The organism is uncultured Propionibacterium sp. (assembly GCF_963539965.1).
Classification (GTDB): Bacteria; Actinomycetota; Actinomycetes; order Propionibacteriales; family Propionibacteriaceae; genus Propionibacterium.
The window spans coordinates 1-50635 of sequence record NZ_CAUTOU010000008.1 but is presented as its reverse complement, the minus strand read 5'-3'; the positions used below and the strand labels follow the sequence as shown (position 1 = coordinate 50635).

Below are 50635 nucleotides of genomic sequence, written 5' to 3'. Positions count from 1 at the left end.
CCCGCCCCACTCCGCAGTGGGGTGTCATCTGGGGGCGCCCCCCCGGTGCGCGACGGGGGGGGGCGCCCGGGGCGGCCCCGGCGGGCGTCGCAGTGGGGGGGGGGGGCGGGGCGGGCCCCGGGGCCCGGCCACGGCCTGCCGTCGGCCGATCACTCGGTCCAGGGACGCCGGCCCCAGAAGCCGTCGGGCGCGAACAGCCTGTCGACCTGCTCGGTGAGCACGCCGAGCTCGAACAGCGTGTCGGGCAGGGTGTACCGGCTGCGGATCATGCGGCAACGCAGGTAGGTGTCCTTGAAGCGCCGGCGGTCCAGGCCGACCTGCTGCGGATGGTAGAAGGCGCCTACCCCCTTGAGGATTGACTCGGCCTGCTCGGGCGGGATGAGCTGGGCGCGGGCCCGGGCGGTGATCGCCGGCCACTTGGCCTTGATCAGCTCGATGCGCTCGCGCAGCTGGTCGGCGGTCAGGTACTTGTCGAGCGTCTGCTTGACAGCCGGCTCCACCATATTGCCGGTGAACCACGAGCGCACATAGGCCTCGGTGTCCTCGCGGCTGCGCCATGCGGCGACGGCGGCCTCCGTGTCGATGGCCTCGACGTCCATGTCGACGACGTTCTGCCACAGCGACAGGGTGGCCAGCGTGCCCAGGCCGACCTTGAAGCCGTGGGTCAGCGGAGGGTCCTGCTCCATGCCCAGATGCTCCATCTCCCAGACGTGGGAGAAGAGGTGGCCCGCGCCGGAGGCCGGGCGGGAGCTGATGCGGTACTTCTGCATCGACAGGCCCGAGAGCACCAGGCCCTCGGCCAGGGCGGTGAAGGAGCCCGGGTTGCGGTCGACCAGGCCCTGCGGGTCGCTGATGGCGGCCCGCAGGCGGCCCTGGGCCAGATCCCAGGAACCCTGGTCGACGGGCTCGATGCCCAGCTCGTCGGCGAGGATCCAGTCGGCACCGGCCGGGATCTTCTCGATGAGATCGCCGACTCCGGTGGCGGTGCAGCGCCGGGGGGCCTCGGCCAGGGTCGGCAGGTCGACGATGAGGCCCTGCGGTGCGCGGCAGGTGAGCGTCGTCTTGAAGCCGTCCACCGAGACGGAGGCGCCGAACGCGGCGTAGCCGTCCATCGAGGCGGCGGTGCACACCACCATGTAGCGGCGGCCGAGCTCGTCGCTCGCCTTCTTGACGAGGTCGTTCAGCGTGCCCGAGCCGATGACCACGGCCCGCACGTCCTGCCCGCCGAGGAGCTCGCGCAGGAGCTCCACGTTCTCGTACTCGGCGTAGACGCTGGGGCTGGCCGGGAAGACGTACGGCTCGGCGAGCTCGACGCCGGCGTCCCTGAGCGACGCGGTCACCTGCTCGCCGGCGACCGCCCACGTGTTGCCGTCGGCCACGACGATGCCCCTGGCGCCGTCGAAGAGCCGGGTGAACACGCGGCCGGTCTCTCCCAGCACGCCATCGCCCATGACCACGACGTCCGTGTCATCGGCGCTCCGGAGCGCCCGTTCGATCAGATCTGACATCTCGTCCCCTCCGAACTCACTGCTGCGCCTCGTGGTCCACCATGGAGCGGATCATCGGCTGCAGCTTGGGGTACGTGTCGCAGTAGTTGTCGAGGTAGAACTCGTACTCCTCGTGGCGCTGCGGGTCGGGCTCCAGGACGTCGACCTCGTGGACCATCGACGCCGCCGCATCCGGCAGGTCCTTGTAGAGCCCGGCGCCGACGGCGGCGAGCATGCAGGTGCCCAGCACGACAGCGTCGCCGACCTCGGTCAGCACGATCGGCACGCCCGAGACGTCGGCGTGCATCTGGATCCAGTCGCGGCTCTTGGTCGCGCCGCCGCAGGCCACCATGCGCTTCACCTCGAACCCGGCCGCCTTCATGGCCCGCAGGTTGTGCGCATTGCCGTAGCAGACCGACTCCTGGATGGCGTGGTAGAAGTGCGCCGGGGTGTGCGCCAGCGACAGGCCCCAGATGATGCCGCGGGCCTTCGAGTCCGTGTACGGGGTGCGGTTGCCCTGGAAGTACTCGTTGATGATCAGGCCGTCCGAGCCGGGGCGGATGTCGCGGGACTGCTCGTTGAGCACGTCGTACGGGTTGAGACCGATGCGCTCGGAAGCCTGGATGACGTCGCGGGCGAAGTTGTCGCGGAACCACTTGAGCACCGAGCCGGTGGAGACCTGCGAGCCCTCGACCGTGTACTGGCCGGGCATGACGCCGTCGGTGTAGGCGCCGAAGAAGCCCTCGCCGTGGATCTCCTTGTCGGACTGGCCGGTCAGCACGTGGGACGAGCCGGTGATGAGGGCCATCTGGCCGGGCTGCAGGACGCCCAGGCCGATCTGGCCGGCCCATGCGTCGGCCATGCCCTGGGCGACCGGGATGCCGGGGCGCAGGCCGAGCAGCTGGGCCGGGATGGTGCCGAGCTCGCCGACCGGGACGCCGAGGTCCAGGACCCGCTCGGGGATCTTGTCGAAGACGTCGCCGCAGCCGATGGTCTCGTAGAAGTCCTTCGGCCAGCCGCCCTTGTCGCGGTTGTAGTACATGCGGATTGCCGCGGAGTTGATGTTGGTCGTCCACTCGCCGGTGAGCTTGTAGGTGACCCAGTCGGGGGCGTCGACCAGGTGGGCGGCCCTCCGGTAGGTCTCGGGCTCGTTCTCGCGCAGCCAGGCGGCCTTGAAGGGATACCACTCGGCGGTGGCCGGGGAGTAGCCGCCGCCGTTGTAGAGGCGGGCGACCGAGTCGGACAGACCGGCGCGCCCGGCCTGTTCTGTGGCGCGCACGTCCATCCACATGATGGCCGGGCGGAGCTCCTCGCCCTTGGCGTCCATGGCCACCATCGTCAGAGTCGTGGCGTCGTAGGAGATGCCAGCGATGGCCGAGCCAGGTACGCCCGAGCTCTCGAGGGCCTTGTGCGTGGAGGCCTGCAGCGCCTTCCACCAGTCCTCCGGGTTCTGCTCGGCCCAGCCCGGACGCGGATGCGTCGTGGCGTAGGGCGTGGCGGCGAAAGTGATCGGACGGCCCTGCATGTCGCAGATGGCCGCCCGGCACGACTCGGTGCCGTAATCGATGCCGAGCAGGTAGGGGCCGTTGTCAGTCATGAAGAACTCTCCTTTGAGCAGTGGTGGGATGGTGTTCGTGGTGAGTGGGGCGGCTCAGTCGTTGTCCTCGTCGTTGTCCTCGGTCCAGCCCAGGTCCTCCCAGACCGAGGCGGGGATGAGGCGGTCGACGCGGTCGAGCACATAGGTCGGCGTGTGGGCCTCGTCGAGCGTGGAGATGTCCTCGGACGTCGCCTCGCCGGTGAGCACGCACGCCGACTTCATGCCGGTGTCGAACGCCATCTGAATGTCGGTCTGGAGGCGGTCGCCGACCATGACGCAGTCGGCCACGTCGACGGCGAGCCCCGACAGGGCCTCGGTGAGCATCACCGAGGAGGGCTTGCCGAAGTTCACCCGGCACGTGGTGCCGGTACAGGCCTCGATGGCGGCGGTGACGGCCGCGCAGTCGGGCTCGCCGCGCCCGCCCGGGAAGGGGCAGAACCGATCGGGATTGGTCTGCACCAGGAAGGCCCGCTCGTGGTACCAGATGGCGTCGAAGGCGATCTGGAGCTTGCGGTAGTCGAAGGTGCGGTCGTACGAGGCGATGACGATGTCGATCCTGGACGGGTCATCGCTCAGCACGAAACCGGCCTCGGTCAGGGCGCGGCACAGGGGCTGCTCGGCGATCGGGAACAGGACGGCGTCCGGATGATTCTCGCGGAGCCAGCGGACGGTCGTCACAACGGTGTTGCAGATGTCCTCGAGCCCCGTGGGCAGCCCCAGGCCGGCCAGCTTCCTCACGTACATGTCAGGGTCCCTGGTGGGGTTGTTCGACAGGAAGCGCACCGGGATCCCGCGGCGGCGCAGCTCCTCGATCATGCGCTTCGCGCCGGGCAGGAGCTGGCTGCCGAGGTAGATCGTGCCGTCGAGATCGAAGATGTAGGCATCCCCGAACTCGGTGGGACCGCTCACGAGACCGTGATTCACGCTTGATTCCTCTCCTCTCGGGGCCGGCCGCCGGTCGGTCAGGACAACAGGGCCGCCAACGAGACGACAATAGTGTTGCCGAGCCAGATGCAGGCGGCCGGAGGATCGACGTGGCTCGTGCCGCGGTTGTACCACAGGCGGGCGGCGAACTCGCCGAGGGCCGCTGTGACGACGCCGAAGACACCGGCGACGAGGATCGCCACGAAGGCCATCAGCCAGGTGTGCGAGTCCCAGGTCGAGGTGGCGGTCCAGGTGAAGGCGCTGAAGCTCTTGCCCATGAGGACGGGGAAGAACTGGACGGCGGCCAGGCCGGCGATGTTCGTCACATGGTGCTGAACCGGCATGTTCCGGTTGGTGATGAGGAACAGGATGATGATGGCCGAGATGCCGAAGCAGAAGGTGTTCGCATTGGCTGCGGCCAGGGTGTTGGCGAGGCCCATCGCGGTGAGACGCGCACCGACATTGGCGGCCAGGAACAGCGAGGCGCCACCGGCGAAGACGCCGAACAGCGAGCCGATCGTGACCAGCTGGGAGGGCTTCTCCTGCCACTCGAGCCAGCGCCCGTTGGGGCCCGGCTTGATCTTGGCCGGGAAGCTGGTGGCGTCCTCGTGGAAGCCCTCGGGATTGTGCAGTGAGCCCTTGAAGAGGCCCTTGCCGGGAACGCCGCCGAAGGCGAGGCGGGCCAGCAGGCCGGACAGCAGGACGGTGAAGGCGATCGAGTCCGTGTGGGAGCCGAACCACGGGAGGCGGCTGACGCCGATCTGGCACAGATATCCGAAGACGCCGAAGCAGGCGCCGACGACCAGGATGCTGGGTCTGCCGAGCCCGGCCAGCGGGGAGTTGACGTCCTTGCCGTCGGTCATGTGGCCCTTGTAGCGGGCGTAGATGGCTGCGGCGACGCCGCCCGCGAAGGCGATGTGCGGGCCCATGAAGGGGCCGAAGGCCAGGTAGTCGAAGCCGAAGGTGCTGCCGGTGGCGGCGAACATGCCCCATGAGGCGAGCACGCAGAAGCCGACGAGCACGAACGCGTAGTTGCCGCCGATGGCGGCACCGACGGCGCCGCCGGCGATGGCGGCCAGGAGGCCGAAGAGGAAGACCCCCAGAGAGGCTGTGAACATCCTTGTTCCTTCTTGATTGTTCGGTGATGGACGGATGCGTCCGATGCTCGGCGCATCGGCGGGCTCATCGCCGGGCGGGCCCGGCGAGGAACGCCCCTGCGGAGGGGACGCCGTGTCGGAGGGGAAACGGAAATGGGTCCCGGCGCCGTGCACGGTCTGCGCTGCGCGCCATGGGGGCCACATGAACAACAGGACTGATGAAAATTTCATCATGATTGTTGCGATGAACTCTCACCGCCCCGCAACCCACGGGCGAGCACAGGGCCGGCACAGGCCCGGAGTCACCCTGGCTCACGCCCGGCAGCACCGGACGAGAGACCCCGGACAAGTCCCCGGTGACACGTATAAAACCCTCCGACAAGGATTTACATAGCGAACTCGGGTGAAGGGCAGGCTCGACGAGAACGATTGGCGCGAAGGCCGCATCGCATTCACCGAACATCATCCACCTGAGTCCCGGACAACCGGGCTGCTCCGCCCGGACCCATTTCGTACGGGAACAATAACAGCTCTGATGATAATTGTCACTTTGGCTCTTGTTCCGGCCCTCAGATCCCTTGTTGACCCCGGGGCGGGCTTATGGCCCGGCGAGTCCGCGAACGGTTGGGGCTCCCGAGTCGGGAGCCCCATGGAGTCCAGTCGGGATCAGGCGCGCTTCGCGGCCCCGGTCTTGACGATGCGGCGCTCGTGCGCCGAGGCCACGATCACGTCCACCCCGGCATCCTCGAGACGCCTCAAGGCCTGCTCGGGGGCCTTGGCGTCGACGACGACGTGGTCGAAGTCGCTCAGTTCGGCGAACTTGAACAGCGCACGGCGGTTGAACTTGGTGTTGTCGATGAGCAGCACCCGCACCTCGCTGGAGCGCAGCATGGCCGTCTTGACCTCGGCAACCTCCTGATAAGGATGGAAGCAGGCCATCGACGAGATCCCCGAGGTGGACAGGAAGCAGTAGTCGGCGTGCATCGACTTGATGGTCTGCACGGTGGTCGGTCCCATCAGGGCGTGGGCCCACGAGCGGTACTCGCCACCGGCCATGATCAGCTGAGCCAGCCGGTTGTCGGTGACCTCATCGGCCACGAGCAGGGAGTTCGTGACGATGGTCAGGGACGACAGGTCGGCCAGGGCGCGCAGCAGCCAGACGGATGAGCTCGAGTCGTCGAGCATGATCGAGGAACCGTTGGCGACGAGCTTGGCCGCTTCGGCCGCGACGAGGCGCTTCTCGTCCGAGGCCTGCTCCAGGCGGAAGACGGCATCGGCCTCGTGCAGGCCGCTCGCCACGGCGACGACGGTGCCGTTGTGCAGCTGAACGATGTTGCTCTGCTCCAGCACCGCCACATCGCGGTAGATCGTCATGGCGGAGACGCCGGTCAGATCGGCGAGCTCTTCGATGGTCGCCTTTCCCTTGCTTATGACGGCCTGCGCGATGGCGTACTGCCTGGCCCTGGGACCCGAGGAGTGCCCCTCACGAGTACTGGCCATGTCGCCTCCTCACGGACGAGGTTCGTTCACAGGATACTGAGCGCCCCGGGCCGCAGGCGCGCCGGGGACTGCGGACCAACACGCGGACCAACACCTGGCAGCGCCGGTCCCCCGGGAGCAGTTGGATCTATGGTTGCATCACCTCGATGAGGCGCGCAGCGTCCCATCCGTCCCCCGCGGGAGCGCCGCGCGCCCCGCCCGCGCACTGGAGGAGATTCCGTGATCGTGCTGTTCGCAGCCGCCGTGACCTTCATCGGCGTCGTCCTGCCCCTCATCCGGGCTCTGTTCCAGCCCAACGGTGCACCCGAGCTGACCACCGCGGCCTGATCCGGGCCCGGGCCGGCGGGGACCGGTCATGCCCCGAGGATCACCGGCCGCGCCCAGGGGGCACGGATAGAATCCGAGCCATGAGCAGTACCGATCCCGAGCTGTCCCCGCCAAGGCCCATACGGCCCCGGGGACTGCGAGACGACATCTACGATGCGCTGCTGGACATGCTGGTCTCCGGCTCGGCGAAACCGGGCTCGCCACTGGCCATCGACAGCCTCGCGCGGTACTTCTCGGTATCGCCGACCCCCGTCCGGGAGGCCCTGGCCAGGCTGGAGGACACCGGACTCGTGCGCCGCACGGCGAACCGCGGATACCGCGTGGCGCCACCGATGTCAACCGCCCAGATGTCCGAACTGATCGAGGCAAGGCTCATCATGGAGACCAGCGCCGTCGGATTCGCCATGGAAAGAGACCTCACCAACCTGGCCTCCGACCTCGAATCCGTCTTCGCGTCCAACGTGGAGGCGGCCGACAGGCTCGGCGAGGCGGGTGCGATGGACGACCGGGAAAGAATCCGCGCGTACTACCAGCACGACTGGAGCTTCCACCAGACGATCCTGGACCACTGCGGGAACCGGTACATCAACAGATCGGTCAACTCACTGAGCTTCAGCGTCCACCTGATGAGGCAGACGAGCGGGATCGAGAGCATCGACACCGGCGCCGCGATCGGCGAGCATCGGGGGATCCTCAACGCGGTGAGGGCGGGGGACGAGGGGGCCGCCGTGCGAGCCATGACCCACCACCTGGCCATGGTCTCGCGCCGCATGATCCCTCAGGAAGACCCGTCATAGCTGCTCCCGGGCCATCTGCCGAAACGGGCCAGGCAGTCGTCCAGGGCCCGCACGAACAGGTCTGTGTCGGATGCGACTGCGAGAAGATTCGCCCCCGCCGCCGAATACCTGCGCGCGGTGCCCTCCTCCAGGGCGATCGAACCGGCGACGAGGCCGGCGCCGCGGATCTTCCGCAGGCACTCGCACACGATGGCCTCGAGCTCGTCGGCGGCGGGGCCGCCCAGCGAGGCGCCGAGATCGGCGGGTCCGATGAAGACGCCGTCGACTCCTTCGACGCGAAGCACCTCGTCAATGCGGGAGAGCCCTTCCCGCGTCTCCACCTGGAGGATCACGCAGAGCTGCTCCTCGGCCTCCGCCATGTAGTTCCCGATGCGGCCCCACCGGCCCGCACGGGCGATGGACGCGCCGACCCCCCTCACCCCGCGAGGAGGGTACCGGGTGGCGGCGACGGCCTCGGCGGCTTCCTCCGGTGTGCCGATCATCGGCAGCAGCAGGCACTGGGCGCCGACGTCCAGCACCTGTTTGACGAGGACCCGGCTCGCCTCGGCCGGCCGGACGACGGGCGTCATCCCATAGGGCTCGATGGCGCGCAGTTGGGTGAGAATGCTGACGATGCTGTTGGGACCGTGCTCGCCGTCGACGAGCCCCCAGTCGAAGCGGGCGCCCGCCGCGATCTCCGCCATCCCCGACGATCCGCTGCTCAGCCACAGCCCCAGTTGAGGCTCCCGCCCCGCGAGCAGGCGCTCCTTCAGCCCGTTGCGGGGCACCCCCTCCGGTCCCGTGGTCGTACTCGTATCCATCCCCGTTCATCTCCCCGTCGTCTCAGTGCGTGAAAGGCCGTTCCAGCGGGCAGTCCCGGTTGAGCTCCACACCGAAGCCGGGTCTCGTGAGCGTCTGCCTGCTGATCCGCCCGTCCACCGGGACGGGCTCGCCGATGAGGATCGGGTCGAACTGCGGCCTCAACCGGTCGGCGGCGGGGCTCGTCATCAGGAATTCGCCGAATGGCGCATTCGTGAACGTGATCACCGCGTGGTGCGAGTAGACGGAAGAGCCGTGCGGCACCACGAGCTGCCCCCGCGACTTGGCGACCGCGGCGATCTCCAGGAGGGACGTGATCCCGCCGCACCAGCCCACGTCGGGCTGGAGAATGTCGATGCCGGTCCCGCTCAGGGTCCTGAACGCACTGAGATTCCCGTGGTGCTCGCCGGCGGCGACCATCATGCCGGGCGGCATCCGCCGCTTCAGTTCCGCATAGTCCTCGTACTGGGCGGCCGGGAAGGACTCCTCCAGCCACTTCACGCCGCTCGGGGCCAGGGCATGGGCCAGCTTCACCGCGAAATTGACGTCCTGACTCATCCAGCAATCGAGCATGAGCCAGAAATCGGGCCCCACGACGTCCCGGAATCCCCTGATGCGCTCGGCTTGGTCGCGGATGCCGGCGTCCCCGTCGGGGGGCGAAATGCGCGGGCATCTTGCCCCCGATGAACCCCATCTCCTTCGCGAGATCCGGGCGCGAACCCGTGGCGTAGAACCTGATCTCATCGCGCACCGCGCCGCCCAGCAGGCTGTACACCGGCTGCCGGAGGACCTTGCCGAACAGGTCCCACAGGGCCAAGTCGGCGCACGAGATCGCGTTGACGACGACCCCGCCGCCGCCCGAGTAGAAGTGCGTCGCATTGATCATCTGGTCATGAACCAGCCTGATGTCGTCGACGCGGCGCCCGATGAGGAACCTGGAGAGGTGCTTCTCGACGATGAAGCATCCGATCAGACCGGCCGTCGAGATGGCGAATCCCGTCGTACCGTCGTCGGCCTCCACCTCGACCACGAGGGTGCCGAGCACATCGATGCCGAATGACTGGCGCGACCGCTCGTACTGCGGGTACTTGCTCATCGGGGTGGCGATGTGGTCATCGATCCAGTGACCGGCGCCCTGGTCGTGGTAGTCGCCCCCGCCCCGGCCCCGCGCAGCAGAACCCGCCCCGCCCATGAAATGGGCGCGCACGTCGACAATTGTCGGAAGTCCCATGATCTCTCCCGTTGTCCTCTCGGGGTGCATGCGGGGCGGTGGGTTCTTCTCCGGGACGCTCATCACCTCGCATGCACGGCTCAGTGCATCTGCCTGCCGCCGTCGACGTTCAGTGAGACACCGTTGACGAATGAGGCGTCTGCGGAGAGCAGGAAGGACACGACGGCCGCGATCTCCTCGGGCTGGCCGACCCGGCCCACCGGGATGTCGGAGGACATCTGCTCCTTGCGCTCATCGGTCAGCCTGCCGCCCATGATGTCGGTGTCGATCGGGCCTGGCAGGACCGCATTCGTCGTGATGCCGTAGGGGCCGAGCTCCCGGGCGCCGCCCTTGGTGATGCCGAGCACGCCGGCCTTCGCGGCGGCGTATGCGAACTTGGAGAACGTCCCCCCGCCATCGAGGGCGGTGATGGAGGAGAAGTTCACGATACGGCCGATGCCGTAGTCCTTCATCTGCTCAGCCGCGTGTTTCATCATGAGCATGGTCCCGCGGCAGTTGACGGACAGGACCCTGTCGAACAGGTCCGCGTCCATTTCGAGCAGCGGCACCGGGCAGGCGATGCCCGCGATGTTCGCCAGTCCCACTACCGGGGGCATGTCCTCCCTGATCCGCGCGAAGGCCCTTCCGACCTGGTCCTCGTCGGAGATGTCGAGCCGGAGCGCGAGAACCTCCGACGAGGGGTGCTCCTGCTCGAGCTCCTCGCCGAATTCCAGCACCTGGTCAGACAGGTCGACGGCCACGATGTCCCAGCCCTCGTCGGCCAGCCGCCGGGCCGTCTTGCGGGCGATCCCCCTGGGCGCGCCGGCGCCGCTCACGACGGCGGTGTGCCGCTCCGGGAAGACGGGCCTCTTGTACTCGATCATCGCTGTTCTCCTTGGTGAGTGGTTGCTACCTGCGGAATCGAGGGTCACGACTTCGCTGCCGCTCTGCAGCGACAGGGCCTCGCGTTCCTCGTCGGATTTCTTGAAAAGCCTCAGCCCCAGGACGAGCAGGACGCCGACGATGCCGGCCGTGCCGAGCACTACGAGCCCGGCCGCCTCGTTCGGCTCCTCGGCGGTGCCGAAGACGCCCTGCGTCGCCCACGTGCGCAGTAGCGGCGCGGCCCAGCCGCCGAGGTTCCCGACCGCGTTGATCAGACCGGTCGCGCCAGCAAGCGCCGCGCCGCTGAGATAGCGGGTGGGGAGCTGCCAGAAGATCGGCTGCGCGCAGGTGAACCCGACCGCAGCGACCACCAGCAGGGCCAGCGCGGGTCCGGGGTCGTGCTGGAAGAGGGCCGAGCCCATGATGCCGAGGCCCGAGAAGGCGAGCATCAGGCCCGAGAGCAGGCCGTGATTCTGCCTCCTGTCCGCGATCCTCGGGATGACGAGAACACCGATGAGCGCGACGACCCAGGGGACGGCCGTGATGAGCGAGGCCTTCAGACCGACCGACGTGCCCGTCATGGACGTCACCTGCTTCGGCAGGAAGAAGGTGAGGCCGTAGACGGAAGCCTGGATGCAGAAGTAGATCAGGCAGAAGTAGAGGATGCGCGGGTCGGCCAGTGCCCTGCCCCAGCTGATCGGCTTCGCCTTCTGCTTGGCCGCCTCCTCGAGCTCGATCTGCGCGGTGAGGTCCCGCTGCTCCTCCTCGGACAGCCATGCGGCCCTGGCCGGACGATCGACCAGGACCAGGGGGCAGATGGCGCCGACGATCACGGCCAGCGCGCCCTCGACCAGGAACATCCAGTGGATGCCGTCCATGCCCAGTACGCCGTCGAGTTCCAGCAGACCCCCGGACAGGGGGTTGCCGAAGATATTGGCAATGGGCAGTCCCATGTAGAACAGGCCGGTCGCCCACGCCCGGCGGGCGGCTGGGTACCAGTAGGTCAGGTACAGCATCACGCCGGGGAAGAAACCGGCCTCGGCGACACCGAGCAGGAAGCGAAGGGCGTAGAAGCTCTTCGGCCCTTGGACGAACATGAAGCATGCCGCCACAATGCCCCAAGTGATCATGATCCTGGTCATCCACCAGCGAGCACCGACCCTGTGCATGATCAGATTGGACGGCACCTCGAAGACCGCGTACCCCACGAAGAACAACGTGGCGCCGAACGTGTAGGCGGCGGTGGAGATGCCGTAATCGGCCTTCCACTCCTGCTGCGCCCAGCCGAGGTTCGTGCGATCGACGAACGCGATCACATACATCAACAGCAGGAACGGGATGATGTGCCTGGTCACCTTGGCGAGTGCGCCGTTGACGACCGTCTCGTCCGGTGCCGTCCGAGAAGTCATCCTTTCCATTACGCCAGACCTCCTTGTCATGTAGCAGAGCACGGGACCTCGCCCCGACAGGAGCCCCGGGCCGCCGCGCGCGGGGCGCCCGGGAGCGCCTTGCCCGGTCCTCTCGAGGCTGCGACCCGATGTCGGGGGATGCCGGCCGCGGGATGATCGACGCCCTCGTAGAACCGGAGGGTGCCCTCGACAGCGCCGAGGAAGGTGTCCCCATACACCCCCAGGCCGACCTCCATGCCCAGGTGCCGGACATGATCGGCGAGTCCGTGAACTCGCTCGCAGGCGATGGGCCATGCGTCGGCCGTGTGCATGCGATCTCTCCCAACCGAACACTCGTGGTCGATTCATCTCCGACCTATCATAGATGATATCATCATAGATTATATATTTTTGCTGCGCAAGCGCCCGTTCCCTTTCCGGTGGCCCCGCAGGACGAGATCACGGTCGCCGGGCCCGGTGGCGCCGGCCGCTGATGGAGGCCCCCGCACCCCTGAGACTCGGGCCCGGCACCGACGCGCGGGACGAACAGGACCGGAGCCAGCTCCCGGAACGCACCGGGCGGGGGTCGGACCCCCGCCCGGACACGGCGTGCATCAGCCCTGGACGGCCAGGTACCCGGCGATCGCCGCCATATGACGGGCGAAGGAGATCGCGCCCGGGTCGGAGTGGCCGAGCGAGGCATCACCATGCGTAGTGGCGCGGCCCTTGCGGGCCACCATGTCCGCAGTGGCCTCGGCGCCGGCGGCGGCCGCCCCGGCGGCGTCCGCGAAGGCGGCCGACAGATCGTCACCGGCCGAACGCAGCGAGGCGGCGAACGGCGTAGTGGCATCGACCATCGTCTTGTCGCCGGGCACCGCGCCGCCATTGATCGCCACGGACTCGGCGCCGGCGGCGACGGCGGCGATCACCGCCGCGGTGTCGACGGCATCGTCGTCGGACAGGCCCGCGCCGACGGCTTCGAGGGCGCGGCCCCACAGCGCCCCGGACGTGCCGCCGGCGCCCTCGGCCCAGGCCAGCCCGGCCTGCCTCATGACGGTTGCGGCACCGGCGCCCGCCGCGGCAGCGGCGGAGGCGGCCTTGGCCGCGGCCCGCGAGCCGAGCACCATGCCCTGGCCGTGGTCGCCGTCACCGGCGATCGAGTCGAGCCTGCCGAGGAAATCGGCATCATCGGCGGCGGTCCGGGCGACAAGGGCCATGACCTCGGCGAACTCGGCGCCCTGGGCGGCGGAGGCGGGCGAGCCCGCGATCAGCTCGGAACCCGTCTCGGCGACGATCTCGCGCCTCGGACCGCCGTGCTCGACCGCGCCGCGGGTGAACGCGGGTGTCAGGGCCGGGGCGAGGAGCAGCCTCTCGAGCTCGTCGTCGAGGTAGATGACGCTCAGCGAGACGCCGGCCATGTCGAGGCTGGTGACCTGCTCGTCGACGAGGGGGGCGACGATCCGGAGGCCGGCGGCCTCGAGCAGCCCGGCGACGCGCCCGTACAGGACGAACATCTCCTCGTACTTGGTGCAGCCCAAGCCGTTGACCAGGACGCCGACGCGCCCGGCACCGGCCGGCCTCTCGGCCAGGACGCCCTCGACGAGGGTCTGGGCGATGTCGTCGACCCCGGACAGCGGGTGCGAGGACAGGCCGGGCTCGCCGTGAATGCCCAGGCCGAGCTCGTAGGCGCCCTCGGACACGGTGAACAGGGGCCCGTCGGCCCCGGGCAGGGTCGGGGCGTCGAAGGCGATGCCCAAGGTCTTGGTGGCCGCATTGGCCCGCCGGGTCGTGGCCACGACGGCGTCGAGATCGTAGCCGGCGGCGGCAGCCGCGCCGGCGGTCTTCACGACGAAGAAGTCCCCCGCGATGCCGCGGCGCTCCGACCACTTCTCGGCCGGGCGCGAGGCCACGTCATCGGTGATGGTTTCGATGCGGGTGTCGATGCCCTCGGCATTGAGCACGTCGGCCCCCTTGCCGAACTGCAGGCAGTCCCCGGCGTAGTTGCCGAACAGCAGCAGCACGCCCCCGCCGTTGTCGGCCGCCCTGGAGACCGACACGACCTGCGAGTCGGACGGGGAGGCGAAGATGTTGCCGCAGACCGAGCCGTGGGCCATGCCGGGACCGACCCAGCCGGCGAAGGCGGGGTAGTGACCGGAGCCGCCGCCGACGACGACCGCGACCTCGCCCTTCGGCGAGGCATCGGCGCGGACCACACCGCCGTGAACCGCCTGCACGAGGTCCGAGTGCGCGGCCACGAAGCCCGCGAGACTGTCAGCCGCGAAATCCAGCGGCTCACCAACCAGGTACGTCATTGTCTCTCCTGTCTTGTGGTTGTGTTCCGGCGCTGGGCCGCCGCTGGCCCAGCCGAACCAATTCCTACATCATATAGTTTCCTTGCGGCGCTCGGCGATCCCGGCGACCACCTCGCACCGTGCCCCCACCGACCCTCCTCACCGTCATCGATCCCGCACCGGGGCCGGGGCCGCCACGGTTCACAGCGCCGGCCCCGGCTGCTCGCCGGCGCGGCCCGAGGAGCCGTCCCCGACGCAGCAGGGACTCAAGGTACCATCGGCACGGGCGATCCCTCGGGCCCCCGCACCCCCTGGAAGCACATCTGCGGGGCGCCCGATGCCGCGGCGTCCAGGAGCGCCGGTCCGGGCATGACCAACATGACCAAGTACATGCCCGGCGCCATGAATGAGCAGATCGATTGCACAGAATCGGGTCGGCGGGAGAGAGGTCAGTGCCGGACCCTGTCGAGCCTCAGCATCTTGGCGATGACGACATCCAGGTCGGCGTCGTCGAAAATGCGCTCCCAGTCATCCTTGATGACGGCCTCGCGCCCGTAGTCCATGGCCAGCAGGCAGGCGTCCGAGAACGGGTTCGAGCCGCGCAGGGCATTGGTCAGGGCGATCCAGATGTGTCCGTGGATCATGGCGGTCACGGTCGCCTCGTCCATGTCGGTGTGCCGCACCGTGGCGTCGATGGCGTCCTTGAGGAACTGGCCGAGCATGCACCCGATGGTCTCGTTCAGCGTGGGCTCGAGGACGGCCAGATCGTGCACGGAGGCCCAGTAGACCTTGATCACCGGCCCGTACATGGTCGAGATGACCTTCTCGGCCAGCGGTTTGACGGCCTCGTCGCCCTGCTGCAGGGCGGCGACCGAGTTCTGCGGGGCGGCGGCGCCGCCGAAGGTGTCGGCGTACTCCTCGGGCGTGCGGCGCTCGAGGAAGACCGACGGATGGGTCGGGTGGGCCACGACGTAGTCGAGGTCGTCGCGCATGGTCAGCAGTCCTGCGTAGGCGGCGGCCGGGTCGAGGGTCAGCACCATGGCACCCGACTTCATCTTGGGGACGACGTCGGCGGTGACGGGCCCCAGGGCCACGTCCGGCACGGCCAGGATCGCCACGTCGACGTCGCCGATGACGTCGTCCGTCGGCACGACCTCGCGACCGGCGTCCTGAACCCGCGCCCTGGCGGCCTCGCCGTTCTCGCAGTAGAACATCGTCCAGTCGGTGCGCTGCAGGTTGTTGGACACGCGCATGCCCATCTTGCCGCCGGCGCCGACGACCGCGATCTTCAGATCCTCACTCATGACTCATTTCTCCTTGATTCTCGAGGTGATTGCGTACGTAGTCGAGGGCCTGCCGGGTCCACTGCCGCTCCAGCGCGACGGTGGTGCCCGGATCGCCCTGCCAGACGAGCCAGTGCTCGACGATCAGGCTGATGCCGCGCTCGAGGGGGCGGACGGCCCTCAGCTCGGCGTCGAAGTCGAGCAGTCCCTCCCCCATGGCCGCGCCCGTATAGGTGAACCCCACCCAGCCGGCCCGGCGGGTGAAGGCGAAGTCCTTCACGTGCAGGTTCAGCGTGCACGGGGCGCAGCGGTTGATCACCTCGAGGGGCGGCTCGAGACCGGCCACGCAGTTGGCCGGGTCGAGGCAGATGCCGACCTGCGGATCGCCGACGTCGGCGACGAACCGCACCAAGCGGGTGCTGGGCAGCTGCTCGTAGGTCTCGAAGGCGATCGAGACGCCGTCCTCGTGCAGCCGCGGGAGCAGCCCCCTGACCGACGAGAGGGACTCGTCGAGGGTGGGCGCGCCGGCGCCCACCGGCACCATGGAGCGCAGCATGCTGACGCCCATCGTCTCGGCGATGTCCAGATATCCGTTCAGGCGCCCGGGGTCGGTGCCGCGGGTCCCCAGCTCGAGCGCCAGTCCCAGATCGGCGGCCTGCGCGGCGATCTCGCCCAGCCGACCGGAGTCCATCGCCTCGATGGGCGGGTAATCGCAGATCTGGAAGACGTCGCAGCCGAGCTCCCCGGCCCGATCGAGCATGCCCGGCAGACCGATGGGCTCCTCCACCGCGTCGGACCACTCCCAGAACATGGCGTAGGTGCCGATGCCCAGGCCCATGGTCATCACTCCCCTTCCCCTTCCTCTCGCGGGCGCTCACGAAGCGCCGACGACCCTGACCCGGCCACGGCGGGCGAGCAGGATCATGAGCACGGCGGACAGGATCATGAAGCCGCCGACGACGACCATCGGGACGACGTAGCCGCCGGTCCAGTCGTGGATCGCCCCGGTGATGTACCCGGCCGAGAAGCCCGCGATGTTGCCGACCGTGTTGATCAGGGCGACGCCGGCGGCGGCCGGGGCGCCGGTGAGGAACTGGGTGGGCAGAGTCCAGAAGTTCGGCAGCACGGCGAAGATCGACATGGCCGTGATCGAGATGACGCCGATGGCGATGACCGGGGACCCGACGAACAGGGCGGCCGGGATCGAGATGCCGCCGACGGCGGCGGGGACGGCGATGTGCCAGCTGTGCAGGCCGCGACGGGTGACGTCCCTGGACCAGAAGTACATGATGAGGGCCGCGAAGACGTACGGGACGGCGGTGACCAGCCCCTGCTGCAGGATCGACAGCTTGGCGCCGTACTGCTCGCCGAACCCCTTGATGATCGTGGGCAGGAAGAAGCTCAGCGCGTACAGCCCGTAGATGAAGCCGAAGTAGATGAGCGAGAGCACCCACACGCGCCCGCTGGTGAGGGCGGCCCTGACGTTCCGCTCGCCCCTGGCGCCGCTGTTGGCCTCGGCCTCGGCGTCGAGCTGGGAGCGCAGGCAGGCGATCTCCTCGGCGGTGAGCCATCTGCAGTCCTCGGGCCCGTCCTTGAGGTAGAAGAAGGCGATGGCCCCGACGATGATGGCCGGAGCGCCGACGCACAGGTACATGAAGCGCCAGCCCGCGAGGCCGAGGACGCCGTGGTGCTGGATGAGCCAGCTGGCGAGCGGGGCGCCGATCACATTGGTGAGCGGCTGGGCCAGGTAGAAGAGCATGAGCGTGCGGCTGCGGTGCTGCGCGGGCACCAGCATGCTCAGGAACAGGATCGCGCCGGGGAAGAATCCCGCCTCGGCGATGCCGAGCAGGACGCGCAGGGCGTACAGCTGCCCGCTGGACTGGACCCAGGTGAACAGGACCGCGACGACGCCCCAGGTGAGCATGATGCGCGACAGCCAGACGCGGGCGCCGAATCTGTGCAGGGCCAGATTGGACGGGATCTCCAGGATGATGTACCCGATGAAGAACACGCCCGAGGCCAGACCGAACTGGGCGGCCGTCATGCCCAGGTCCTGCCGCATGCCGTTGGGGCCCGCGTAACCGATCGCGGTGCGATCGAGGAAGTTGATGAAGAACATCAGTGCGACGAATGGCACCAGTCGCACAGAGATCTTGTGAACCGCGGACTTCTCGGCCGCCGGGTTCATGGTTGCAGCACTCGACACGTGACCTCCTCGTCATCGTTCGGACGACTCGCGCAACGCTGCGCGGCGTCGTTGTGGACCCAGGCTACAAGAACACCGGTAAACCTGTCAACCGGTTAACTCGTGATCTATTCTCCATACCCCGTTTCTCCGAGTCGCGCCGAGTAGATTGACGCCATGCCCGCTTACGCATCAGGTCCGGCTGACGAGTTCCTCCAGGAGATGTCCGCACTCCCCCGCGGGACCACGGCCGCCGAGGTCGCCCAGCACCTGCTGTCCCACTTCGGCACCGGCCCCCTGTCGACGGGCGACCGGGTGCCGCCCGAACGCGCGCTGGCCGAGAAGCTGGGCGTGGGGCGCTCCGCCGTCCGTGAGGCGCTCGCGGCCCTCGAGCTGCTGGGACTGGTCGAGGTGCGTCCGGGAGCGGGCACCTACGTGCGCGGCACGACCTCGGACCTGCTGCCCAAGACGCTGACCTGGGGCATGCTGCTCGGCGAGCACGACACGCAGCAGTTGCTCGAGGTGCGCTCGGCGCTCGAGGTCGAGTCGGCGCGGCTGGCCGCCGAACGCGCCGACGAGGGTGCCATCAGCCGGCTGCAGGGCAACATCGAGGCGATGCACGAGGCGCTGCCCGACGTGGAGGAGGCGATCCCCCTCGACTACCGCTTCCACGTCGTCCTGGCCGACAGCTGCCGCAACACCCTGGCCGCCGACATGCTGCGCACCTGCCGCACCCTGCTGAGCATCTGGATGGACCGGGCGCTGCGCAGCGTGGACGACGCCGTCGAGTCGCTGAGCGAGCACGAGACGATCCTGCGAGCGGTCGAAGGGCACGACGCCGAGGCCGCCGAGCAGGCCATGCGCGCCCACATGAGGACCGCGACGAAGCGCCTCACCGCCCAGACGTGAGCGGCACTGCGTCCGGGCCCGCAGGGGGAGTTCATCAGTGCGCTTGCTCGACAAGCCGGTCCACCGATGAGCGCTCACGCCCCCTCCCGGGTCACCAGCAAGCGACCACCCCTCCCACGAGCGCGCCCGACTCGTCAGGGGCGAGAGACCCGTCACCGGTCGAAGGCGGCAGGTCCCTCGCGACCAGCGTCCGCTCAGGGGCTGAAAACCAGCCCTCCTCATCACAGGCCCGGCGCGATGCTGAAAATCGCTCGGACCGCGTAGCCGTTGAAATTGATCAGCTGATAGCTCACCCCGGCTGGAATGAAGATGGACTCCTCGGGCTCCATGATCAGGCAGTCCTTGCGATCAGGGAAGTTGACCGTGATGGGACCCTCCATGCAATAGAGCACGAGATCACCTTGGTGGGACATGGGCTCGGAACAACGCGGCCCCTTACCACCCCCGGGCGGTACGATCATCTCACCCATGTGGGCGAGATCCGTGCTCACAGTGAATTTCATGAGCATGGGACTGTCGTTGCCCATGAGCGTGACCAGCTTCTCGCGGTCACCGATCCGATAAATATTGGTCGGATGGATCCGGGCCTTGACCCCATCGACCGGGAATCGGCCCAGGTCATCGGTGGTGGGTAGTGGATTGATTCCTGAACGGCCAGCAACGCTCGGGATCTCACTGTTCTTGCGACCCTTGAAGGTCTTTGTGTCATCCGCTACAGGAAAGATCTTCGGCGGAACATCCTCGCCCCACGCCTTGGGGGCGATGAAGAAGAGGATCCTGACCTTGTGGTTGGAAAAATTATTCCCCTGGTGCCACGTCTCCTGAGGAATGAGCAGGCCCTCATCAGTCTGCAACTCGATGTACTGGCCATAGTTGCTCTTCTGAACCACTGGCCCTTCAAGAATGTAATACATCTCATCGCCGGGATGGATGTCGATCGGCTCGAATGACGCCCCGGGCGCCAGTTCATAGATTCCGACGAGAAGAGTGTCGGTGGACACTATCAAGTAATTGTTGTCACTGGTGAATGCATTGTCCGGAGGATATATATGATGAAGGTAGTCAGTCCTCCTGATGAGAAGAGGTCTTTTCTCATCGGGCTCGAAAGGAAAGCGTTCGAGTACATCCTGGAATCTTGTCATGGCAGACTTCCAATCCTGTGTCGGTGATTCTGGTCGCATGACCAGAGCTATTCATCGGTATCGAGATCGAGTGTCTCGACGTCATCGAGATCCGTGTCCTGGGCAGATGAGCGCGTCGCCCTGGCAGAAGATCCCATCAAGTCGCTCAGGCCACCGACAACAGACGCTCCGCCCTCATCCCGGGCCGATCTCGGCAGGAGGAGTACGAGCATGCCCGCCGTCACGAATGCGGAAAACAGGAGAATCAGCAGGAACATGAGCGGATGGTTGCACAGCGGCAAGACGAAGAGTCCACCATGAGGCGCCTGCATCGTCAGCCCGGCGATGTAGCTGAGCGAGGCCCCGAACGCGCTGCCGACCATGAGCGATGGGATGACACGGAAGGGGTTGGCGGCGGCGAAGGGGATGGCGAACTCAGTGATCATGCCCACACCACCGACGAGCAGGCCGCCTACTGAGCCCCGTTCGGCTTTCGTGAACCGTTTAGGCGCGATCAGAGCGGCAATACCGAGACCGAGCGGAGGAGACATCGAGGCGATGAAATTCGCGGCCATGGGGGCCCAGTTACCGCTTTCCGCAGCGGCCAGGGCAAAGGCATAAGCCGCCTTGTTGACCGGACCACCCATGTCGAATGCGAGCATGGCGCCTTGAACGATGCCCAGTATCACCTTGGCACCACCGGACATATTGAGCAGCCAGGACTGCATGGTTTCATTGAGCCAGGCGAAGGGAACGCCGATGACGTACTGCATGAAGGCACCGATGACGACGACGCTCACGACGGGGATGATGAGCACTGGGAGCAATGATTGCAGCACTGCGGGCAACTTGATCTTCTTGAGCTGCCTCACCAGGTAGCCGGCGGCAATACCGCCGATGATGGCGCCGAGGAAGCCCGCCCCGAGCGAGCTGGCCATCGCCCCGGCCACGAAACCACCAACGATCGCGGGCTTGTCCGCCAGCGCGAAGGCGATGTAGCCGCCGAGAACAGCGGTCATGAGCCCCATCGAGGCCTGGCCCCAGGCATGGACATCGGCCCAGAATCCAGAACCGTCTCCAACATAGATGCCCCCGAAGGCAAACCCCAGTGCGATGAGGATGCCTCCCGCCACCACGAACGGGATCATGTACGAAACTCCTGTAAGGAGAGCCTGCATAAGCTCGCGGCCCTCTTTTTTCGCCCTACTCATTTTTCTTCCCCTCGATGAAGCCACGTTTCACTAGCGCTCGATAGAGTGCTTCAGGGCTTTGAATCACCTGATGAGGTGAAACTTTGACTGTTGCGTTCTTCCTGCTGGCAAATCTCTCGGCGTCCGAGATCGCGACATCATTGGCCAAGATGATGACATCGGCACTGGCTATGTCTTCCGGATCAAGTCTGTTCTCGATGCCCAAGGCACCCTGTATCTCGACCTTCAATTCGAGACCATGTCCCTGCGCGAGTCGTTCCAATGCTTCTGCCGCCATGTACGAGTGAGCAATCCCCGTTGCGCACGAGGTGACCGCGACTAGTCTCATCAACAACTCCTCTACACCATGCCGTCGAAGAGATCGACGACTTCATCGTTCCTTCGCGCACTCTCGAATGCGGCCAATAATTCCTTGTCCACGAGACTGCGTGCGAGTTTGGCAAGGACCCTGAGGTGCTCGTTGCCGGACCCTTCAGGCATGGCGATCACGAACACCTTGTCGACCTCGCCCTCCTCGCCATGTGATACGTAGTGCATGGGCGCTGCCAGCCGATAAATGCACACCGAGGCGTCCGAGACGCCCGCCGACCGAGTGTGCGGAATCGCTATCCCATTACCCATGTAGGTCGACCCCTCGCACTCACGCCGGTACAGATCTTGAACGAAGACCTCCCGGTCAACGATCCGTCCCGCCTCATCCAGGGTGGCCGCCGCTTGACGAACCAGATCATCGAAATCACTCGGCGGCCGCATGTCCAATCTGATGATGTCTGGGCTTACGACATCATGCTCGTCACTCATCATTTCGAGTCCTTCGGTACTCGAACCCATTGAGAAACGCGACGTAGAGTTTCTTTGCCTCAGCCTTCGTATGAACGTAGACTTTTTCGACCAGTTCGTGGTAAAATGTGGGTTTCCCTTCGGCCCGGTCCGCCTTGATGACTTCACCGGCGAACCGCGAGGATTCAACTGCCAGATAGGAGTAGTAATTCACCTTGGAAATACCGCCAGCCACTGCTCTGGTGATGTCTGACAGTGGAACACCAGAGCTGCCGTGCATGACCAGGGGGGTCTCCCCAGTGGCTTCACGCAGCCTCTTGAGATGTTCGAAATCAAGCTCGGGTTCTTCCTCGTAGATCCCATGTGAGGTGCCGAATGTGACAGCCAGTGCGTCAACTCCGGTTCGCTCTACGAACTCATGGGCGAGGTCCGGGTCCGTATACGTGATCGAATCACTCGAGCCGCCATGAGTGTCATTGAGCGTTGTGGGCATCTCGCCAAGCTCGGCTTCGACGCTGATTCCAGCTGGACGAACCATCTCGATGAAGGCCTTGACCCTGCTGACGTTTTCCTCGAACGTGAGTTTTGAGCAGTCATACATGACCGAGGTGAACCCGTTGTTGACACCACGCATGATGAAGTTCATTGATTCGCCATGGTCGACGTGCACGGCGACCGGCACTCCTGCGCGGCGTGCGTAGCCAATGAGATCCGGGGCGATCCGCTCGAGAGGGATGAGCGGATCGTGCACCTCGGCATGGTCGATGACCAGCGGTATGTTCACTTCTTCGGCCGCATCGATGAGCGCCCGCAGGTACGTCACGTTCGGGGCGTTGATGCAGCCCACTCCGTAATGGTTCCTCGTCGCGTCGGTCAGCATCTCTTCGAGGTTGACAAGCATGTTGGTCTCCTTGAGCAGGCGGACCTCACCCGTGGGGCCCGCCGGTTACCTCTGGCTGCAATATCTTGCAGTCCTGATAATACTGTCATCCAGGGGAGATGGCAAGGCGGAGCCGCATCCAACAGAGCATGGCTCCCGAATGGTTCGCCCGTCGCCATCGGCTCCAGCCCGGCACGGACTCTCCTGCGCAAGGACGTGTCGTAGCCAGAAGCTATTCAGCCGCCCGCACCCGCTGCGAGAGACTCGGCCACTCCGAGATCCGTGATGAGGACGTTCACCAAGCCCCCCCGCAGTGCCGACATGATCGCCTCGGTCTTCTCCGATCCTCCGCACACGGCAATACGCCGAGGGATCTTCCGCAGCTGACCAAGTTCCACCCCGATCACCCTGGCGTCGAAGGCTGATCGGATCGCCTGGCCTTCAGCGTCGAAGAAGCGGAAGCACACGTCGCCGGCTGCCCCAGCCTCCTCCAGCTCTTCCAGGTCACGGGCCGACGCGTAGGTGCCCCCTGGCCTCACCAGCGTCGAGGAGGACAGCGAACCGATACTCACCAGCGCAACGGTCACGGCACGCCAGCGAGACATGGCCTCGACCACACTGGGGTCAGCTGTCAGCGCGTCATGAACAGTTCTGTTCGTCGCCACACCTGGCGCTGGGATGACAACGGGTCTGGCACCCATCTTGGTGACGAACAGACCCAGCATCTGCGAGGCCTCGATCTGAGCGGCGGCGTGTCCAGCGCCGCCATCCAGCTGCACGACCTCATCGACTGTCACGTTCGCGGACCGGGGAAGCGCCTGAGCGACGCGCATGAGACTCTCACTCCACGCTGACACGCCAAGCACACAACCTGTCGTCAGACTGTTCTCAAGGTACGCGGCTCCAGCTGCGCCGAGCGAAGAGAGAACCTGCTCATGGGAGCCCCGCGCGTCAGTGACAACCACCTCGTCGAGCCCGTAAGCACGTTCGATCTGCTCCTCGAGCTCAGCATGAACGCCGGCGGGGAGCGACACGACTGTCCGCACTACACCGGTGGACGCGGCTTTTTTCAAAAGCCGCGAGACCTTCGACGCTGACAGATGCAGACGGGAAGAGATCTCGGTTTGGCGGAGCCCCTGCTCGTAGTACATGCGGGCGACCCTGACCATGAGCCTCGTCTGGTGAGCATCTGCGCGAGACGTGGGGGCTCTCATGCACTCACTTCCTCGGTTCCACTCGGCATGACGTCCTCCCTACGAACCCGCACGAAGATCACTGTCGATCCCCTCTCAGAATATGGTGTGGCGCTCGAGAACGAGCGATGCCCGGTTCGAAACGCGTCAGGGGGCTCGCCGACTGGGGACCAGCCGGCGAGCCCTCTGCCCCGGGTTCAGGCCGCCGCGCGTTCGCGCGCCTCCTTCGCGACCGAGACGAACGCCGCCGGATCGTGGGCGAAACGCCCCAGGAAGAGGCCGTCGATCGCCGGGTCGAGGGCGCCGAGCAGGCCAGGGCCGGCCGAGCCGCCGTACAGCAGGCTCAGGCCCGGCACGTCGCCCAGACCCTCGCGGATGCCGTTGCACACCGTCGAGACGTACCCGGAAGGAGCCGGGGCCGGGGCGCCGATCGCCCAGTGCGGCTCGTAGCCCAGCCAGACCTCGGCCGGCTGCGCACCGGCCAGGGCCGAACGCACCTGCGCGATGCACGCGGCTGCGGCCTCGTCCTCGCCGGAGCGCTCGGACTCGCCGATGCACAGCAGCGGGGTGATGCCGTTGCGGACCGCGGCGGCCGTCTTGGCGGCGATCATCGCATCGTCCTCGTGATAGATCGTGCGACGCTCGGCATGACCCACCTCGACGACCCGGGCGCCGAGGGCGACCAGATCGGCGCCGGACACCTCGCCGGTGCGGGCCCCGCGATCGTCCTGGCAGAGGTCCTGGGCACCGAGCGCGATGCCAGAGCCGTCCAGGATCGCCCCGGCCTCGGCGACGGTCAGGAAGTCGGGCAGCACGGCCATCCGTACGGCGTCCGACAGACCCTGTTCGGCCCCGACCAGTTCGACGAGCGAGCGGGCGTAGTCGAGCGTGCGGGCCCGTTCGAAGTACATCTTGAGGCTCACCGCGACGATCGGTGCACTCATGTCAGACCTCCTGCCCCCGGCGCTGCTCAGTGCCCGGCTTCGTACTCGCAGATGCGGGCGACCTTGACGCCGCTGCGCGAATCGGGGTCGAACTCATTGGCCAGATAGTTCTCGAGCAGGACCTTGGCGGTCTCGATACCGAGCACCTGGGAGCCCATGGCGATGAGATTGGCGTTGTTGGACAGCGTGGCGCGCTGAGCCTGGTAGACGTCGGCGACGCAGGCGCAGTAGGCGCCCCTGACCTTGTTGGCGGCGATCGAGACGCCGATGCCGGTACCGCAAACGACGACGCCGCGGTCGGCCTCCCCGGCCACGACGTCCTCCGCGACCCTGGTGGCCACATTGGCGTAGACCGGGTCGTCGGAGCCGTAGTCGACGACCTCGTGGCCGAGCTCGGCGGCCTTGACCATCAGGCCCTTCTTGAACTCGGTGGCGTTGGGATCGCAGCCGAAGATGAGCTTCATGTGATTTCCTCTCCTCGTCACAAACGGTGTGCGTGATTGGACTGGCGTCCGCAGGGCGGTTCCCCCGCTGAGACCGGCGCGGTTCGGGCGCCCTCTGCCGGCCCGACCGCCAATCCTATAGGATGACACGGCGGTCCGACCCACCGATGCGGAATGCAGCGGCCCGGTGGCGCTCAGGCCCGGGCGGCCCTGGCCCTCGCGTCGATCTGCATCTGCGAGTAGACGGCGGCCACCCGCGTGGACTCGACCATCGACTCGCCCTGGGCGATGCCCTTGCCGGCGATGTCGAAGGCCGTGCCGTGGTCGACCGAGCTGCGCATGAAGGGCAGGCCGAGGGTCAGCGTGACGGCGTTCTGGAAGTCCAGCGTCTTGCAGGCGATGTGGCCCTGGTCGTGGTACATCGACAGGATGGCGTCGTAGTGGCCGTCGAGGTTGAAGGCGAAGATCGCATCGGCCGAGTCCGGCCCGTGGGCGTTGATGCCGAGCGCCTGGGCGTCCTCGACGGCCGGGGCGATGTGCTCGATCTCCTCGGTGCCGAACAGGCCGCCCTCGCCGACGTGCGGGTTGAGGGCCGCGACGCCGATCGACGGGTGCTCGAGGCCGAACTTCTTGAGCTCGGTGTCGATGTTCTTGAGGAATCCGAGGATGCGATCGCGGTTGGCCAGACCGCAGGCCTCGCGCAGCGAGACGTGACGGCTGACGAAGAAGACGCGCAGCTTGTGCACGTTGAACATCGTCAGGGCGTACGGCGAGCCGGTGAGCCCCTGGTAGATCTCGGTATGGCCGATGTAGGGCACCTCGGCCCGCTTGAGGGCCGCCTTGTTGATCGGGGCGGTGGAGACGCCGTCGATGCGGCCGGCCATACCGAGCTCGATCGACTTCTCGATGTACGAGTAGGCGCGCCTGGCGGCGGCGACCTGGACCGTGCCGAACTCGATCCTGGCGTCGGGCTCCACGCCAGGATCGAGCAGGTCGATGGTGCCGTACTCGTTCCCGGCCTGCTCGGGCTCGGCGATGACGTTGAGGTTCAGGTCCCCGGTGCCCTGGATCTCGGCGGCCCGCTGCAGGGAGTCGGCGCTGCCGATGATGAAGGGGTCGCAGATGTCGTAGATCCGCTCGTCCCGGATGGTCTTGAGGGTGATCTCCGGGCCGATGCCGGCCGGATCGCCCATGGTGATCGCCATGACGGGCTTACGCGTTCGCGTCATGAGTGCGCATCCTTTCGTCGAGGATTCGGTTGACGGACTGGACGGCGGTGACCTCGGTTCCGGTCAGGCCGCCCTTGCAGACGACGGGCAGGCCCTCGAAGGGGCCGCCGGTGATGATGCCCTGGTCGATCTGCGGGATGACGTAGTCGACGAGGGTGATGCCCTTGGCCTCGAAGGCCTCGCAGCTGGCCACCATGACGTCGCCACCGGTGAGGTACAAGCCCGCGCAGTCCTGCCTGCCGATCACGTCGAGGACGCGGCGGGCCAGGGCGCCGAAGCGGACGGTGAGCCGCTTGGCCGGCTCGGGGCCGGTCAGACCGGACAGCTCCTCCATGACGGCCTTCGGGGTGGTGACCCCCTCGTAGACGGTGTCGAGCGCGCAGATCATCACGCGCGGCGCGGTGGCGGCCTCGTCGAGCAGGCGGCGGGCCTGCGCCTCCGCCTTCCGGCACTCGGCCTCGTAGACGTCGTTCCTCCTGTCGAGCATCGCCAGAACGTCGACCGAGAGCGTGACGGCCCCCGGCGCCCGGGCGAGCCTGGTGATCTGGTCGTGGGTCACCCTGGTGGCGCTGCTGGCCACGGCGAGCACGGTGCCCGTCTCGCCCGGGACCGGGTCGATGCGGGTGACGCGCTGGGGGATCTCGGCGGGGCTGATGGCCCCCGAGTGCACCGCGACACGATCGGTGAACGGGCCCGGGTCGACGCAGACGATCGGCCAGCCGAGGTCGACGACGGCCTGGGCGATCTGATCGACGTCGTCGATGCTGAGCGCATCCATGAGGAAGACCCTGGTGCCCTCGCGGCGCAGTTCGACGAGCTCGTGCTTGATGGCCTGCCTGCCGGACATGACGGGCGTGATGCTCACATGACCGAGCTTGGCCTTGAACTGCCCCCGGAAGAGGGTGGGCAGATGGGCCTGCAGCACCGGTGTGCGCACGTCCTGCGCCACGCCGGTACGGGTCAGGAGCACCGAGTCGATGAGCGAGTAGCCCTCCAGCACGACGCGCCTGGACTGCGGCATGGCGGGCACGATGACCGCCATGCGGTCGGGGCCCAGCGCCGAGAGCATGCCCTCGACCTCGGAGCCGACACCACCGCGCACCGTCGTGTCGATGCGCTTGGCGAACATCCGGGCGCCCTGGTCCCGGAGTGCCCCGGTCGCCTCGCACACCCTCTCGAAGGCCGCCCCGGCCGGCATGGCCCGTGAATCGGTGCTGACGATCGCAGCGGCATTGTCGGGCAGGGACGTCGTCCCGACATGGGACGGGTCGAAGAACACGGTGGCGGGCACGCCCTCGCGGGCGATGAGGGCACCGACCGTCGTCCCGCCCGTCAGGTCGTCCGCGACGATTCCGACGTTCGCCATCTGGCAGCACCTCCTTCGCGGGATTCCATCGTTGCAGACATCAGGCCCCGGCCCCGACCCGCGCCTTGGCGCGCGGGCGCCCCTCGGTGAGGGTCAGGATCAGCACGAGGCCGATGATCAGGACCACGATGAAGTAGCTGAAGGCCACCGTGTAGCTGCCGGCGAAGGCGTCGAGCAGGACACCGACGATGATCGGGGCGAAGAAGCCGCCCAGATTGCCCCCGGAGTTGATCACGGAGATGGCGAAGGGGTAGGTCTCGTCGGTCGTCAGGTTCATCGCGTAGGCGGTGAACATGGGCCAGCCGATGTTCAGGAAGAAGCCGGTCAGGACCAGCGAGCCGACGACCAGGACGGTGTTCTGCGGGACGACGAGCACGACGACCATCATGACGGCGGTCATGAGGGCGGTGATCAGCATGGTGGGCTTGCGGCGACCGCGGAAGACGCGGTCGGAGACGACGCCGCCGATGAGGGCGCCGACCAGGCCGCCGATCGACGGGGCGGAGGCGACGAGGCCCATCTTGATGAAGGTGTAGCCGCGGGCGGCCACCAGATACGAGGGGATCCAGGTGAGCATGCCGTACAGCACGTTGTTCATGAAGAAGTAGGCGATGGTGTTGCCCCAGATGTTCCACGAGCGGAGGATCTTGCCGTTGGTGTCGAGCGGCTTGACCTCCCGCAGCCGGATCAGGCGGTCCAGCCAGCCCATGTCGCCGAAGTCGGCGTCCTTCTTGGCCTCGGAGACGCTGGTGTCGTTGATGTGGGCCAACTCGGCCGCATTGACCCGCCTGGACTCACCCGGATGGGTGCGCTGGACGAGGAAGAAGACGATGGCCATGATCACGCCCGGGATGGCGAACCAGTGGAACACCGCGCGCCAGCCGTGGGCGTTGGCCAGGGCGACGGCGATGATCGGCACGATGATCGGCGCGAACTGCGTCGAGGCGATGTAGACGCCGGTGGCGGTGCCCTTCTCCTTGGGCGGGAACCAGGCGTTCACGGTGGAGGTCATGCCGACGGGGGTCGGGCCCTCCATGAGGCCGAGCAGCAGGCGCATCACGAGCAGCGCAACCGCGGTGGTCGCGAATCCCATGCAGAAGGTGATGAGCGAGAAGAGCAGGACGGCCAGCGAGACGATGTGGCGGGTGCCCTTCTTCGTCATGACGAGGCCGGCGGGAATCTGCGAGACCGCGTAGCCGAGGAAGAAGAAGCTCGAGATGGCGCCCGAGGCGAAGTTCGAGATCTCGAACTCGCCCTTGATCATCGGCAGGACGGCGCCGATGTTGGAGCGGTCCGCCATGCAGACCACGTAGGTGATGAAGATGACCGCGAGGACGACCCAGCGGTAATGCGTGGGTCTGGCGGTCGCGATGGCTGTCGACGATGACATGCACGTACCCCATTTGAGTGATGAACGGTGTGGAACGGTTCGGGATGGGTTCCCGAAACATCACATAGACTACACAAATTCCCGAAAAAAGTCGCGAGAAGGAGGAAAAACAAGCAAAAACGGGAAAATGTCGCATCTGCGACATCGTCGCGTTACACTGGGGAGACCGCACCGATGAGGCCCCGCGCCAGCGGTCCCACGGATCCAGGAGCCATCGCATGACGAGCGGACAGTCGAGCCGGCCGCGCAGGGCGCTGCGCCCCGTCGAGCGCGCGCGCCTGGCCGACGCGGCCGAGCTGTACTGGGTGCGGGGCAAGAAGGTCGAGGAGGTCGGGACCGAGCTCGGCGTCTCGCGCTCCACGGTCTCGCGCATGCTGGCCAGGGCCCGCGAGACGGGCGTCATCCAGTTCATCGTGCACCACGAGGAGAGCCCCACCGACCAGTTGCGCCGCGAGGTCGAGCAGCGCTACGGGGTGCTCGCGGTCGTCGCCCCCATCGAGCGGCCCGGAACCGCTCGGGCGCGCATGCTGGCCGTCGCCGGCCAGACCGCCGCCTGGCTGGACGCCTTCATCCGGCCGGGCGTCGTCCTCGACGTCGCCTGGGGCAGCACGGTCGAGAACATCTCGCTGCAGCTGCGCCCGCACCCCACCCCCGGCATGCAGATCGTCCAGCTGCACGGCTCGGGCAATGTGGCCACCCTCGGCACCAACTACGCGAACCTCATCCTGGACCGCATCGGCAGCGCCTTCGACGCCCGGGTGCACTACTTCCCCGTACCGGCCTTCTTCGACTCGGCCAGTACGCGCGCCGCGATGTGGCGCGAGAAGTCCATTCAGCAGGTCCTGGACCTGCGGGCCAGGGCCGATCTGCTGCTGACCAGCGTCGGCACGCCCGATGGCGAGCTGCCCGGCCACCTGTACGATTCCGGCTACCTGACCAGCGCCGACCTGGAGCAGATGGAGCGCGAGCACGTCGTGGGCAATCTGGGCGGCATCTTCTTCCGCACCGACGCGAGCACCGACCGCATCAGCGTCAACGAGCGCTCGACCGGTCTGCCCTTCGACGAGCTGCGCCGCATCAAGCGGCGTCTGCTCGTCGTGGCCGATCCGGCCAAGTCCCCGGCCATCCGCACCGTCCTGGGCGCCGGGCTCATGACCGATGTCGTCCTGGACGCCGCGACGGCGCAGGCCATCGTCGACGGCTGAGCGCCCCCGGCCGGGCCCGGGGCCCGTCAGACGCGGGCCGAGAGGAATTGCAGGACGGACTGGAAGAATCGACGGCCGTCGAGCGAGGTGCCGACGAGCTCATCGACGTTGTGCTCGGGATGGGGCATGAGGCCCACGACGTTGCCGCCCTCGTTCGTCACACCGGCGATGTCGGCGCGCGAACCGTTCGGGTTGTCGAGGTAGCGGAAGGCGACCCGGTCGTTGTCCTCGAGGGACTTCAGAGTGTCGTCGTCGCACGTGTAATTGCCCTCGCCGTTCTTCAGCACGATGCTGATCTCCTCCCCGGGGGCGAAGGCGCAGGTCCACGCGGTGTCGCTGGTCTCGACGCGCAGCCGCTGCTCGCGGCAGACGAACCTGCGATGCTCGTTGCGGATCATCGCCCCGGGCAGCAGATGCGACTCGCACAGTACCTGGAAGCCGTTGCAGATGCCCAGGACGGGCAGGCCCCTGCCGGCCTCCGCGATGACCGGCCCCATGACCGGCGCGAAACGGGCGATGGCACCGCAGCGCAGATAGTCGCCGTAGCTGAAGCCACCGGGCAGGACGACCGCGTCGACGCCCCGCAGGTCGTCGGACGCGTGCCACAGCCCGACCGGCTCGGCCCCGCAGATCCTGACGGCGCGCAGCGCGTCCTGGTCATCGAGGGTGCCGGGGAAGGTGACGACGCCGATCCGCGCCATGTCAGTCCTCCTCGACGCGGACGGTGAAGGCCTCGATCACGGTATTGGCCAGGATCTTCTCGGCCGCGTCGCGGATCTGGGCCAGACGCTCGTCGGTGACGCCGCCGGCGACCTCGATCTCGAAGCGCTTGCCCTGCCGGACGGACAGGCCGTCGAAACCGAGGCGCTTGAGCGAACCGGTGATGGCCTTGCCCTGAGGATCGAGGATCTCGGGCTTGGGCATGACGTCCACAACAACTCGTGACATGGCCAGAACCTTACTGTGCCGGCCTGCTCAGACCGCCAGGCGCCCGCCGGTCAGACGCTCGTAGGCCTCGAGGTAGCGCGCGCGGGTGGTCCGGACGACCTCGTCCGGCAGCGCGGGGGGCCTGGTGCCCGGGTCGCGGCTCCAGCCGGAGCCGCTGAGCAGCCAATCGCGCAGGTACTGCTTGTCGAAGCTGACCAGCGCACCGTCCTCCTCGTAGGCCCGGGCGTCCCAGAAGCGGGACGAGTCGGGCGTCAGCGCCTCGTCGGCCAGCATGATGCTCCCGTCCGGGAGCTTGCCGAACTCGAACTTGGTGTCGGCCAGCACGATGCCCCGCCCGCGGGCGACCGGCTCGGCGGCGCGGTAGAGGGACAGCGTCAGATCGCGGATCCGCTCGCCGTCGTCGGGGACCTCGAGGCGACCGATCATCTCGTCGAAGGCGACGTTCTCGTCGTGCTGGCCGACGGGGGCCTTCATGGCCGGCGTGAAGATCGGCTCGGGCAGCCTGGAGCCGTCGTGCAGGCCCTCGGGCAGGCGCACGCCGCAGACCGCGCCGGTGGCCCGGTACTCCCGCCAGCCGGAGCCGGTGAGATATCCGCGGGCCACGCACTCGACGGGGATCATGTCGAGCTCCTGCGCGACGATCGCGCGGCCCTCGACAGGCTCGGGCACATCGGTACCGATCACATGGTTCGCGACAATGCCCGAGAGCCGGTCGAACCACCACAGGGAGAGCTGGGTGAGGACGACGCCCTTGTCGGGGATCGTGGGGTCGAGGACGCGGTCGAACGCCGAGACGTTGTCGGTGGCGACCATGAGGATGCGTCCGGGCCGGTCGGGCAGCGAGTAGAGCTCGCGGATCTTGCCGGCGTGGATGAGGGGCAGACCGAGATCTGCGTACTGGGCACCAGTCACGGACCCATCCTATCCGGGGCCCTGCTGGCCGGCCCCGCGAGCCGGGGCGCCGGGGACGGCCGTGGCCGGGGTCAGCGACGGTCGATGCCCAGCTCGTTGAAGGGACCGATCCCCTCGAGCTGCTTGACGAGCACGCTGGAGGCGGCGACGAACTGGAGAGCCTCGACGGTGTAGCGCCCGAGCAGGCGGTGCGGCTCGTGGAGGATGCGCCAGGCCCAGCCCATGCGCAGCCGGTGCACCCAGTCGGGGAAGTACTGCTCGGCGCGGCCGAGCTGATCGATCCAGCCGCCGGCGGTGGTGACGGCCGCATCGGGCAGCCACTCGTGGACCTGCAGGGCGACCCGCTCCTGCAATCCGGCCCCCAGGCCGACGATGACCAGGCGCGGGTTGAAGCCGGTGAGACTCGACGGGTCGGCCTGCAGGGCACTCAGCTCGCCGTAACCGTCGAAGGCCATCGTGGGGCGGCCGCCCAGGCGCCTTGCGGCGGTGTCGGCCGCGACACCGGGGGCCGCGCCGATGAGGGCGACCGGGTCGCCCGGGGCCAGGACCTCGTCAAGGATGATCGGCAGCACCAGATCGGCGGAGCTGCGCCCGAATCTGTGGCCGTGCCGCGTCAGCACCGCCTGCAGGAGCGTGCCGTCGAAGCCGATGAGCTGCATCTGGGACAGGGCGGGCGGATCGGCGTGCAGAAGCGACCAATGGTTCAACCAGGTGACCACTGAACCCGGCCGGCCCGCCTCGCGCGCGAAGCGCGCGAGGAAGGCTCGGTCCAGACCGCCGCCCGTACGCCGATCCGTCATCCGTCAGCGCTCCAGCGTTGCCGTCGCGTCGAAGGTGAGCGAGGGCGTCGTCCGGCGCTTGGTGTGGGTCTCGACGCTGATGCGGTTGACGCCCCTGGTCAGCTTCGAGGAGTCCAGCTCGATGGTGAGCATGTTCTCGTCCTTGCCCGCCTCGGCGGTGGTCACCTCCTGCGTGGCGCTGTCGGTGAACCTGATCATGTTCTCGGGCCTGCCGTCGTTGTCGGCGTCCACGGAGCACAGGCGCAGGCGACCGACCTCCGTGCCGTTGACGTAGACCACGGCGCCATCGTCCGCGCGGACCTTGAGGGTCAGCTTGGTGGTGTCGCCGACGGCCCCCAGGTCGATGTCGCGGCTGAAGTAGGCGGTCTCGGCCACGTCCTTCTTGAGCGGGGTGTTGATCGTGCTGTTCTCGTCGTCCCAGCCGATCGGGCCCCTGCCGGTCTTCCACTCGTCCAGATCGGCGTCCTTGTTCCAGCCGTCACCGGCCGCAGTGGCCTCGTAGCGGTAGGACCACTCGGAGGCGGCGGGGATGACCTCGCCGGTCGCGGTGGCGGCATCGATCGGCTCGAGCGACTCGCCGGCGACCGGGTCGGCGGGCTCCGTGGACCCGTCAGCAGCAGGCCCGGTGGACTCGGCGGTCGTCGGATCCGTGGACTCGGCGGTCGTCGGATCCGTGGTCGGGTCGTCGGCCACGGGCGGGTCGTCGGTCGCGGCGGCCCGGTCCTCAGCCGCCGCGGCGGGGCCGTCGATGCGGGTGACCATGGCCTGCATCGTCATGGACGAGCTGGCGCGGTAGTTCACGTGCGTCTCGACGGCGATGGTGTTCTTCCCGTCGACCAGGGCCGAGGCGGGAACGGTCACGACGGAGCGGTCGGCACGAGCGGCGGAGGTCCTGACGATCGCATTGGCGCGGGTGTCGGACTTCACGGCGCCGGCATCGATGCGAGTGCGGCCGACCTCGACGCCGTTGATGTAGACCACCGCGCCGTCGTCGGCGACGTACGAGACGGACACGCCCCCGGTGGCGGAGGCGTCGTTCACGGTGAACGAACTGCGGAAGTAGGTCGTGATCGGGCGCTTGGCGGCCGGGGCCGGCGTGATCGTCGTATTCAGCGCGGAGTCGCCGTAACCCATCGGGGCCGAGCCGGTGCTCCAGCCGGAGTCGTCGTAGCCGCTGCCCGCCCAGTCGTCGGCCGGGACGGTGGCGCTGGACAGGTAGGACCAGGTGCCGGTGTCCTCGAGCAGGACCGGGTTGGAGTCGTCGGATGCACCGGTGCTCGAGGCGGTGACCACGGCCGAGGAGGCGCTGATGTTGCCGTTGTCATCGACCGCGCGGACGAAGTAGCGCTGGTTGCCGGCGCGCGGAACGGCGACCGATGCGGAGGTCGTGGTGGCGACCGTGCGGTCGTCGAGCAGGACCTCGTACTTGGTGGCGCCGGAGACGGCGTTCCAGGCCAGGGTCACGCTGTCGGTGGTGGAACCGGTGATGCGCAGCAGGCTCGGGGCCTCGGTGGGCGTGTTGTCGCGCGGGCCGTAGAGGGCGAAACCGCCGTTCCACTGCCGGCTGGTGGTCGAGGTGTACGAGCTGTTGAAATCACCGCCGGTCCACAGGACGCCGCTGTCGGCGACCTTGAGCGCCCAGGCGCCGGTGGATCGGGTGGAGCTCAGCCTGTACGGCGTCCAGTCGAGCTGCTTGCCGGTGGCCGAGTCCCAGGCGCCGACCCAGGTGATCGGATCGGAGGCGGTCCAGGCCTGGTGGGGCAGGTCGTCCCAGCTGTAGGCGTCCTGGTAGGCGAAGTCGGAGCAGTGGCAGGACGCGTAGGTGACGTTGTTCCTCGACTCGATGGCCTGGATGTCGCCGCCGTTGGCCAATGTGATCGAGCCGGACCGGCGGGTCATCGTGGCGGTGTCGTAGCCGAACAGGTTGTGCTCGGAACCGCCGAAGTAGACATTGCCCCCGATGACGTTGACGGCCTGCTGGTAAGTCTTCTTGGGGTACCGGTACTTGTAGAAGTCGGTCGTGACCGAGCTGACGAAGTCGAACGAGGTGTCGACCGCGGCGCCGGCGCTCGTGGAGATCGAGGCCGCCCACCGGACGCTGGTGGACTGCGACTTCGAGAAGTAGCCGCCGGCGAAGTACTTGCCGGTGGCGGCATCGACGGCGGAGCCCCAGACCGAGCCGTTGAACTCCGGGTTCCAGGAACGATCCGGCTTGCCGGTCGCCGAGACGCGGGCGGCGGCCCGGCCGTAGGAGTTCGACACGCCCTGGCCGGACAGGTGGGTGAAGGCGCCGCCGAGGTAGATGTAGGTGCCGTCGGTGGCCAGCGTCTTGACGGTCAGGGTGCCGCTCGACAGCCGGTTGACGACCTGGAGGTCCCAGGACTCGTCCACCGCACCGGTGGTCGGGTCGATGACGACCGTGCCGGAGTGGGCCGAGCCATTGACGGTGGTGAAGTCGCCGGCGACCAGCAGTTCGCCATTGGGCAGGGCCATCAGGTCGTGGACCTGGTTGTTGAAGTCGAAGGTGAGCGAGCTGTTCCACTCACCGGTATCCGCGTCGAACGCGGCCAGGGCCTTCGTGGTGCGGACCCCGCCGGCCGAGCCCTGCTGGACGCCGGTGAAGTTGCCGCCCACGAACATGGTGCCGCCGACCTGGGCGAAGGCCTGCACCTGGATGCTGCCCTCGGCGACCGAGCCGGTGAGGTTGCCGCTGACCCCCCAACTCGTCTTCTGGGCGTACTCGGATGCGGCGTTGTCGGTGCGCGAGGGGATCGCGGCCGTGCCGGAGTCGGCGATGGTGGTGAAGCCGGCGTCGGTGGAGGTGATCTGCGGGCGGAGGTACACCTCGGAGAACGGCATGTAGTCGCCGTCGCTCCCCAGCCGCCGGATGAAGGTGCCACTGCCCTTGGCCGAGTACTTCGAGTACGCCCAGCCGGTCTCGTAGTTGTTGACCGAGCGCGAGCGCACATCGAGCGACTGGGCGCATCTGTACCAGTAGCAGTCGACGAGCAGTTGCTTGTCCATGGTGGTGGCGCTGCCCCAGCTCCCCTCGTCGAAGCGGTACTGGAAAGTGGTGTAGGACTTGAACGGCCAGACCCAGCCCTGCGCCTGAGCGGGCTTGATGTCGAGGGTCTGCCACTTGGTGCCCTGCGCATCGGCCGCGCGCACGACGCGGTAGCCCTCGTCGAGGCTCGAGACCGGCTGGTCGTTCAGCAGGCCGTCGACCGTTGCGGCCGGCAGCTGGGCGACGTCGACGTTGTTCCCGGAGCGGTCACGGGTCAGCAGCAGGGACTGATCGCCCCAACCCTGGTTGTAGGTCTGCCAGCCCTCACGGCCGCGGCCGATCATGACCCAGCCGCCTCCGTCTGTGGTCTGATCGCAGAAGAACTGGCCGGGGGCATCCATGGCGGGTGTCTGCAGCCAGTAGGTGCCATCGGCCGAGCTGGGATCATTCTGCTTGATCTCCCAGCAGGAAGCGGCAGCGGTGGCCTCGGTCCTGCCGTCGTGGGCGAGAGCGGTGGCGCTGGTGACAGCGGGAGCCGCGTCGCCGCCGGAGTCCGCGGCCGGATCGGCGACGGCTGGAGAGGGATTCGACATGATCGATGCGGCGATCATGAGCGGAGCGGCGAGGATCGCCCCGCACTTGCGGAGGTGTCGCATTTCTTCCTCGGGGTGAGAATGGCACAGTCCTGGGACTGCATGACACCCCAACTATGCCACCCTTACGGGACCACGTGAAACTGTTGCGAAGATTGGATCAAGCTGAGTGTTCGCTGTGAAATCACCCTTACGGGTGGCCCTTACTGCCTCCGGGTCTTCGACCTCACCATTGAATCCAGCCCCGACAAGTGCAGGGAGTCCTTCATGAATCTGCACATGACGACGAGGCAGGCCCCTGCGACGACGATCCCGATGCCCATGCCGAGGAAGGAGTCCCGGCCGAGCACGAGAGCGACGAGCCCCGCTGGGATGCCGACGCAGACCCCGACACCCACCAGGGGACGCAGCACATCGGCGAGGTTCGGACGCACGTCGAGGAAGTGGACGACCTGTACCGTGGCCAGCGCCGCATCGACGACCATGCACACGGCCCAGCTGAGTGCGGCGCCGTTGATGCCCAGGACCGGGATGAGCACGAGGTTGCCCACGACGTTCGTCGCCAGGGCGATGGCCTTGTTGAAGGCCGCCCAGCCGCTCCGTCCGCTCATGATGAGCAGCGAGTGGATGTTGCCGGCGCAGAAGGTGACCATCGCCCCGCAGCACAGGATCACCAGCACCCACGAGCCGGAGCGGAACTCCGGGCCGAGGACCAGCATGAGGCACGGCGAGAAGATCGCCATGAGCAGGTGAATCGGAGTGGCGAAGAGCACCAGCCAGATCGTCGCCGTCGAGTAGAGGGCGCGCAGCTCCTCGAACCTGCCGGTATGCATGAGCCTGCTGAACTGCGGCGACACGACGATGCGCAGGGCCGTGTCGACGATCAGGCCGGCCTGGATGTATCGGCTGGCACCCCCGTAGACGCCGGCCGCGCCGTTGCCTGCGAGAACGCCGACGATGAGGACGTCGAGCCAGGTCAGGCCCTGTTCGAGAGCGGCCGAAAGGGTGCGCGGCAGGGCGAAGCCCATGATGGACCGGCGACGTTCCCGGACGGGCCAGCGGGGCTGGGGACCGGTCAGCTCCTCGGCGGGCAGGTGGCGGATCAGCAGGAGCCAGCTGACCAGCAGGACGACGGCGAACGGCAGCGCCCACGAGACCGACACGACGGTCAGCGAGCCGCCCATGGCGACGACGGCGGCGACGAGCACCGGGCGCAGCACCGGCAGGGTGACGTTCTGCACCAGGACGTACTCGCGCATATTGCCGAGGGCCCGCAGGGCGGCAGCGGCGACGACCGTCAGCGAGCCGAGCGGGATGAACCACATGACCGCGCGGACGGCGTCGAGCACCGACGGGTCGTCCGAGCCCCAGATGAAGGGCGCGACGAGCTCGAGGACGAGTACGACGCCGACCGAGATGACGATCGTCAGGACGCCCATGTAGGTCAGGCAGGCGCGTATCTCCTCCGGGCGGTCGACGCGCAGGCGCGGCATGAGGTAGATCGCGGCCGAGTCGAAACCCAGCTTGGCCATGGCCATGACGAGGGAGAAGACGCCCGTGGCCTGGGTGACGACGCCCGAGCCGGCCGAGCCGAGGAGGCGGGCCAGCAGCACGGAGAACAGGAAGCCGAGGACGGCGCTGAGAGCGGCCCCGGCGAAGCCGATGATGCCGCCCCTGGCCAGCGCGGTGCGGTTCTCAGCATGCCCGGTCATTCGAACAATCCGTTCTGGGGTAGCATCTGAGGCCGAGCTCCCCCGCTACCCGACTGGTTGGTGCCCCACATCATGACTGTTCGTTCCCGCAGACCGCTGATCGCCCTCGTGGTCGTCGCAGCGGTCCTGGTGCTCGTCCTCGCCGCGCTGATCGTCAGGTCCGTGGCTCGGGTGACGCCCGAAGAGGCCGCCGAGGACGAGAGCTCCTCGTCCGGCATCTCCGTGTCAGCAGTCCCGTCCGAGACCGTCTCGCCCGTGCGCACCGCACCGGTCACCCCCCTGTCCGGGGAGGCGGCCGCCGATGCGACGCTCGACGCGTTGACCCGCACGGCCACCGCGCTGTCCGACCCGGGCAATCCCGCCGACCTGTCCGATGTGCTCACCGACGGCGAGCTCAGTTCGTACCAGGCGCAGGCCGACGAGTTCCTGGCCACCGGCGTGCACCAGAGCGGCGCTCCGACCATCGAGAACGCGCGCATCACGAGCGTGTCCGAGGACGGGACCGGCATGAGCATCGAGGCCTGCGTGGACTCCTCGTCCGTCCAGGTGCTCAACGACCAGGGCGCCGACCTGCACGCCTCCCAGCCGAAGCGTTCGTTGACCATCTTCACGCTCACGAATCCCGACGGCTCCTGGAAACTCGCCAGCGAGAGCTTCCCCGACGATCCGACGTGCTGACCAGTGGCGCGGGACGGGCGATCTCGCCCGTCTCGCGCTGGCGCACCATGAGGGCGATGGCGACGAGCGAGATCATCATGCCCGTCGTCATGCCGTAGTAGAACGATTCGACAAGGGTGGCCGCGGCGACGCCGCCGAAGACCGCCCCGAAGGCGTCCTTGCAGCGCCAGGCGTACACGGCCGCCGCGATGAACGTGCCCACGAACAGGGCCGCGCCGACGATGCCGTACGAGAACAGGACCGTCCAGAACTGACCCTGGGTGCCCAACGAGGGCAGCCAGGACGAGGCGGACGGGCGCGGCGCGCCGAAACCGAGCAGCGGCGAGGACCAGACCTCGTTGACCGTCTCGAGGTAGTTGATGAGGCGGTCCTCGGTGGAGGTGCTCTCCTCGACACGGCTGAACAGCGACCTGCCCATCGGCGAGACGACCCATGCGGCGATGGCGAGCACGGCGAGGCCGGCTCCGGCGAGCACTTGGCGCACATGGCCGGCGCGGGCCTGCTGGACGCCCACCCATACGACGATGATGGCCAGGCCGGCGAGCATGCCCCGGTTCTGGGTGGCGGCGGCCGGTACGAGCGAGACGACGGCCAGGATCGTCACGGGCCAGCGGCGCCCGGAGCGCTCGCCCCACAGCAGCGCGGCATAGGCCAGCACGATCGGGAAGATGAGCGAGAAGACATTGCCCCAGGTGTTCGCGTAGACGAAGGGGGCGCTCGGGCGCGGATCGGTCCTGATCCAAGAGGTCTCGTCCCACTGGGTGGTGGAGCGGTAGACGAAGTCGTGGATGAAGCTGTTGGACTTCAGGGCCCCGGGCAGGACGTAGGACAGCGGAGTGCTGATCTGGAGCTCGGGGGCCACCATCGCCAGGAAGCCGCCGAGCGCGGTCGACAGCAGGAACCAGGTCATCGTCTGCCCGTAGGCGCGCAGCGTGATGGTGCGGCGGGCGTTGTAGGCGTAGAACGCGAAGACGGTGGCCGCCAGCAGCATCGCCAGGCGGTAGAGCGCGCCGATGACGCGGCCGATCGTGTCGCACTCGATGATCGAGATCGTCGCCCAGAGCAGGAAGAAGGCCCAGATGGACCAGCCGTGGGGGAAGCGGAGTCCCCTGCGGAACACCATGATCGCGAGCATGACGACGGCCATGATCGGCCAGACCATGTCGCCGATGCCGACGAGCCACCAGAGGATGTAGCCGGCGAAGGGCACGATGAACGGCCACGCCGGCAGGTCGGCGGCCCCGCTGTGCGGCATGCCCGCGATCATCTCGGCCCCGGCACGACGCCAGCGGCCGCGCCCGGGCCTGTCGCGCGGTCTCATCGCAACCGCCTCGCCGACCAGGCCGACCTCGCATAGCGCCCCGGCCCCTCGAGGAAGCCCATGATCTCGGACCTGGTGAGGAAGCCGGGCGTGTCCTTGTCCGAGCCGGCGACCCGATCCGAGCCCGGCCTGAGCCGGGCGACGACGCCGGGCACGCGCCCGGCCAGCGCGAGCAGCGTACCGGGGCGCTCCAGTACCGACTTGACGAGCAGCGCCGCCATGCCGGAGCCGTTGCCGCGGATCTGGGCGTCCAGACCCGCGACGTCGCGGCGGTGGCGGTGGTGCAGTACCGCATCGGGGGTGTGGACGATGACCCATCCGGCGCGCAGGACGCGCGCGAACATGTCGAGGTCCTCTCCCCCACGGGTCGGCGTGCCCGCACCGAGCGAGACGTCGAAGCGGCCGGCACCGGCCAGCGTCTCGGCGCGGTAGGCCATGCAGACGCCGGCGCCGACGCGGGCGGTCGTCATCGGGTACAGCGGACCGCCCTCGCCGAGCGCGCCGAACCTGCGCACCGCGCGCGGGACCGGGCCGACCGCCCATACGCGCGGGGCCCCGTCCTTGGGGAACCCGCCGCGCGACTCGAACCAGCGCTGGGCCCGGTAGCGCAGCTCGGCCGGCAGGGCCACGCCCGTCGTCGCACCGATGACGCGCCCCGGGTCGGATGCGAACGGATCGAGCAGGGCGACGAGCCAGCCGGGGTCGACGAGGGCGTCGTCGTCGGTGAAGGCGATGAACGGGCGCCGTGCGGCCGCCACTCCGGTATTGCGGGCCCGCGACAGGCCGGGCACGGGCTGTTCGACGATGCGCATGCGCGCGTCCTCGATGCCCTCCAGCGCCCGGCGGGTGCGCCCGGCGGCCGGGGCGTTGTCGACGACGATGAGCTCGAAATCCGGGTGCGTCTGGCCCAGCAGGGCCTCGACGGCCGGGCGCAGCAGATCGCAGCCGCCCGTCGTGCACAGGACCACCGAGGCGCCGAGCGCAGCGCCGGCGCCCTCGTCCCAGGCGCGCTCGGCGGCTCGCGGCAGCGCCTGCACCTGAGGGGCGGCGGCGACGCCCCGGTCGTGGGCGACCGTGACGACGCCGGCCGTGCGGGCGCCATCGCGCACGAGCACGAGGGCCGAGGCCTGGCCGAAATCGCTGACGGTCCTTACCGCACCGGTAGCACGGTCCAACTGGACGATGCGCGAGCCGGCCTCATCGATCTCGTCGAGCTGTTCGTCAGCGGCCGCCATGGGTCCTCCCGCGGCCCTGACGGATGTCGACCGGCCAGGCCCCGTAGCCGGACTGTTCGACGTACCTCGGCTGCTCGCCGTACCTGGGCCCGTCGAAGGGCACCGGCTCGCCCCGGGTCGCGGCGCCCGGGGCGAATCGTGCCGCGGTCCACCCGTCGCCGCCCGCCCCGTCGATGACGGAGGACCGCTCGAACGAGGGGACCTCGCCGTCGAGCAGGACCAGGCCGACGACATCGCGGTTGGCGACGTCGAGCTGTTCGAGCAGGCCGTGCAGCTCGGCGAGGGGGGCTCCGGTGGAGGTGCCGATGAGGATGCGGCCACCGACACCGAGCTGCTCCACGACCTCGGCGAGGGGCATGCGGCAGTCGACGAGGACGGGGGCGGCGGCGTCCTGGGCTCTGCGGGCCCGCCCGAGAGCCCGGTTGAAGGCCAGCGCGCGGGTGTCGCCGCCGTCGGCCAGGACGATGAGATCGGACTCCTTGCCGATGGCCAGGGCGGCCACCTGGGCGGGGGCGTCCCACTGGGTCGCGGCGCCGGCCTCGATCTGGGCCCCCCACACGGGCAGCCCGGTCAGGTCGGAGAGCTGACGGGCCGAGAGCACGCGCTTCTCGCGGCGCTCGCGGATGAGGCCGACCGCCAGGCCGAGAACGAGACCGATCGCCAGGCCCGCGATGAGGACCCTCCTCCTGGAGGGCGTGGTCTCGTCGGAGGAGTTCTCGGCGAAGGTGAGCACCTGCGCCGAGGTGGCGTGGTAGGCCCCGAGTTGGTCCTGCTGCTTGAGCAGCTCGGTGATCTCGGCCTGGATCGCCTCGGCGCGGGCCGAGCCCTGGCTCGTACTGGAGTTGATGCCGGCGGCCTCGTTGTTCAGGGCGTTGATCCTGTCGGTGATGCTGGCCGACATCTCGTCGGCGCGCTGCTCGACGAGGGCGGTGCGCTGGCCGATGTAGGCGGCGGTGATCGCATTGGTCACCTCGACCGCCTGGCTGCGGGTCCTGCCGGACCAGGCGATCGTCACGATGGTGCCGTTGGTGTCGCCCTCGACGTCGAGGGTCTTGGAGAGGTCGCTGAGCGTCAGATCCGTCTCGCCCAGGGACTCGCGCGCCCGCTGCAGCGTGGTGGCCGACTTGGCGATGGCCTTCTCCGTCACCATGTCGGTGCTGGACAGCGAGGTGCGGGCCGCCGGCGCCGGGGTCGGGGACGGGGTGGCGATCGTCACCGTCGAGGTCGCGGTGTGCGCGCCCGGCAGGAAGGTGACATAGGCCGCTGCGAGCAGACCGCCGATCATGATGCCGGCGAGGATCGCCCTCCACCGGCGCCCGAGCTCGTGCCACAGGATCTGGGGACCGCCGGTGGGCGGCGGCGTGATGATGCTCATTCGGTCCCTCCTTGGAGATGCTGCCCGGAAGGGCTCTTCTGGGCGCGCAGCCAGGACTGGCGCGCCTCGAGGCGTCTGGTGAGGACGGCGGCCCGGCGGGGGCCGAGGGCGCCGATGGCCGGTTCGACGGCCGCCCTGAAGCGGGCCAGCTCGGCCTCCCGCTCGGCCGGGGGCAGGGCCGCCATCGCCACGATCCGGCGCAGCCGGGCGTCGGTGAGCCGCTCGGACAGGTCGGCGAAGGCCCGGGCCTGCCGTTCGTCGGCCCATGAGGAGTCCCGCCAGCTCTTCGAGGCGGTGATCTGCGCAGGGTGGACGCGGTAGAGGAGGCCCCAGCGTCCGAGACGGCGGATGCGGGCGCCGGCAGCGGCCGAACGCAGCCACAGGTCGTAGTCCTCGGCCGGGACGTCGCGGTAGCCGCCGACCCGTTCCAGCAGTCCCCGGTGGGCCACCATCGTAGGATGGCAGACCGGATTGGTCAGCAGCAGGTGCAGACCGAACTCGTCGGGGCCGATCGTGTAGGGCGCGCGCGGGACGAGCCTGCGGATGCCCTTGCCGCCGACTGGTTCGCGCAGTTCGACCTGCTGCAGGAAGACCATGTCGTCGCCGCCGGCGAGACGGCTCAGCGCGGCACCGAAACGGCCCGGCAGGGAGATGTCGTCGGCATCCATGCGCCCGACCAGCTGCGAGTCGGAGACCGCCAGCAGCTGGGTGAGGACGCGGACGATGCCGCCGGCGCCGGGCTCGGCGCCGATCAGCCGCAGCCTGGGGTCGACGACGCCCCTGCGGGTGGCCCCGGCCAGGGCCCGCTCGGCGGTGCGATCGTCCGATCCGTCATCGGCGACGACCAGTTCGGCGTCACGGGGCATGGCGGACAGCGTCGAGCGCACTGCCGCGGCGACCGTGGTCTCGGCGTTGCGCGCCGGCAGGAGGACGGACAGGCGGGGCACGTCAACCCTCCCCGGTGGCCGCGTCGAGGGCGCGTAGATCGCGGTAGCGGCGCGTCAGCGACAGCAGCGAGTGGCAGAGCGCGATGGCCGCCAGCAGGGTGTAGACCACCATGAACGGTGCGCCGAGGCCGTACAGGACGAACGACCAGCACAGCGCGCCCGGATCGGTCGGCAGCAGGACGAACGAGCGCATGGCGCCGCCGCGGGTCTGCTTGCGCCCCGCCGCGCGGACGAACTGCTCGGCGAGGATCTGGGAGAGGAACTGGCCGGAGGTGACCCACGCGTAGACGACGGCCACCAGCGCGAACCGGAGATCGCCGGTGTGGATGACCGTGGTGACGGCCAGCGACAGGTGGATCGCCGGGGAGCGGAAGGCGTCGGCGACGTGGTCGATCCACTCGCCGGTCCTGCTCGAGGCGTGCGTGACGCGCGAGACCTGGCCGTCCGCGGAGTCGAACAGATAGCCCAGGGCCAGCAGGACCGCAACCGGGACCCCGACCCAGGTGGCGGGTTCGCAGGCGATGAGGAGGACCATGCCGATCCCCGACAGGATGAACGACATCGCGCTGACGTTGTTCGGCGTCAGGCCGGTGGCGGCGCTGCAGGCCGCCACGACGCGGGCACCGCGGCGATTGATCCAGCGCGTATAGGCGGGGACGCCGTCCCCGGGCTTCTGGGCCGCGTCGAGCTCGGCGCGGTAGCGGCTGAAGCGGCGGCCCCAGCTCTCGCCGGCGGCTCCGGATTGCGCGGGGCTCATCTGGCCTCCGTCCCGCTCGCCGCGATCTGCTCTGCGGCGTCCTCGTCCGCGAAGTCCTCGGGCGCGATGAAGCGGCGCAGCTTGGTACTGGATGTGCTGGGCGTGTAGGGGAGATAGAACACGGAGGCGCCGACCTCGGCCATCTCGGCCTCGAGCTCGTCGCCCTTGGGGGTGCCCTTCCAGTCGTCGCCCTTGAACAGGACGTCGAAGGGCTGCAGACGCCAGGCCAGGCGCTTGTCCTGGTCGAGATCGACCACGACGGCGTCGACGAACCGCAGGGAGGCCACGAGCTCGCAGCGCTCGCGCAGCGGGATGACGGGCATGCGGCCCTTCATCCGGTACAGCGACTCATCGGCCGCGACGCCCACGACCAGCCGGTCGCAGTGCTTGCGGGCGGCGCGCAGGACATTGAGGTGCCCGATGTGGAACATGTCGAAGCCGCCGGGCACGTAGCCGGTGATGCGGCCCTTCTTCTCTTCAGGGGAGTGCACTCGTCCATTCTGCCAGACGCCGATCATCTGATTGACAGTTGGATGATAAACTGCGTGAATTCATTCCGGCCGGCGCGAAGCAGGATCCTCACAGGATTCTCGAAAAAGACTAGCCAGCCCGCCGCAAAGCGATTCTCTCCCCGCGAGGCGATCCAGCGGATACAGTGGCCCGGGAGGTTGCATCGTGGACACACCGGCGCTCGTCGTACTCGTCGTCGGGATCGCAACCGCCATCGCCGCGAGCACAGCGGTCGTTCGCTCCCGCCGGCACCGTGAAGACGACCGGAAGGCCCCGGCGGATCGCCCCGGGCTCATCGCCCCCGAGCCGGTCGCCTCTCCCCCGGCTGGCCTGACGCCGGGCATGGTCGGCACGCTGCTGAACGCGGCGGCGACCAGCCGCGACGTCCTCATCACGCTCGCCGACCTGGCCCAGCGCGGCTTCCTGCGCATTACCGCCCTGGCCCGCCCCGACCGCCCCTGCCACGACTGGGTGCTCACCCGCACGGCCAAGCCCACCGAGGGAGAGGGCCTGCACGGTTTCGAGCACTTCCTGCTCGGCCAGGTCTTCACCGGTCCGGACGAGCCGGTCGTGCTCTCGAGCGTCGTCACGTCGACCGGGCAGGCGCTGTCGCGCACCAGGCGCCAGCTGCACGACGACGCGATGGACCGCGGCTGGTTCCAGTCCGGCCCCACGCGCACCAGCCACTGGGGCCGTGCGGGCGGCGTCGTCGTCATCATCGGTCTCGTGCTGGCGGCGCTCGGCGTCATCCGGATCATGGCCACCAACCAATGGATCGTCCTGGTCGGGCCGGTGCTCATCGTCGTCGCGGGCCTCGAGCTGGCGTCGCTGGGCCGGCTCGTGAGCCGGCGCACCGACGAGGGCTTCAGCACCCGCGACGAGCTGCTCGCCTACCGGCGCCATCTCGACTCGCTGAGTCCCGAGGACGTCCTCGTCGAGGACGCCCCGGTGCTCCTGCGCGACTCGCTCGGCTACGCGCTCGCCTTCGGCACCGCAGAGGCCCTGGGACGGGTCGTCGAGCAGGTCGTCGACCGCGCCGAGCGCTGGGGCGCGACGGTCGATCTCGGTCTGGGCTGGTTCCAGGCCCCCGGCGGCGAGCGCCCGGTGAGCGCCTTCGTGGCGGCCGTCACCGGCTTCGTCGACGCCGGGGCGCGGCTGGCCGACGAGCGCGGCGGGGAGCTGTAGCAGCCGTCCCCCTCACCGCTCCGGAAGGAGCCCGAGCCGGCGCAGCAGATGCGGCATCGTGGTCGAAGGGCAGGGACCCTGGGTGTTCCTCTCGGGCAGGGACACCCCCCTCAGGAGGCATCGACCGGCCGCCTCCGCCGCCCGGTCGAAGGGGAAGTCGTCGGGCAGACCCTTCGCGTTCCTACCGCTCAGCCCGGTCAGGTGCTCGTAGTGCCGCTGCACCTCCCTCTGGTCCTGGTAGTTCCGCACCTGTTCGTAGTGGGCATTGAGCCAGACCTCGAAGCAGGACACGGAGATGACACCGATCACCTTGCTCTGACGGTTCCTGACGCACTGGCCCGAGAAGAACCCGCCGATCCGTCCCGTCAGGGTCGACGATGATCCAGGTCTCGTCGTAGGCACTGAGAGCAGTCCCGCCCCGGGCGAGATTGCGCAGGATCGTCTCAGGTTCCTTGCCGTCCTGGCAGACGATCATGATCCTGAGGCCCGCGTCGCGCGGCACCCTCCCCCTGAGCTTCTCGAGATAAGTCTTCTCAGTTCGTCCCCCATTGGTCACCAGCAGAATGGTCGCGCGCGGCGAACGGGAGGAGCGCCGCCGTCGGATCCCCTTCCCCACAGCCTCATCCCACCCGATTCAGCTCAGCGGTGATGTCGTGCAGACGCGAGAGATCCACTCGCGGCAGAGCACCGAACCTGCCTGTCAGATAGCGTTTCTGCTCGTTGTTGCCCCGGTGCGCGTCGTACGCCGAGAGAGGGAAGATCTCGCTGGCACCAGCGTCGTCCTTCTCGCAGAACCAGACTTCCTCCCGATCCAGCAGCCTGCTCGGCGTATTGCCGAGCAGGGCCGTGTCATGGCAGCTGAACAGGATCTGGGCGCCCGCCCGGTTGATGTCGGAATCCTTGAACATCGTGACGAGCGCCGCCGTGAGTGCCGGGTGAAGACTGGCGTCCAACTCGTCGACGACGAGCAGACCGCCCCTGCGCAGGGCGTCGACGGCAATGGCCGCAGTCGTGAGCCACGCGATGGTGCCGCCGCTCTGCGCGCCGAGAGGAGGCTCGAAGGGCTCTCCCGCCGGACCGGAATGCGTGAAGACGAGGGAGCGGGCCACCGGGGGTGAGCAGCTTGCGCACCTCGGCGGTCGCACCTTTGAGCGAGGAGCCGACACGCACCTCGATCGGGACCCCGGGGTCGGTCTGCTCGCGGACGAAGAGCCTGCGCCGAGTACCCCTGGGATAGGCATGGAGCGCCTCCCTGCGGATACCCCAGGCCATCGCCTCGACCTCGTAGTGGTATCGCACTCCGTCGACCATGAAGTTGACGTCATAAGCAGTGGGGGTCCGAGCCAGGACGCCTGCCGCATGAGGCCAGTGGAGGAACACCCTCGGCTCGGCAACGGCCCTGCTGAGCAGGCTGACCGCCGAGAGGAGGGTCGACTTGCCGGAGGCGTTCCGCGCCGAAGACCGCGGCGACCCGGCTCGTGACGTCGACCCAGGTGTGGCCCGCTCCCGGGGTCTGCGTCTTCAGTGAGGGACTGACGAAGGAGAGACTCGTCTCGGCCGCGAAGCACTGGTAGTTGGAGACGGTGAAGTCGAGCAGCACGCCTCTATCAACGCGATGAGGACATTTAGTACCTTTTCTCGGAAAAATTCTCTCAACTCGAGATCTCTTTCAGCATCTTTCCCAAGAATCGCTGGGCATCAGGCCGCCCCGAGTCGGGCCTCGTCCGGTCGGCGGGCGCAACAGAATGCGGGGGGCGCGCCCTCGCATCGCCCCCGCCGGTGCGGCCCCTGCGCCAGCACGCCGGGCCTACAGCAGCGCACCGGGCCGGTAGGCGGCCGCCTCCGGGTCGGCGGCCACGATGGGCTCGATCCGGGCCACCAGCTCGCCGACCTGCCGGCGGGCCGCCCCGGTCAGCTCTAGCGGGGCGCTCACCAAGGCGGCGAGCTCGTCGCGGTCCAAGCCCAAGCGCCCGTCGGCGGCCAGTCGGTCGAACAGCGGGTTCGTCCGGGCCCCGGTCTCGCGCAGTTCGAGGGCGACGGCCACGGCGTTCTCCCTGATGGCCTCGTGGGCGTCCTCGCGGCCGATGCCCTTGCGGACGGCGGCCATGAGGACCTTCGTCGTGGTCAGGAACGGCAGGTAGCGGTCGAGTTCGGCGGCGATCATCGCGGGGAAGGCGCCGAACTCGGCGAGCACGGTCAGGAAGGCCTCGAAGAGACCGTCGAGGGCGAAGAAGGCGCCGGGCAGAGCGACGCGGCGCACCACGGAGCAGGAGACGTCGCCCTCGTTCCACTGGTCGCCGGCCAGTTCGCCGATCATCGAGACGTAGCCGCGGATGATGACGGACATGCCGTTGATGCGTTCGCAGCTACGGGTGTTCATCTTGTGGGGCATGGCCGAGGACCCGACCTGGCCGGGCTTGAACCCCTCGGTGACGAGCTCGTTGCCCGCCATGAGGCGGATCGAGGTGGCCAGGTTCGAGGGGGCCGCGGCGGTCTGGGCCAGCGCGGACAGGGTGTCGAAGTCGAGGCTGCGCGGGTAGACCTGGCCGGTGCTGGTGAGCACGTGCGCGAAGCCCAGGCCTGCGACGATGCGCTGCTCGAACTCGGCGAGCCGTTCGAGGTCGTCGCCGAGCAGGTCGAGCATGTCCTGGCCGGTGCCCATCGGGCCCTTGACGCCGCGTGCCGGATAGCGGTCGATGAGATCGTCCAACCGCGCGCGGGCGATGAGCAGCTCGTCGGCGCAGGTGGCGAAGCGCTTGCCCAGCGTGGTGACCTGGGCCGCCACGTTGTGGCTCCGGCCGGCGATCGGCTGGTCGGCGTAGCGGACGGTCAGCTCGGCCAGGCGGGCCAGGGCGGTGACGACGCGCGAGCGGATCAGCCGCAGGCCGCCGAGCACCTGCATCTGCTCGATGTTCTCGGTGAGATCGCGGCTGGTCATGCCCTTGTGGACGTGCTCGTAGCCGGCCAGGGCGTTGAACTCCTCGATGCGGGCCTTCACGTCGTGGCGGGTGACGCGCTCGCGGGCGGCGATCGAGCCGAGGTCGATCCGGTCGAGAACCTGCCGGTAGGCGTCGATGACGACGTCGGGGTCGTCGTCGCCGAAGTCGACGCCCAGATCGCGCTGGGCCTCGAGGACGGCGATCCACAGCCGGCGCTCGGAGGCGATCCTGTGCTCGGGCGACCAGATGCGGCGCATCGCCTCGGAGGCGTAGCGGGTGGCCAGCACATCGGGGACGGTCATTGTCTCTCCTGTCTCAGCTCAGGCGGGCGGCGATGGCGTCGAGGCGGGCCTGCGAGGCGATGTCGGAGCGGGCGAAGCCGTCGGCGAAGTCGATCCGGCCGATGTGGGCGTATGCCCTGTCGCGGGCCTCGGCGATGTCGGCCCCGGTGGCGACGACCACCAGGACGCGACCGCCGGCCGCGACCAAGCGGCCCCGGGCGTCCAGCGCCGTGCCGGCGTGGATGACGTGGACACCGTCCGGCTCGTCGGGCAGGCCGATGACGCAGCCCCTGTCCGGGCGGGCGGGGTAGCCCCTGGCCGCCAGGACGACGCCCACGCAGGCCTCGTCCGAGACCTCCAGCGGGGGCTGGTCGGCGAGCGCACCGGTAGCGGCGGCGGCCAGCAGGGAGCCCAGGCCGGTACTCAGACGCGGCAGGATCGCCTCGGTCTCGGGGTCGCCGAAGCGGGCGTTGAACTCGACCACGCGCGGGCCGCCCCCGGTAAGGGCCAGGCCGACGTAGAGCAGGCCGGAGAAGGGCGTTCCGAGGGCGCGCATACGGGCCAGGGTGGGCTCGACGACCTCGGCCATGACCCGGTCGACGGTGCCGGCGGGCAGCCAGGTGAGTGGCGTGTAGGAGCCCATGCCGCCGGTATTGGGGCCTTCGTCGCCGTCCCCGACGCGTTTGAAGTCCTGCGCCGGCGGCAGCGGGATCGCCGTAGTGCCGTCGGTGACGACGAACAGGCTCGCCTCGGGGCCGTCGAGGTACTCCTCGATGACGGCCCGGCCGCACTGCGCCGCATGATCGAGGGCCGCCCGGCGGTCGTCCGTCACGACGACGCCCTTGCCGGCGGCCAGGCCGTCGGCTTTGACGACGTAGGGGGCGCCGAACTCGTCGAGGGCGGCAGCGACCTGCTCGGGCGTAGCGGCGACGCGGGACCTGGCGGTCGGCACGCCGGCGTCGGCCATGACCTGCTTGGCGAAGGCCTTCGAGCCCTCGAGC

Annotated in this window: 44 protein-coding genes and 1 pseudogene; 5 read left to right on the top strand and 40 right to left on the bottom strand. The window is 68.4% G+C overall.

Annotated features, from left to right (window positions below; all coding sequences use genetic code 11):
* Positions 1-149 precede the first annotated feature (149 nt).
* From R2N01_RS03275 to R2N01_RS03255, 5 genes are all read right to left on the bottom strand, one after another.
* Complete coding sequence (locus R2N01_RS03275; protein WP_316668427.1) at positions 150-1508, bottom strand: sn-glycerol-1-phosphate dehydrogenase; 1359 nt, start codon at positions 1506-1508, stop codon at positions 150-152.
* A gap of 16 nt (positions 1509-1524) precedes the next feature.
* A complete protein-coding gene (locus R2N01_RS03270) occupies positions 1525-3084 on the bottom strand; it encodes an FGGY-family carbohydrate kinase (RefSeq protein ID WP_316668424.1) in 1560 nt (519 codons plus the stop codon).
* Positions 3085-3138: 54 nt separating this feature from the next.
* Positions 3139-4008 (bottom strand): HAD hydrolase-like protein, encoded by an 870-nt coding sequence (locus R2N01_RS03265; protein WP_316668421.1) that lies wholly within the window; start codon positions 4006-4008, stop codon positions 3139-3141.
* Positions 4009-4046: 38 nt separating this feature from the next.
* A complete protein-coding gene (locus tag R2N01_RS03260) occupies positions 4047-5126 on the bottom strand; it encodes a hypothetical protein (RefSeq protein WP_316668419.1) in 1080 nt (359 codons plus the stop codon).
* Positions 5127-5771: 645 nt separating this feature from the next.
* The gene (locus R2N01_RS03255) at positions 5772-6605 is read right to left on the bottom strand and encodes a DeoR/GlpR family DNA-binding transcription regulator (protein ID WP_316668417.1); all 834 of its coding nucleotides are present in this window, start codon (positions 6603-6605) and stop codon (positions 5772-5774) included.
* Between the two features lie 407 nt (positions 6606-7012).
* Here R2N01_RS03255 and R2N01_RS03250 point away from each other — a divergent pair, with 407 nt between their 5' ends.
* Positions 7013-7729 (top strand): GntR family transcriptional regulator, encoded by a 717-nt coding sequence (locus tag R2N01_RS03250; RefSeq protein ID WP_316668415.1) that lies wholly within the window; start codon positions 7013-7015, stop codon positions 7727-7729.
* On the opposite strand, the gene R2N01_RS03245 is transcribed toward R2N01_RS03250, so the two are convergent.
* From R2N01_RS03245 to R2N01_RS03210, 8 genes and pseudogenes are all read right to left on the bottom strand, one after another.
* Positions 7711-8529, bottom strand: coding sequence for an aldolase/citrate lyase family protein (locus tag R2N01_RS03245; RefSeq protein ID WP_316668413.1), 819 nt, complete (start codon positions 8527-8529; stop codon positions 7711-7713). The two genes, R2N01_RS03250 and R2N01_RS03245, sit on opposite strands and share 19 nt — an antisense overlap.
* 22 nt (positions 8530-8551) lie before the next feature.
* Complete coding sequence (locus R2N01_RS03240; RefSeq protein WP_399553226.1) at positions 8552-9271, bottom strand: enolase C-terminal domain-like protein; 720 nt, start codon at positions 9269-9271, stop codon at positions 8552-8554.
* A 73-nt stretch (positions 9272-9344) separates the two neighbouring features.
* Positions 9345-9623, bottom strand: a pseudogene (locus R2N01_RS11395) (L-rhamnonate dehydratase); the annotation flags it as partial.
* 215 nt (positions 9624-9838) lie between these two features.
* Entirely contained in the window at positions 9839-12028 is a 2190-nt protein-coding gene (locus R2N01_RS03230) for an SDR family oxidoreductase (RefSeq protein WP_316668410.1), read from the bottom strand.
* Positions 12029-12621: 593 nt separating this feature from the next.
* The gene (locus tag R2N01_RS03225) at positions 12622-14319 is read right to left on the bottom strand and encodes a dihydroxyacetone kinase family protein (RefSeq protein ID WP_316668408.1); all 1698 of its coding nucleotides are present in this window, start codon (positions 14317-14319) and stop codon (positions 12622-12624) included.
* A gap of 428 nt (positions 14320-14747) precedes the next feature.
* Positions 14748-15602: a phosphogluconate dehydrogenase C-terminal domain-containing protein gene (locus tag R2N01_RS03220; protein WP_316668406.1), complete on the bottom strand. Its 855-nt coding sequence runs from the start codon at positions 15600-15602 to the stop codon at positions 14748-14750.
* Positions 15595-16425, bottom strand: coding sequence for a sugar phosphate isomerase/epimerase (locus R2N01_RS03215; RefSeq protein WP_316668430.1), 831 nt, complete (start codon positions 16423-16425; stop codon positions 15595-15597). The genes R2N01_RS03220 and R2N01_RS03215 overlap by 8 nt, the downstream gene beginning before the upstream one ends.
* A gap of 30 nt (positions 16426-16455) precedes the next feature.
* A complete protein-coding gene (locus tag R2N01_RS03210; RefSeq protein ID WP_316668404.1) occupies positions 16456-17787 on the bottom strand; it encodes an MFS transporter in 1332 nt (443 codons plus the stop codon).
* 156 nt (positions 17788-17943) lie between these two features.
* Between R2N01_RS03210 and R2N01_RS03205 the strand changes: the two genes are divergently transcribed.
* Positions 17944-18675 carry a FadR/GntR family transcriptional regulator gene (locus R2N01_RS03205; protein WP_316668402.1) on the top strand — a complete coding sequence of 244 codons (732 nt, stop codon included), beginning with the start codon at positions 17944-17946 and terminating at the stop codon, positions 18673-18675.
* Positions 18676-18896: 221 nt separating this feature from the next.
* On the opposite strand, the gene R2N01_RS03200 is transcribed toward R2N01_RS03205, so the two are convergent.
* From R2N01_RS03200 to R2N01_RS03150, 11 genes are all read right to left on the bottom strand, one after another.
* Complete coding sequence (locus R2N01_RS03200) at positions 18897-19676, bottom strand: cupin domain-containing protein (RefSeq protein ID WP_316668399.1); 780 nt, start codon at positions 19674-19676, stop codon at positions 18897-18899.
* A gap of 188 nt (positions 19677-19864) precedes the next feature.
* Complete coding sequence (locus tag R2N01_RS03195; RefSeq protein WP_316668396.1) at positions 19865-21007, bottom strand: PTS fructose transporter subunit IIC; 1143 nt, start codon at positions 21005-21007, stop codon at positions 19865-19867.
* Positions 21000-21335 carry a fructose PTS transporter subunit IIB gene (locus tag R2N01_RS03190; RefSeq protein ID WP_316668394.1) on the bottom strand — a complete coding sequence of 112 codons (336 nt, stop codon included), beginning with the start codon at positions 21333-21335 and terminating at the stop codon, positions 21000-21002. Before R2N01_RS03190 ends, R2N01_RS03195 begins: the two co-directional genes overlap by 8 nt.
* An 11-nt stretch (positions 21336-21346) precedes the next feature.
* Positions 21347-21811, bottom strand: a complete 465-nt coding sequence (locus R2N01_RS03185) for a PTS sugar transporter subunit IIA (protein ID WP_316668392.1) — start codon at positions 21809-21811, stop codon at positions 21347-21349.
* Positions 21801-22688: a class II fructose-bisphosphate aldolase gene (locus R2N01_RS03180; RefSeq protein ID WP_316668391.1), complete on the bottom strand. Its 888-nt coding sequence runs from the start codon at positions 22686-22688 to the stop codon at positions 21801-21803. Before R2N01_RS03180 ends, R2N01_RS03185 begins: the two co-directional genes overlap by 11 nt.
* A gap of 215 nt (positions 22689-22903) precedes the next feature.
* Positions 22904-23818: a sugar-binding domain-containing protein gene (locus tag R2N01_RS03175; RefSeq protein ID WP_316668389.1), complete on the bottom strand. Its 915-nt coding sequence runs from the start codon at positions 23816-23818 to the stop codon at positions 22904-22906.
* Positions 23819-24057: 239 nt separating this feature from the next.
* Positions 24058-24804: a triose-phosphate isomerase family protein gene (locus R2N01_RS03170; protein WP_316668387.1), complete on the bottom strand. Its 747-nt coding sequence runs from the start codon at positions 24802-24804 to the stop codon at positions 24058-24060.
* Positions 24805-24830: 26 nt separating this feature from the next.
* The gene (locus R2N01_RS03165; protein WP_316668385.1) at positions 24831-25268 is read right to left on the bottom strand and encodes an RpiB/LacA/LacB family sugar-phosphate isomerase; all 438 of its coding nucleotides are present in this window, start codon (positions 25266-25268) and stop codon (positions 24831-24833) included.
* A 173-nt stretch (positions 25269-25441) separates the two neighbouring features.
* The gene (gene pdxA, locus R2N01_RS03160; protein WP_316668384.1) at positions 25442-26476 is read right to left on the bottom strand and encodes a 4-hydroxythreonine-4-phosphate dehydrogenase PdxA; all 1035 of its coding nucleotides are present in this window, start codon (positions 26474-26476) and stop codon (positions 25442-25444) included.
* A complete protein-coding gene (locus tag R2N01_RS03155; RefSeq protein ID WP_316668382.1) occupies positions 26460-27842 on the bottom strand; it encodes a four-carbon acid sugar kinase family protein in 1383 nt (460 codons plus the stop codon). The genes pdxA and R2N01_RS03155 overlap by 17 nt, the downstream gene beginning before the upstream one ends.
* A gap of 40 nt (positions 27843-27882) precedes the next feature.
* Entirely contained in the window at positions 27883-29232 is a 1350-nt protein-coding gene (locus tag R2N01_RS03150) for an MFS transporter (protein WP_316668380.1), read from the bottom strand.
* Between the two features lie 218 nt (positions 29233-29450).
* Between R2N01_RS03150 and R2N01_RS03145 the strand changes: the two genes are divergently transcribed.
* Positions 29451-30437 (top strand): sugar-binding domain-containing protein, encoded by a 987-nt coding sequence (locus R2N01_RS03145; RefSeq protein WP_316668378.1) that lies wholly within the window; start codon positions 29451-29453, stop codon positions 30435-30437.
* Positions 30438-30463: 26 nt separating this feature from the next.
* On the opposite strand, the gene purQ is transcribed toward R2N01_RS03145, so the two are convergent.
* The 6 genes from purQ to R2N01_RS03115 form a co-directional block, all read right to left on the bottom strand.
* Entirely contained in the window at positions 30464-31138 is a 675-nt protein-coding gene (purQ, locus tag R2N01_RS03140) for a phosphoribosylformylglycinamidine synthase subunit PurQ (protein ID WP_316668376.1), read from the bottom strand.
* Position 31139: 1 nt separating this feature from the next.
* Positions 31140-31385: a phosphoribosylformylglycinamidine synthase subunit PurS gene (purS, locus tag R2N01_RS03135; RefSeq protein ID WP_316668374.1), complete on the bottom strand. Its 246-nt coding sequence runs from the start codon at positions 31383-31385 to the stop codon at positions 31140-31142.
* Positions 31386-31412: 27 nt separating this feature from the next.
* Positions 31413-32297, bottom strand: coding sequence for a phosphoribosylaminoimidazolesuccinocarboxamide synthase (locus tag R2N01_RS03130; RefSeq protein WP_316668372.1), 885 nt, complete (start codon positions 32295-32297; stop codon positions 31413-31415).
* Positions 32298-32368: 71 nt separating this feature from the next.
* Complete coding sequence (locus R2N01_RS03125; RefSeq protein ID WP_316668369.1) at positions 32369-33097, bottom strand: WecB/TagA/CpsF family glycosyltransferase; 729 nt, start codon at positions 33095-33097, stop codon at positions 32369-32371.
* A gap of 3 nt (positions 33098-33100) precedes the next feature.
* A complete protein-coding gene (locus R2N01_RS03120) occupies positions 33101-36757 on the bottom strand; it encodes a fibrinogen-like YCDxxxxGGGW domain-containing protein (protein ID WP_316668368.1) in 3657 nt (1218 codons plus the stop codon).
* 140 nt (positions 36758-36897) lie between these two features.
* Complete coding sequence (locus R2N01_RS03115) at positions 36898-38406, bottom strand: flippase (RefSeq protein ID WP_316668367.1); 1509 nt, start codon at positions 38404-38406, stop codon at positions 36898-36900.
* 72 nt (positions 38407-38478) lie between these two features.
* Here R2N01_RS03115 and R2N01_RS03110 point away from each other — a divergent pair, with 72 nt between their 5' ends.
* Positions 38479-39084 (top strand): hypothetical protein, encoded by a 606-nt coding sequence (locus R2N01_RS03110; RefSeq protein WP_316668366.1) that lies wholly within the window; start codon positions 38479-38481, stop codon positions 39082-39084.
* Here R2N01_RS03110 and R2N01_RS03105 read toward each other — a convergent pair.
* The 6 genes from R2N01_RS03105 to R2N01_RS03080 are packed head-to-tail and all read right to left on the bottom strand — an operon-like array spanning position 39020 to position 45210.
* Positions 39020-40405, bottom strand: a complete 1386-nt coding sequence (locus R2N01_RS03105) for a hypothetical protein (protein ID WP_316668364.1) — start codon at positions 40403-40405, stop codon at positions 39020-39022. The two genes, R2N01_RS03110 and R2N01_RS03105, sit on opposite strands and share 65 nt — an antisense overlap.
* A complete protein-coding gene (locus R2N01_RS03100) occupies positions 40402-41640 on the bottom strand; it encodes a glycosyltransferase (RefSeq protein WP_316668361.1) in 1239 nt (412 codons plus the stop codon). The genes R2N01_RS03105 and R2N01_RS03100 overlap by 4 nt, the downstream gene beginning before the upstream one ends.
* Positions 41627-43015, bottom strand: a complete 1389-nt coding sequence (locus tag R2N01_RS03095; protein ID WP_316668358.1) for a hypothetical protein — start codon at positions 43013-43015, stop codon at positions 41627-41629. Before R2N01_RS03095 ends, R2N01_RS03100 begins: the two co-directional genes overlap by 14 nt.
* The gene (locus tag R2N01_RS03090; protein WP_316668356.1) at positions 43012-43962 is read right to left on the bottom strand and encodes a glycosyltransferase family 2 protein; all 951 of its coding nucleotides are present in this window, start codon (positions 43960-43962) and stop codon (positions 43012-43014) included. Before R2N01_RS03090 ends, R2N01_RS03095 begins: the two co-directional genes overlap by 4 nt.
* A 1-nt stretch (position 43963) precedes the next feature.
* Positions 43964-44719: a CDP-alcohol phosphatidyltransferase family protein gene (locus R2N01_RS03085; protein ID WP_316668354.1), complete on the bottom strand. Its 756-nt coding sequence runs from the start codon at positions 44717-44719 to the stop codon at positions 43964-43966.
* Positions 44716-45210: an adenylyltransferase/cytidyltransferase family protein gene (locus R2N01_RS03080; RefSeq protein ID WP_316668352.1), complete on the bottom strand. Its 495-nt coding sequence runs from the start codon at positions 45208-45210 to the stop codon at positions 44716-44718. The genes R2N01_RS03085 and R2N01_RS03080 overlap by 4 nt, the downstream gene beginning before the upstream one ends.
* Before the next feature lie 184 nt (positions 45211-45394).
* Between R2N01_RS03080 and R2N01_RS03075 the strand changes: the two genes are divergently transcribed.
* Entirely contained in the window at positions 45395-46414 is a 1020-nt protein-coding gene (locus R2N01_RS03075) for a DUF2207 family protein (RefSeq protein ID WP_316668349.1), read from the top strand.
* A 12-nt stretch (positions 46415-46426) separates the two neighbouring features.
* On the opposite strand, the gene R2N01_RS03070 is transcribed toward R2N01_RS03075, so the two are convergent.
* From R2N01_RS03070 to purD, 4 genes are all read right to left on the bottom strand, one after another.
* Entirely contained in the window at positions 46427-46816 is a 390-nt protein-coding gene (locus R2N01_RS03070) for a hypothetical protein (RefSeq protein ID WP_316668348.1), read from the bottom strand.
* A 218-nt stretch (positions 46817-47034) separates the two neighbouring features.
* Complete coding sequence (locus R2N01_RS03065; RefSeq protein ID WP_316668345.1) at positions 47035-47523, bottom strand: AAA family ATPase; 489 nt, start codon at positions 47521-47523, stop codon at positions 47035-47037.
* A 698-nt stretch (positions 47524-48221) separates the two neighbouring features.
* Complete coding sequence (purB, locus tag R2N01_RS03060) at positions 48222-49655, bottom strand: adenylosuccinate lyase (RefSeq protein ID WP_316668344.1); 1434 nt, start codon at positions 49653-49655, stop codon at positions 48222-48224.
* A 13-nt stretch (positions 49656-49668) separates the two neighbouring features.
* Positions 49669-50635: phosphoribosylamine--glycine ligase (gene purD / locus R2N01_RS03055; protein WP_316668342.1), on the bottom strand; the 967-nt coding region annotated here is incomplete at its 5' end.

Bases quoted from the DNA above. Each gene is read 5' to 3' on its own strand.
- R2N01_RS03245 (WP_316668413.1), bottom strand. From the start codon at position 8,529: ATGGATACGAGTACGACCACGGGACCGGAGGGGGTGCCCCGCAACGGG.
- R2N01_RS03190 (WP_316668394.1), bottom strand. From the start codon at position 21,335: ATGAGACTAGTCGCGGTCACCTCGTGCGCAACGGGGATTGCTCACTCG.
- R2N01_RS03145 (WP_316668378.1), top strand. From the start codon at position 29,451: ATGACGAGCGGACAGTCGAGCCGGCCGCGCAGGGCGCTGCGCCCCGTC.
- purQ (WP_316668376.1), bottom strand. From the start codon at position 31,138: ATGGCGCGGATCGGCGTCGTCACCTTCCCCGGCACCCTCGATGACCAG.
- R2N01_RS03230 (WP_316668410.1), bottom strand. From the start codon at position 12,028: ATGACTTCTCGGACGGCACCGGACGAGACGGTCGTCAACGGCGCACTC.
- R2N01_RS03175 (WP_316668389.1), bottom strand. From the start codon at position 23,818: ATGTACTACGAGCAGGGGCTCCGCCAAACCGAGATCTCTTCCCGTCTG.
- purB (WP_316668344.1), bottom strand. From the start codon at position 49,655: ATGACCGTCCCCGATGTGCTGGCCACCCGCTACGCCTCCGAGGCGATG.
- R2N01_RS03215 (WP_316668430.1), bottom strand. From the start codon at position 16,425: ATGACCATGGGCCTGGGCATCGGCACCTACGCCATGTTCTGGGAGTGG.
- R2N01_RS03240 (WP_399553226.1), bottom strand. From the start codon at position 9,271: ATGAGATCAGGTTCTACGCCACGGGTTCGCGCCCGGATCTCGCGAAGG.
- R2N01_RS03125 (WP_316668369.1), bottom strand. From the start codon at position 33,097: ATGACGGATCGGCGTACGGGCGGCGGTCTGGACCGAGCCTTCCTCGCG.
- R2N01_RS03150 (WP_316668380.1), bottom strand. From the start codon at position 29,232: ATGTCATCGTCGACAGCCATCGCGACCGCCAGACCCACGCATTACCGC.
- R2N01_RS03095 (WP_316668358.1), bottom strand. From the start codon at position 43,015: ATGAGCATCATCACGCCGCCGCCCACCGGCGGTCCCCAGATCCTGTGG.
- R2N01_RS03115 (WP_316668367.1), bottom strand. From the start codon at position 38,406: ATGACCGGGCATGCTGAGAACCGCACCGCGCTGGCCAGGGGCGGCATC.
- pdxA (WP_316668384.1), bottom strand. From the start codon at position 26,476: ATGACGCGAACGCGTAAGCCCGTCATGGCGATCACCATGGGCGATCCG.
- R2N01_RS03170 (WP_316668387.1), bottom strand. From the start codon at position 24,804: ATGAGTGCACCGATCGTCGCGGTGAGCCTCAAGATGTACTTCGAACGG.
- R2N01_RS03255 (WP_316668417.1), bottom strand. From the start codon at position 6,605: ATGGCCAGTACTCGTGAGGGGCACTCCTCGGGTCCCAGGGCCAGGCAG.
- R2N01_RS03185 (WP_316668392.1), bottom strand. From the start codon at position 21,811: ATGATGAGTGACGAGCATGATGTCGTAAGCCCAGACATCATCAGATTG.
- R2N01_RS03180 (WP_316668391.1), bottom strand. From the start codon at position 22,688: ATGCTTGTCAACCTCGAAGAGATGCTGACCGACGCGACGAGGAACCAT.
- R2N01_RS03110 (WP_316668366.1), top strand. From the start codon at position 38,479: ATGACTGTTCGTTCCCGCAGACCGCTGATCGCCCTCGTGGTCGTCGCA.
- R2N01_RS03270 (WP_316668424.1), bottom strand. From the start codon at position 3,084: ATGACTGACAACGGCCCCTACCTGCTCGGCATCGATTACGGCACCGAG.
- R2N01_RS03195 (WP_316668396.1), bottom strand. From the start codon at position 21,007: ATGAGTAGGGCGAAAAAAGAGGGCCGCGAGCTTATGCAGGCTCTCCTT.
- R2N01_RS03120 (WP_316668368.1), bottom strand. From the start codon at position 36,757: ATGCGACACCTCCGCAAGTGCGGGGCGATCCTCGCCGCTCCGCTCATG.
- R2N01_RS03220 (WP_316668406.1), bottom strand. From the start codon at position 15,602: ATGAGTGAGGATCTGAAGATCGCGGTCGTCGGCGCCGGCGGCAAGATG.
- R2N01_RS03250 (WP_316668415.1), top strand. From the start codon at position 7,013: ATGAGCAGTACCGATCCCGAGCTGTCCCCGCCAAGGCCCATACGGCCC.
- R2N01_RS03085 (WP_316668354.1), bottom strand. From the start codon at position 44,719: ATGAGCCCCGCGCAATCCGGAGCCGCCGGCGAGAGCTGGGGCCGCCGC.
- R2N01_RS03105 (WP_316668364.1), bottom strand. From the start codon at position 40,405: ATGAGACCGCGCGACAGGCCCGGGCGCGGCCGCTGGCGTCGTGCCGGG.
- R2N01_RS03225 (WP_316668408.1), bottom strand. From the start codon at position 14,319: ATGACGTACCTGGTTGGTGAGCCGCTGGATTTCGCGGCTGACAGTCTC.
- R2N01_RS03205 (WP_316668402.1), top strand. From the start codon at position 17,944: ATGCCCGCTTACGCATCAGGTCCGGCTGACGAGTTCCTCCAGGAGATG.
- R2N01_RS03260 (WP_316668419.1), bottom strand. From the start codon at position 5,126: ATGTTCACAGCCTCTCTGGGGGTCTTCCTCTTCGGCCTCCTGGCCGCC.
- R2N01_RS03100 (WP_316668361.1), bottom strand. From the start codon at position 41,640: ATGGCGGCCGCTGACGAACAGCTCGACGAGATCGATGAGGCCGGCTCG.
- purS (WP_316668374.1), bottom strand. From the start codon at position 31,385: ATGTCACGAGTTGTTGTGGACGTCATGCCCAAGCCCGAGATCCTCGAT.
- R2N01_RS03275 (WP_316668427.1), bottom strand. From the start codon at position 1,508: ATGTCAGATCTGATCGAACGGGCGCTCCGGAGCGCCGATGACACGGAC.
- R2N01_RS03165 (WP_316668385.1), bottom strand. From the start codon at position 25,268: ATGAAGCTCATCTTCGGCTGCGATCCCAACGCCACCGAGTTCAAGAAG.
- R2N01_RS03155 (WP_316668382.1), bottom strand. From the start codon at position 27,842: ATGGCGAACGTCGGAATCGTCGCGGACGACCTGACGGGCGGGACGACG.